This window comes from Paenibacillus auburnensis, from assembly GCF_927798115.1.
Classification (GTDB): Bacteria; Bacillota; Bacilli; order Paenibacillales; family Paenibacillaceae; genus Paenibacillus_AQ; species Paenibacillus_AQ auburnensis.
Genome location: NZ_CAKMMG010000007.1, coordinates 115343 through 173013 on the forward strand (window position 1 = coordinate 115343; position 57671 = coordinate 173013).

Below are 57671 nucleotides of genomic sequence, written 5' to 3' on the forward strand. Positions count from 1 at the left end.
CTACAGCGGCAACATTATGCGCACCAGCTGTGCCAGCGATGTCGGCCGCTCCTGCTCCAACATGGAGGATTATTACAAAGTACTTAGGGATTACAATATGCAGTCAGTTGCTCTGTATCTGTATACGGGAGATATTAAGCTCAAAGCTGACGGCTCGCTGCCGGAAGAGGCAGAGAAGAAGCTGACGGATTACTTTAAGCAGTACGGCTCTTACTTTCAGTATTATGAAGTGGATAATGAGCCAGGCTTGTTCAATCGTTCAAAAGCTGTCAATCTGGCGATCGCCAATTGGCTGAACAAGAAGGGTAAGAGTATTGCACCCCATTTGCAGACAGTGGCACCGGGCTGGGCTTACTGGCCGAACTACAGCGCAGATTCCTGCGGCAATCAAAGGGGGACGGTCAAACAGTGCGGTGATCCTGACGGGTGGGAACGTGATCCGGAGCAGCGCAATGAGCTCGAAGAGGTAACCGATTTGACCAACGGGCATTCCTATGGGGAATCCTATATTTTCAGCAACGGAGGCAGCTTTACTGAGAATCTCAAAACCTTCGGCGGAGCTGCAGACGGCCTGGGTAAAAAAATGCTGACGACTGAATTCGGTACTTCGGATAGCCACGTGGATGCTTACCAGTACGGGGCTTCCGAGCCTACGGCAGCAGTGTTTGACCGGATTATGCGCGCCCATATCGGTTATGCGGATATGTTTGTGCAGCATGCTGCCTTTTTCAAAAATTTCAGTTTGTTTAAGTATGGATTCAATCTGGAGGAGTATGATCCGGCCAAGACAGAGATTTACTATACAAAAACCAACGAGGATTCCCGTGTCAGCATCATGAGAAGACTTAGTCTCACTTATGCAACGCACGGTACACCGTTAACCTATCAGATCAGTAATAAGGATCAGTTGGCAGACAAACTTGTATACGTCCGTGCTGTAGACACTTCTACCCTTACGCCGCTGGCAGGCAGCGGTGCAACCTCCAATAAACTGCTGATTAACTTTGTGAACTTTGAAGAGACAACGCAAAAGGTCTCCGTGAAGGTAACGATGCCGAAAAAAACAGTTTACGAAGGAGAACGGTTTGGCAACGGAGATACTTATGAGGAAGCCCGCAGTTATATTTCAGGCAGAAGTGCAACACCTGTACTGGAATTTAACGAGACCCTCGCCCCGGGGGAGGCAGTGCAGTATATTCTGCAGCCCTCCTCAGAGGTAGCGGATTCTGCGCCGCAAGGCTTCAAAGCCGCAGCGATCAAAGGATTATCCATGAAACTGAGCTGGCTGGAGGCCCCCGGAGCAAGTTATGAAGTGCTCCGGGCCGACGGCTCCGGCGGGGATCTGAAGGTTATTGCAACGGGAGTTCAAGAAACCGGATACATCGACAGCAAGCTGGAGGAAGGCACGCTTTACACTTATGCGGTAAGAGTTGCAGGTTCAGGTGTTATGTCTGAGAAAGTGCAGATTACGGCTACTGGCCTGGTTCCGCTTGATCGGACAGAATGGAAAGTGTCGTCTAATGTCAATACCGAAGCCTCGAATCCGGCAAGTGCCATAGACGGGGACCGGCGTACACGCTGGGATACCGGCAAACATCAGGCCTCGGGAGAATACTTTCAGATTGACCTTGGCAAAGAACATTCGGTGGAGGCTGTAGAGTTGGACTATTCCTTGTCCTCCTACGATTATCCGCGTGGTTATGAGCTTTATGTATCTAATGATGCGGCGAATTGGAAGCTGGCGGTTAGAGGAAAAGGGCAGCTGAACAGCACCAAGATTAGCTTTTCTCCAGTAAAGGCCCGCTACATCAGGATTTTGCAGACGGGTTCCGGCGGCAACTACTGGTCCATTCAGGAGATGCAGGTTTACTCAAGAGAATAATACGCTTGATGGGCAGAGAAACGCTGCTTAATAAGGGAGACCCAGCTATATTTATGGCCGGGTTTTTTGCGTTGGGTGGAACTCCTCTGTCTTAAGGAAGTTCAATACACGATAGGATGTATGAGGCTACACAGTTTGTGCATTCTAAATGCAGTGTGGACCGGTTGTCTCAAAAAAAGCATTTTAGGGTTAATAACGTAAATAACGCTGGAACAGGGGGGAGATGCGGAAAATGACTCATTTAGCGGACAGTGTTATCTTATTACTCGCGGTTCTGCTGCTGATTGGAGTGCTATCCACCAAGTTCTCGACACGATTCGGGATGCCGGCGCTGGTGCTTTTTATCTTGGTAGGGATGGTGCTCAGTCATTTTGTATATTTTAATAATGTATCTTTAACTCAAATTGCCGGGATATTTGCGCTTGTGGTCATTTTATTCGAAGGAGGAATGCAGACCAGCATAAAGGATATCCGGCCGGTTATGGCATCCGCATTATCCCTGGCTACGATCGGGGTACTGCTGACGGCTGCCATTGTAGGAGTGTTCGCCAGGTTCGTGCTCGGAGTGCCGTGGGCAGAAAGCCTTTTGTTCGGGGCAATCGTCGGTTCAACGGATGCAGCCGCTGTTTTTTCCGTACTTGGCGGTAAAAATATTGACAAGCGCCTCACCTCCACACTGGAAGCAGAGTCGGGAAGCAATGATCCGATGGCTGTTTTTCTGACAGTTTCGCTGATTGAATGGATTGAACATCCAGAAACGGCCATATGGAGCATGCTGCTGTCCTTTGTCTGGGAGATGGGGATCGGTCTCTTGATGGGGATTCTGATTGGCAAGCTGGCTGTATATTTAATCAATAGAATCAATCTGGATTCCACCGGACTGTATCCGGTGCTGGCGATAGGATTTGCTGTATTGACCTACGGCGTTTCGACGCTTGTGCATAGCAGTGGACTGCTCGCTGTTTTTGTGATGGGATTGACACTTGGCAATTCAGAACTGATGTACCACCGGACCATTATGAATTTCAATCACGGGTTCGCCTGGATGATGCAGATTGCTATGTTTATCCTGCTCGGTCTGCTGGTTTTCCCTCAGGAGCTCTCTGAGATAGCCTGGCAGGGGCTGCTGCTGTCTGTAATTCTGATGGTCGTCGCCCGGCCCGTCGGGGTTTTTATAAGTCTGCTCTTTGCCAAATTTTCAGTCCGTGAGAAGACACTGTTATCCTGGGCGGGGCTGCGGGGAGCGGTGCCGATAGTACTGGCTACCTACCCGCTTCTGGCTGGGCTTCCTGAGGGGCGGATGTTTTTTAATGTAGTTTTTTTCGTAGTCCTGACATCGGCTGTTATTCAGGGAACAACGATCTCCCCGCTGGCCTCCAGGTTAAAGCTGGTGGGGAGTGACGAAGCAGCACAGCCGTCGCTTATGGAACTGGTTGCACTTGGAAAAACAGATTCCGAATTCAACCATATCGGGATTGAGTCCAGTATGCCGATTGCCGGAATGCAGATTGCGCAGCTGAATTTGCCGGATGATATTCTCTTTACGGCGATCATCCGCAATAAGGGAATCGTTACGCCGCACGGCAGCACCGTGATCCTCCCCGGAGATACCGTTTATGTGCTGAGTCCTAAGGCTAAACGCGAGGAGATGCGGGCGGTATTCCGGAGCGGAAAAGGCAAAGCAGCGGAAACATATATTCCTCCGGTGTAACAAATATGCCAATAATGTTATCTTTTATTCCACAGTCAGGTGATTTGTGTCAATATAGGTGCGTTTGGATTTATGTGACACAGATAACAGGTTTCTAAAAGGAGGTATGCTAGAATTTGCAGCAACAAAATCGTAAAGCGCCTTGCGGGAAAGCAATATTTATGTTATATTGTAGATAGATTTAGAACAAGTCTAAATACAATAAACAAAATATAATTAAACCATAGGAGGTTATTTAGAATGAGTACTCACGTTAAGAACCAGACAGAACTGCACGCAGCATTGAATCGCCAAACCGCGAACTGGAGCCTGCTTGGGGTGAAATTGCATCACTACCACTGGTATGTGAGCGGAGCACAATTTTTCACTCTGCATGCCAAATTCGAAGAACTCTACACTGAAGCAGCCACATATGTGGATGATCTGGCTGAACGGTTGCTCGCAATCGGCGGTAAGCCGGCCTCTACGATGACACAATATTTGGCCCTTTCAGAGCTGAAGGAAGCTGCCGGCGGCGAAAGCCCCAAAGAAATGGTTGCCCAGCTCGTTAAAGACTTTGCGCTTGTCTCCGAAGAGCTGAAGAGCGCCATCACGGCTGCGGAAGAACTTAGTGATCAACCGACTGCTGATCTGCTGATTGGCATCAGAAGCAGTGTTGAGAAGCATGCATGGATGCTGAATGCTTATCTGGCGTAAGGCGATACTATAACTGAAGGCTAGGACTGTAGTCCGGTGTACGGATTGCAACAGCAAAGAGTGCCCGTGCGATGTCCGCACGGGCACTCTTTGTTCAAACGATTCTCTGACAAGCCGTCTATTTGATAAATACACCACCAAACGGTAGCGCCTCGCGCAGAAACCGTTTAATAATACCGTCCTCGTTATTATCCCGCTCAAAGCGGCGGCTCTGGCGTCCGGCTTGAAACAGCACAGGTCCATGGCCTGTCATTTTCCAGTGATAGCTCATATGTTGGCTGGCCAGATGATTGCCGTAAACGGTCAGCTCAAGCTTGGCATTCTCCGGATACGCAATAATACTGCCTGCATCGACGTAGAGCGGATCGGAGGGATGAAGCTCGGCTTCGCACACCGTTCCTTCCGTCAGTATACCGATGCTCCCGTTGCCGGCAAATTTGACTTTGACAATATCCCGGGTAACCAGCATATTCTTCATGCTCAGCACCCGCGTATGCATCGTGATTCCTTTACTGTAGAAGAAGAGATGCCTGAAATCATAGAGCAGATCGCTTTTACCGTTCAGCTGCAAGGTTTTGACCCGGTAGCCGGGAGGCAGCGCAGCCACAAACCGGCAGGGGCCGGACATATCCGAACGGATCAGCTTGCGCTTGCGGTACATGCCTTTGACGTCCATCAGCCGGTCTGCCCGTCCTGATGAGGGGCCCTGATAGGCGATAATTTGCTGGGGATGCAGTACATGCACCTCTTCATTCTCCCCGACAGTGAAAGCAACGGCCTGTCCGCTGCCGCTGTCGCCTTCATCTTGGACATCGACGTTCATCGTACACACTCCTTCATATTAGAGAGATGGCAGGCTGCTAGCGCAACCGGTCCCCTCTTCTTGAGCGGTGGCGCATGGTAAAGCGCAGCAGCCGGATAATCAGGAAATAACCAAGAATAAGGGCGAACCCGGTAATCACTGTAACCTTTATCCGGTTATAGTAGTTCTCACGCGCAGTGCGGTCATTTTTCAGCTCGTCAACCACCAGGCTTAACTGGCGGTTCTGCTCCTGGAGGGCCTCGTTCTGGGAACGGTACGCTTCCATTTGCTCCTGGGTCTGTCCCAGTGCGTCTACTGTCTCACTGAGTTCATCTTTGGTCTGCTGAAGCTCCTCAACCGTCTCCTGGTAGTTTTCCTGCAATTGATTCACTTCACCGGGCAGCTCTGAGAAGTTCTGCAAGCCTTTATATAAATCACTGAAATAATTGGCTTCTGCTGCCGGAGCGGGGACGCAAGCGAAAATTCCAAGCAGCAGCAGAGCCGAACCAAACAGCTTCATCCATAAGTTTGATAAGTGCCTTTTTCTGTTCATCTTATTCACCGCCTGTATAGGTTCACCTGCTCTTATTTTAACATAGAGCTGCATTTATAAGCATTAATCAACGAGGTTTGACATCATTTGGCGCCTAGTGGAAAATCACCGCATAACTTGCAGCCGCCGGAACTTAAGCATTTTTACCCTGCCGCTGACGGCAGTAACCATAGAGTAATACAGCACTGCGGACTGGCAGGTTTCATTTTGGCTACCTTGCAGCAGGAATATAACGTATACTTTGAACGGGAAGGGGCTGAGGATATTGAATAAATGGCTGAAAACGCTGCTGTTTCTGGTCGGGTCAGCGCTATTGACACGCTTAATTCCATTTTCATCGCTATTCCGCAATCTGGATACGATGTTCCATGAATTCGGGCATGCGCTGATGACCCTGCTTCTCTCAGGTGATGTACTGAGAATCGAGCTGTATGCGGATCACAGCGGTGTGACGTATTCTGCGGTTGAAGCCGGTCTAAGACCGGTGCTGGTGTCGCTGTCAGGATATCCATTTGCCTCCTTAATTGCCCTGCTGCTGTTTTATTTGTACAGCAGGGGACGTGTACGGTGGGGGCTGTTGCTGTCTGCTGCCGTGGCGCTGATTATGCTGGTGCTGTATGTCAGGGGCACTTTCGGTATACTGTGGCTCAGCGGTTTGATCGCCCTCAATCTGGCAATGGTGTTCCTGTGGCCCAAGGCAAGCAAATATTACTATTTGTTTCTGGCCTTTTTGACTCTGGAGGAATCTGTAATGGGCACGCTGTATCTCCTGTCAGCTTCACTGTTGACCCCGTCCCGTGCAGGTGATGCTGCTAATTTAGCCGGATTAACACCTTTGCCTGCTATATTCTGGGCGTTGATCTTTTTTCTATTTTCATTCCTTTGCGCGAAGTGGTCTCTGGGATATTTTTTCAAGAAGGAACGTTTACAGAAACAAAGAGGCGTCAGATAGAATCATCTATTTCGTCACGTTTAGACAAAAAGTCATATTTAGCAAAGAGGCAATCCACTTTTAAAGTAGATTGCCTCTTTTTTTGTCGATATTATAGATACGAACATACATTCCATGACAAGGAGTTGTCCGCCATTATTGGTACATTAATAGAAGAACCAAAAAAAGAAAGAGGTGGAAATATGCAAGCAAGTATCCAGCCCATATTTACATGGAGCCGCAACCGTGTTTTTGCAGGAGTTTCTCAGAGTTTAGTGTTGCTTGTGGAATGGAAAGGCCTTAACCAGCGTGAGGAGCTGCGCAAGAAAAGCCGCAAACTGCTTGCCCGGGAAATCGAGCTGCGCATATGGCTTGAAGCCCACATGACATTTACAGGAGCTTATGGCTGCATCACTGAAGCAGGAGAAGGCAGATCGCTGCTGCTGAAGCTGGGTAAGATCCATTCCGGGTCACGTAAATTCATCTGTCTTGAATTTAAAACCGAAGCCATGCCTGCCGGAATTCATGAAGCACTCTGGCTGCAATGGCAGTACAGACAACCTCCTGTGGAGCGGATAAGAGAGCTTCCGCTGCAAAAGCTGGGACTGGAATATACGCATCATACCGATGTGCTGGGTGATGGCAGCAGCTTTCATGTTGAGAAGCATATGGAGCTGCTGAGAACGGTGAAAGTACTGGAGGAAGCAGCATTGCTGCGTACGCGTAACGCGGACCCGTCACTGTCCGAGAAATTGCGGAGACAGGCAGATAAACTGCTGCTGCTTGCGGCGCGCTCTGGTGATATGCAGCTGGTAAAGGAGGCGGAGATGGTGTACAGACAGCTTGAAGCTTAACTCAGCTGCATATTTTGAAGGGATCGAACGAAGCAGAATATCTGATGGAATGAACTGAAACATACATAATAGCACAACCCGAACTCTCTTTCTCGATCATTTAACAGCTCATGTAATATATATGTGTGGTAATGTAGTAAAATAGTTCTATTATATTATCTTAATTCGGTTATTACATTATTAGTTGTAGATATATATAACTAATTCATTTAAAATAATGGGTCTATTTTACCATATATCAAGGGGAACTGAACAATGACAGACCGATTAATCCGGCTGATGCGCATTATCACACTAGTGCAAGCTAAACCTGGAATCCTGGCACGTGAGCTGGCGGAACGCTGCGGCAACAGTGAAAGAACGATATATCGGGATATGGACGCGCTAAGCGCAATGCATATCCCGATTACCCATATGGGACATGGAAAGGGATATGCCTTTATCGGTAATTTTGCATTGTACCCTTTAGATCTGGCGGATAGTGAGGCGGCAGCATTTTCCCAGCTGCGCAATGTGATGAAAGACATCAAGCCTTTGCTGCCGGCTGAATTTGAAAATGCCTATGAAAAAATAATGGCTGCACAATATAAACAGAATGCAGAAAGGGAAGAAAAAATGGAAAGCGTCACAAAAGAAGCCGGGCTTTGGACGGAACGGAGTACAATGGCGCTCGAGCAATCGGCTTCTTTAACGGAAATATTGTCCGCTGTGATGAAACAAAAAAGCTTCCAGGCGGACTACTGCGAAAATGCAAATGAGGAAAGAGGGATACAGATTGATCCGTACTGCCTTGTTCCGCTGGAGAACCGGATCTATGTGATCGGCTTATGCCACAGGTTCGGGAGGATCCGAGCTTTTCATGTTAACGGTTTTTCCAATATCACCCTGCTGAATAACTGGTTTTCAAAAGAGCGGTTTGATTTGCAGTCCTTTATGTCGCAGAAATGGAGCCTTGATCCGGACAGCCTGCAGATAGAGTTCAGAATCAGATTTTCCGAACGGATGATGGACAAAATCAAATACGAAGAGCTGATGGTAAAACCAAGTAAAGTTGACCGCCAGAACTGCTGCCTGCACTTCAAAGTAGCCATCGAACAAGATATCGGTTTTGTCCGCTGGATTATGAGGTTCGAGGAGGAAGCGGAGATTTTGGAGCCGTTTTATTACCGGGACGTGTTGAAATATCATATGGAAAGATGGCTGATGTTATACAAATAACATAGGTTGTTACAGGAATTATTCCTGTTTCACCATGATTAAACCCCCTAAATTCATCAGGTTAGTTATGCGTACAAATTTTTCTTGTCTACGGTAGATTTCTATAGTAATGTTATACATTAAATAACAACTATGTTGATTAAACCCGAAAATAATATCATAACATGTCAGGTTTAGGTTATAATATCTTACTTTTTAAGGATTTTTTATCCTCCCATTTGACCTTTGTTCAATTTTTAATAGAAAGAAGGTTCATCATGATTCAGCCAATTCTGAAAATTGAGGATTTGCATACCCATTTTTTTACCGACCGCGGTGAAGTGCCTGCTGTTGACGGCGTTGACCTGTACATCAATCCCGGAGAGGTCCTCGGCGTGGTTGGTGAATCCGGTTGCGGTAAAAGTGTGACCTCATTGTCCATCCTGAAGCTGGTTCCGAATCCGCCTGGGAAGATTGTTGGCGGCCGTATCCTATTAAAAGGACGGGATATCGTTCCGCTTAAGGAAAAAGAGATGCGTAAAATCCGTGGTGATTCCGTATCGATGATTTTTCAGGAGCCGATGACCTCGCTCAATCCGTTGTTTACAGTGGGTCAGCAAATTATCGAAACAGTGCGGCTGCACCGCGGCTTGTCCAAAAAAGAAGCGCGGGAGCATGCGGTCGAGATGCTGCGCAAAGTCGGCATTCCGCGTCCAGAGGCTATTATTGATGAGTATCCGCATCAATTATCAGGGGGCATGCGCCAGCGGGTGATGATCGCGATGTCGATATCCTGCAGTCCGGAGCTGCTGATTGCTGATGAGCCGACCACGGCGCTGGATGTAACCATTCAAGCGCAGATTCTGGATCTGATCCGTCGTCTGAACGAAGAACAGGGAACAGCTGTGATGCTAATTACCCATGATCTTGGCGTCGTTGCAGAAATGTGCCACCGGGTTGCCGTAATGTATGCAGGCAAGGTGGTCGAAGAGGGCAGCGTACGTGATATTTTCAAGAATCCGCTGCATCCGTACACTCGCGGCCTGATAGAGTCGGTGCCGCGGATGAATGAGACCCGGGAACGGCTGTATTCCATCCCCGGCAATGTGCCGATTCTCAGCACGGAGATGCGGGGCTGCCGGTTCGCTCCCCGTTGTGCGAATGTTATGGATGTCTGCCGAGAGTCGCTTCCGCAGCTAACCCTGCAGGAGGAGCAGCATAGCTGCAGATGCTGGCTGCATGAAGTCAGTCAGGAGGAGGCCGTGGTATGAGCGAAAGCCTGCTTGAGGTTAAGAACCTCAAAAAGTATTATCCGATCAACAAGGGATTCTTCAATAAAACGCAGGGCTTCATCAAAGCTGTAGATGATATCTCGTTCTCGGTAAACAAAGGCGAAACCTTTGGTCTGGTAGGGGAGAGCGGCTGCGGCAAATCCACAACCGGGCGTTCGCTGCTGCGGCTGATAGAGCCGACAGCAGGCGAAGTCTGGTTTGAAGGGCAGGACATCACGAAGCTGTCGATGGAAGAAATGCGCAGGCGCCGCCGGGAAATGCAGATTGTGTTTCAGGATCCGTTTTCCTCACTGGATCCGCGAAATACGGTGCAGCGGATTCTGGAAGAGCCGATGATCGTTCACGGTGTAGGCGATGCTAAGCAGCGGAGGGCTGCTGTGGAGCGGCTGGCTGATGTTGTTGGTCTTGCCAAAGCGCACCTGCAGCGGTATCCGCATCAATTCTCAGGCGGACAACGCCAGCGGATCGGGATTGCCAGGGCACTGGCTCTGCAGCCAAAACTGATTATCGCCGACGAACCGGTGTCTGCACTGGATGTTTCCATCCAGTCACAGGTGATCAATCTGATGCAGGATTTACAGCGGGAATTCGGATTGACCTACATATTTATTGCTCATGATCTTAGCGTAGTGAAGCACATCTGCGACCGGGTTGCTGTAATGTACCTGGGACGGATCGTGGAGGTTACGGATAAGTATAAGCTGTACGACGAACCGCAGCATCCTTATACACAGGCACTGCTCTCGGCGGTTCCCGAACCGGATCCCGATATCCGCAAGGAACGGGTAATTCTGCAGGGCGAAGTGCCGAGTCCGGCCAATGCGCCGGTCGGCTGTGCTTTTAATACCCGGTGTCCGCGGGTGATGGATGTATGCCGGAATGTAAGGCCGCCGCTGCTAGAGACCGGAGCAGGACATTTAACTGCCTGCCATCTGTATGATGGAGAAGCTGACGTCCGGCTGGCTTAGAAGATTAACAACCACATCAATATAAGATGAACGGTAGTTATGATTGGAGGCAAAAGCAGCGGAGGGGAAGTTTGGAACTGTAGGAGCGAATGCGTCCGCCTTTAGGTTTGGATTTCTACCGCGAAATGCGGTTAAAATCGGGAAATCCAAACCTAACAGCGGCCGGAAGTCCAAACATTCCCCGCAGCTTGCGTATGATGCCGGAAGGATGAAGCTAGAGTTCATTTTATACAGAAAACTCCACCCAGAATGATCCTTCGTATTCATCGTGAACGGTAATGCCCGTGAGTAAAGGAAGTGGATTTGGTATATGGCTGCACTTTGCTGCAGCTCCATATAAACGCTTTAATACATTCAATGATAGAAGGGAGCTTTTCTAGAGATGAAGAAATGGAGTAGTCTTGCACTGGCAGTAACTCTTGGGGCTGTTTTGACACTAAGTGGCTGCGGAGGTAATAACAACAATGCCGGCACAGAAGCAACTGCGGGTTCCAATGCAGCGGCAACCACCGCACCGGAAAGCTCTCCGGATGCAGCGGCATCCACACAGGACACATTGATTCTGGGACGCGGCGGCGACTCTGCCTCGCTGGACCCGGCGATCGTAACTGACGGCGAATCGCTTAAGATTGCCCATCAGGTATTTGATTCCCTGCTGGAATACAAGCCGGGAACTTCCGAAGTACAGCCCTCGCTTGCTGACAGCTGGGAAGTTTCAGCAGACGGTCTGACCTACACCTTCAAGCTGCATCCGGGTGTAAAGTTCCATGACGGAACGGATTTTGATGCTGAAGCGGTTGTGTTCAACTTTACCCGCTGGAGTGATCCTGCAAGTGAATTCAAGTTCGAAGGCGATTCCTTTGATTACTACGATTCCATGTTCGGTCCGGACGGCAGCCGTGTAATCAAAGAAGTGAAGGCTGTGGATGCCACAACCGTACAATTTACACTCAACCAGCCGCAGGCTCCGTTCCTGCAGAATATCGCAATGACCTCGTTCGGCATTGCCAGCCCTACCGCTATTAAAGAGAAGAAAGAGAACTTCAAGAATGAGCCTGTGGGTACCGGGCCGTTTGTCTTCAAAGAATGGAAGCATAATGATTCCATTACGCTCGACAAAAACCCGAACTACTGGAAAGAAGGGCTTCCTAAGCTGAACAAGGTGATCGTCCGTTCGATTCCTGACAACTCTGCACGCTTCAATGCGCTGCAGAATGGTGAAATCGACCTGATGGAAGATCTTAGTCCGGATGACCTGTCGACCCTTGAGGGCAACACGGAGCTGCAGAAGATTGAGCGTCCACCGTTCAATGTCTCTTACCTGGGCTTCAACTTTAACAAGAAACCTTTTGATAATGTGAAAGTAAGACAAGCGCTGAACTATGCTGTAAATAAACAGGCTATTATCGATGCTTTCTTCTCAGGCCAGGCTACTGCCGCTGTGAACCCTATGCCTCCATCACTGTGGGGCTATAACGATGCTGTGAAGGATTATGAATACGATCTGGACAAAGCAAAGGCACTGCTGGCTGAAGCCGGTTATCCTGATGGTCTTCCGGATACTGTAACCCTGTACGCTATGCCGGTATCCCGCCCTTATATGCCTGACGGCAAAAAGGTTGCGGAAGCCATTCAAGCCGACTGGGAGAAGATCGGTGTGAAAACCGTCATTGAATCCCCGGAATGGGCGACATACCTTGATGACACCAAAGCCGGTGAAAAAGATGATATCTACATGCTCGGCTGGACCGGTGATAATGGAGATCCGGATAACTTCCTGTACACGCTTCTCGACAAGGATGCTATTCCTGGTAACAACCGCAGCTTCTATGTAAATGAAGAACTGCACACCATTCTGATCAATGCCCAGAAGGAAACAGATCAGACCAAACGCTCCGACCTGTACAAAAAAGCTCAGGAAATCATCAAAGCGGATGCGCCTTGGATTCCGCTGGTCCACACTACTCCGCTTCTGGCTGCCAAAGCCAATTTGAAAGGCTATGTTCCAGGTCCGACAGGTACGGAATATTACAGCGAAATTTACTTCGAATAGTATGATCCATCAGCATTTTCTTGCCGCCGCGCTTGTAACGGCGGCAAGTTATGTTGCGGATCGCTGGAAGGTGAGCCGACTTGAACTCCTACCTATTAAAACGTGTTATGGTATTAATCCCGGTTCTGATCGGGATGACGATTATTGTGTTCTCGATTATCCATGCAATTCCGGGTGATCCGGCAGAGACAATCCTCGGGCAAAAGGCAACTGAGCAGTCCAAACAGGCGCTGCGTGAACAGCTCGGCCTCGACAAGCCGTGGCTGCAGCAGTATTTCAATTATATGGGGGATTTGCTGCAAGGAGATCTCGGGACTTCCATCCGTACTAAAACGCCGATTGCCAAAGAAATTATGCCTTATCTCGCAGCTACACTGGAGCTTACGGCGGCAAGTATGCTGTTCGCCACAATTGTAGGTGTGAATGCAGGGATTCTAAGCGCTTGGCGTCAAAATTCATGGTTTGACTATACCGCAATGATCATTGCACTCATTGGCGTATCTATGCCGATCTTTTGGCTGGGGCTGATGGAGCAGCTGTTATTCGCACTGAAACTGCATTGGCTACCTTCTATAGGAAGGATGGATCAGCGCAATCCGGTAGAGAGCATCACTAATCTCTATATTATTGATACGATTATTGCTGGACAGTGGGGTCAGCTGTGGACGGTTATTAAGCATTTAATCCTGCCAAGCATAGCGCTCGGCACCATTCCGATGGCGATTATCGCCCGGATGACCCGTTCCAGTATGCTGGAGGTTATGAACTCCGACTATATCCGTACGGCTAAAGCTAAAGGAATGTCGCAATTCCTGGTCGTGTACAAGCATGCGCTGAAAAATGCCCTGATCCCAGTATTAACGGTGGTGGGGCTGCAGACAGGCGCTCTGCTCGGCGGTGCCGTTTTGACCGAGACGATTTTTGCTTGGCCTGGCGTGGGAAGGTATATATTTGAAGCGATAAGTGCCCGTGATTACCCTGTCATTCAGACTGGAATCCTGATTATTGCTTTTATTTTCGTTGTTATTAATCTGCTTGTGGATCTGCTCTATGCGGCCGTTGATCCGCGCATTAACTACAAGTGAGGGGTGAACCGATGGGACAAGCAACAGTTAACGTAACACCCCCGAATGTACAGGCCGAGAAGGTTTCCGGACCTTGGCGCGATGCGTGGAAGGCTTTCCGCAAGAATAAGACGGCGATGCTCGGGCTTTGTATTATTTTGTTTTTTGTGCTGATAGCGCTGCTGGCGCCATTTATTGCGCCTTATGGCTATAAGGAGCAGGAGCTGGTCAACCGGCTGAAGCCGCCTTCTGCCGCTCATTGGTTCGGCACAGATGATCTGGGAAGAGATTTGTTCACCCGTATACTTTACGGCGCCCGCATTTCGCTGTGGGTGGGGTTCTTCTCGGTCATCGGTTCCATCGTCGTAGGGACTTTTCTGGGGGTGCTGGCCGGCTTTTACGGCAAATGGATAGATATGCTCATTTCCCGGATGTTTGATATTCTGCTGGCGTTTCCGAGCATCCTGCTGGCGATTGCTATTGTGGCCATTCTCGGGCCTTCGCTGCAAAATGCGCTTTATGCCATTGCAATCGTTAATATTCCTACGTATGGACGGCTGGTGCGGGCGAAGGTCCTTTCCCTGAAATCGGAGGAATACATTACGGCAGCCCGGGCGATTGGAATGAAGAACTCCCGGATTCTGCTGACCCACATTCTGCCTAACAGTCTGACGCCTATTATTGTACAGGGCACGCTGGGAATCGCTACTGCAATTATCGAGGCGGCTGCACTCGGCTTCCTGGGGCTTGGCGCCCAGCCGCCGGACCCTGAATGGGGGAAGATGCTTTCCGATTCCCGGCAGTTCATTCAGAAAGCGCCGTGGACGGTGATTTTTCCCGGCCTGTCCATTATGCTGACTGTGCTGGGCTTCAACCTGATGGGGGACGGCCTGCGTGATGTGCTCGACCCGCGGATGAAAAACTAGCAAATGTGAGCAGCCCTTTAAGCGGATAACGCTTAAAGGGCTGTTTTGTTTTTCTGAGTATGATGTTTATGAATGATCAATCTATACTATACATAACTAAATATAATTAAACATAATCAAACGTATAGTAAAACAAAAAAGGATATGCTAGAATATCACCTAATATATAAGATGAGGGTACGGGAGGGATAGGGATGTTCAAGAAATTAGCAATAGGGGTTATGTCTGTCTTGCTGGTTTCGGGCCTGGTGGCAGTGTTCGGAGGCCAGCTGGAGGCCGCTACGAAGAAGACGGAAATTATTGTATCGGCTGCAGCGAGTCTGCAGGACAGTCTGGATAAGATCGCTGTGCTCTATGAGAAGCAGCATCCGGATATTGATCTTGTCTTCAACTACGGCGCTTCGGGCACTTTGCAGAAGCAAATTGAACAAGGTGCTCCCGCTGATCTATTCTTCTCTGCAGGGGATAAGCAAATGAAGGCGCTGGTGGATAAAGGGCTCATTTCTGTTAGTAAGGAATTGCTGAAGAATCAGCTGGTGCTGGTGGTGCCTTCCGATTCCACAGCCCGCATCACCACAATTACACAGCTTACGGATAAATCCTTTAAAAAGGTAGCTGTCGGCCAGCCGGAATCGGTACCAGCTGGTCAATATGCGCAGCAGTCATTGACAGCCAAGAGGGTGTGGGATACACTGCAAAGCAAACTGGTTTTTGCCAAGGATGTTCGCCAGGTGCTCTCCTATGTAGAGACAGGAAATGCGGATGCCGGTTTTGTCTATAAGACAGATGCCCTGACTTCCCAGAAAGTGAAGATCGCGCTTACGGTTGGTGCAAATGTGCACGCTGCGATTAATTATCCGGCTGGAGTTGTCAAAGAGTCGGATCACCTTACGGAGGCTAAAGCCTTTTACAATTACGTGCAGACCAAAGAAGCCGGCAGCATCTTCACCGGCTACGGATTTACGCTGGCTAAATAATCTAGAATGATAATAAACGGGGTGAAGCGGATGGAGATTAACTGGACTGACTTTTTCGCCCCGGTCTGGCTTTCGGTCAAGATCTCTGTAATTACCAGTATAGTCGTATTCATCCTGGCGACTTATGCGGCCAAGCTGATGGCGGGCCGGAAGTTTCCCGGACACAGTCTAATTGAAACTGTGCTGCTGCTGCCGCTTGTCCTGCCGCCTACTGTAGTGGGATTCGTGCTTCTCGTGATCTTGGGGCGCAGGAGCTGGGTTGGCAGGCTGTATGAGCAGTTTACGCAACATACCATCCTGTTCACTTGGGGAGCGGCCGTTATCGCAGCGGTAGTTGTAGCTTTTCCGCTCGTATACAGAACCGTTAAAGCGGGGTTCGAAGGTGTGGAGAAGGATCTCGAAGATGCCGCCCGCGCCCAGGGGGCCAGTGAGCTTCAGGTTCTGCGCTATGTGACGCTTCCGCTGGCCAGCCGCTCGCTGGCTGCGGGTTATGTGCTGGGCTTCGCCCGCGGGATTGGGGAATTTGGCGCCACGATCATGGTGGCGGGGAACATTCCCGGCCGCACCCAGACCGTGCCGACCGCGATTTATGTAGCGGTTGACGGCGGGAATATGACGCTTGCCTGGATGTGGGTCTGCTCGATTATTGTCATTTCCGCCCTTATGCTGATGTTCGTAAACCGCCGTTCCTGAAGCATTGAATGTCAAAACTCCGGCTATGCCTGTGTAACCAGGAAAGCCGGAGTTTTTGTGTGCAGCTTAACTCTTATTTAACTCTCATAAATGATCCTGCCTGTATCCGAAAGATCATAGCTGTGGATGGAGCTAAGCTCGCTCTTAAAGGCAGAGGAGCGTAAAATATCGAGCACTGCACTGATCCACTGCTCATTTCCCGGCTTCTTGAGCATGACCAGATCGTACCGTTCCTTGATCAGCGGAATGAATTCAAGTCCATCGACAATTTTGGCCGCCTTCTCGGTGCCGATGCCGACATCGGCTTCGCCCCGGGACACCCTTCCGGCAACAGCTAAATGGCTGTTCTCCTCAGTGTCATATCCGATTAGCTCTGCAGCGCGGATGCTGTGCAGGCGCAGCTGCTCGTCCAGCAGGACCCGTGCGCCGGAGCCACGCTCCCGGTTAATTAGCTTCAGCTCTTTCTGCTGCAAATCCGACCAGCTCCGGATGTTCTTCGGGTTGCCCTTCTGTACATAGAACCCTGCACTGCGTGCCAGCAAATGGACTACGATATAAGAGGAGCCGACCAGAAGCCTGCGGATATAAGGAAGGTTATATTCGCCTGTATCGCCATCCAGCAAATGAGTGCTGACGATGTCGGATTCGCCATGATACATGGCAATCAGGCTGTCCAGACTGCCTGCATAAGAACGGAGCGGGCGGGTGGACGGGAGGCTGCGTTCCAGATGGCTGGCCAGAATATCCAACGACATGTCCTGTCCGGTAATGACAACGTTTATTCCCGCAGCCTTGTTGGAATACCCCGCAGGCTGGGCGAGATGAAGCGGCACCGAGAATGTGGCTGGAGGCAGCACGAATGGGGTGGCAGGCTGCGTGGCGGAGGATGCATTTGTACCTCCCTGCGGGCCAGTGTTAGAACTGCTGCGCGAGTTCTGCTTGTAGGCCTCAAGATCGGTATGATCCACCCGCATTTGCTTACCTACGCGGTAAGAAGGCAGCTCGCCTTTTTTGATCAGATCATAGACCTTTAACTTGGATATCTTCAACAACCGGGCGATTTCCTCGGTAGTATAGGAAGTGTTCTCGGACATAGGGGAAAGCCTCCTAAGGGATGCACTGCAGCAGCGCTCAATAAGTCTTGATGATAGCTCAAGACTACCTTATTTTGAAGACCTGCGCAATTAAAGAACCTTAAGGAGTCCAGTGAATGGATTTAATAAGCCAGATGCCTTTTGTTTTCTGCTTTCTCGGTATCCGACAGTCCGATCAGCTCGGAGACGGTTACGAAACGGAAACCCTGTTTCTCCAGTGCGGGCAAAATAATCTTGAGGGCCTCCCTCGTCTGTGATTGCCCGTGAACATAGTCGTGGAAGAGCACGATATCGCCGTTACGGGCATTCTTGATGACTTTATTAGAGATACTCCATACCCCAGGACGGTTCCAGTCGCGTGTATCCTGATGCCAGGACCACAGTACCGGCTTCAGTCCCATGCGGTTGGAGACATTCACCAGAGTTTCGTCATACATCCCGCCCGGTGGTCTGAAGAGACTGCTGTGCCGGCCCGAAATCTTTATAATTTCATTCTCTGTCAGCTCCAGTTCCTTCGTAACCTGCTCTGCGGAGATTGGTCTTTTGAAATAAACGTGATTGTACGTATGATTAGCCAGCTCGTGCCCTTCGTAGATTACGCGTTTGGCTATTTCAGGATAAGCGGCGATTTTTTTGCCGATGGCAAAAAAGGTGCATTTGGCGTTGTGATCATGCAGTACATTCAGAATTTGAATCGTTTCCGTCGGATCTGGACCGTCGTCGAAGGTTAAGGCGATCACCTTTTGACTGGTTGGCACTTCCCAGATCATATCCCCCTTCTGCTCGTAATAATTGCGGTTTTTGACATCTGAACGTGCCAGCAGCGGGCTTGAACAGCCGAGCAGCAGCACCAGTGCAGTGAGTGTAACGGCGGAAATACGGCAGCTTGTTTTCATGGGTATCTCAGTTCACTCCATACCGGACCCGCCTAAGGAGAAACGGGCTATTTTACTTTAGAATGCACCATGACTGCGGAGAAATATTCACTAGGAACGGGAAGGTGTGTATATTTCTATTTTTGAGTGAAAGTTTTGCGGGAAATGACTTATAATGTAGTACTAAATACAGAAACAGGATAGGGGCAGCGGATATGACACTTATTGATAAAAGAGAGCATCGGCAATATCCGGAAATTACCCGTCTGGAAACGTCACGAGCCGCCTATGAGCGTGATTATTCACGCCTGATCCATTCGCCGACTTTTCGCCGGCTGCAGGGTAAATCACAGGTATTCGGTGCCGGTACCGGCGATTATTACCGGACGCGGCTTACCCATTCGCTGGAGGTAGCGCAAATCGCCCGGGAAGCGGCCAAAAGCCTTCTGCGCTCCTACCCGGAAGTGGAGACCGGACAAGCGGATAATCCGGGCCTGGTCATTGATCCGGAGGTGGTGGAATGTGCCGCCATCGCCCATGATTTTGGGCACCCGCCGTTTGGGCACAAGGGGGAAGAGGTGCTCGACAATATTTTGGAGCAGCTCATTGCCAAGAAGGCGGCGGAAGAAGCGCTGAAGTCAGGTGCCGGTCCGGTACAGGAGCAGATCATCCACGGGAATATGAAAAGGCAGTATGAGCATTTTGAAGGCAATGCGCATAACTTCCGTCTGATTATGTTTCTTGAGAAGCGCGAGAATATTGACGGCCTGAATCTTTCGGATGCCGTGCTGCTGGGGATCAACAAATATCCTTTTCCCGGCACGGTGCTTAAGAAAGGAATGTATCTGTCGGAATGGAATTATATCTCGGAGATCCGCGAGGCGTGGGGGGTTCCGGCAGGCAAGAAGACGCTGGAGGCCCAGCTCATGGATTTGTGCGATGATATCGCCTACTCTGCGCATGATCTGGAGGATGGGATTAAGGCGGGCAAAATCGAGGTGCATGAACACTTCATGCATGATGCCTATATTCAGCGGCTGATCGTAGAGAAAATTACAACGCTGGAGGATTCCTTCTGGATAGGCTGGAAGCCCGAGGCCATCCATACGAAAGTCGAAGAAGTATTAAGCGATTTCCTTCGGGTCTGGATGGAAAAGATGCCGACCTGCGAGAATGATTATTCCCGTACCCGCCGTGAGGTTAAAGCCTACTGGGTCAGCACCTTTGTCGCCAGTCTGGGGGTTATCCATGACGGAGACTGGAAGAAGGTTACCTTTATCAAGGATGGCAAAGAGGACGAGGACATGCTGCGGACGGTCAGTGTGCTCAAAAGCTTCGCCTGGGTCACGATGATCCGTGATCTGCGCGTGCAGCGCCTGCAAAAACGCAGCGAGTGGATTTTGCGGCGGTTATGGGCGGCGTTCAATGATCCGGAAACCTCGAAGGCGATCATTCCGAGCGACTGGCTGCAGCGCTTCGAGAAGGATCAGCGGCAGAATAAGCCGATCTGGACCTGGGAGCATATGGTGATAGATTATATCGCCGGGATGACGGATGCGTTCGCCGAGAAAATATATAATGAACTATATGGTTTGAAGGTAGGATCGATTTACGATTTAGATTAGAAAACCGAACCGGACCCGTTAAGGGTTCCGGTTTTTTTTGTTTTTCTGGTCTTGGTTTTTCTTTTCTGGTGCTGATTTTAGTTTTCTGGTCTTGTATTGTGTTTTTGTTATTATTTTGTTAGTAATAAAATAGGGTCTTTATTATTACCAACTATAATCGAAATGGATTTTTATAATCCTGAAAAACCCTTATTTATCAGGGTTTTTTAAAAATCTAACTTATCTTAAATTTTAATATTTTCCGTCGCGTTAATATTTTATTATAAAAAAGTTATTGTTTAATTATTATTTAAATGCTACTATTACCAGGAAGTTATTGGTGTGATTTTGTAATTGAAAGCACTTACACAAAAGGAGGATGAAGTAGTGAAGAAATTTAAAAAGAGTTTCCTGCTATTCCTGACGGCCATCATGCTGTTTTCAATGGCTGCACCGGCACTTGCCGGCAGTAACGCACAGGAGAAGCTGGATACACATTGGGCCAAAGAGAGTATTGGAAAGTGGCGCGGGAACGGAGTCATTCAGGGCTATCCTGATGGGTCCTTCAAGCCGGATAATCAGGTTACCCGTGCTGAGCTGGCAAGCATCATCAATAAGCTGTTCGGGTTCAGCGCACCTTCGGGAACCCCGTTCTCGGATGTTCCTGCAGGAGCCTGGTATGCCAGGGATTTAGCTATAGCGAAGCAGGCAGGTTATTATAAAGGCTTTCCGGATAATAAAGCGAAAGCGGATACACAGGTAACCCGTCAGGATGCTGCAGTGCTCCTGGCCTCTGTATTCTCGCTTACCCCCGCTAATGGAGGAATTACAGCGGCATATACAGACGGTGCTGCTATCAGTGCCTACGCTGCAGAAGCTGTTCAGGCGCTGAAGGGCACAATAAACGGTTATCCCGACGGCTCTTTCCGTCCGGATCGCCCAATCACCCGAGCAGAAGCTGTCAGTATCATTGACAGGCTGGTCAGCGGCTACTATAACGTGGCTGGAACCTTCACCGGAGGCGATATTACCGGCAACGTACTGGTGAACCGCAGCGGGGTGGTATTGAAGGATACGAGGATTTCCGGCAACCTGTATTTGGCTCCCGGAATCGGCAGCGGTGAAGCTGCGCTGGATAATGTAACCGTACAGGGATCGGTGTATGTCTCCGGCGGCGGTGAAAATTCAATTCATTTCAAAAACTCGAAGCTGGCGGTTGCCCAAGTGAACCGGCCGGACGGAAAAGTACGTATCACTGCAGAAGGAAATACAAGTATCGGACGTTTGTTGATTGAAAGCGCTTCTATTATAGAGCTCGAATCCGGCGCAACAATTACAACATTGGTAATCGGCAATAATGCCCAGGGTACGGCGGTCAGCGGCAAAGGAGCGATTGGCAGACTTGAGGTGCTTGCTTCCTCTGTCAGCCTAAACGGCAAGACGCTGGCACAAGGCAGCTATACTGTGAAAGATGGAGCTGCCGCAGCAGAAGGCACCACAACCGGCAGCACAGCAGGGAGCAATCCGGGCAGCAGCAATGGAACCGGCGGCAACGGTGGAGGCGGAACCGAAACGCCGGAAATCCAAATCGTGGATACCGCAGCAACTCCGGCTACGAAATCCTTATTTGCTTATCTGGACGAGATGAGCGGCAAGCAGACGATGTTCGGGCATCAGCATGACACCACCGTCTCTATAGCCGGCAAAGATACGAATGGCAACGTAATCTCCGATGTATACAGCTCTACCGGGGACTATCCGGCGGTGTTCGGCTGGGATACCCTTTCCCTTGATGGCTATGAAGCACCTCCCGGAGTCAGCGGGAATTATGAAGCCAGCCGCTTAGGGCTTACTGCTGCAATGAAGCATGCCCATGAGCTTGGCGGCATCTTGACGCTGAGTACGCATCCTTATAACTTTGCCACTGGAGGAAGCTTCAATGATACAGGGAACACTAAGGGGGCAACAGCATCCGTAGTTGCGCGGATTCTGCCGGGCGGTGACAAGAATGCTGATTTCAATACGTATCTAGACCGGGTCGCAAATTTTGCCAACAACCTAAAGGACGATAACGGCAGCCTGATTCCGGTACTGTTCCGTCCGTTCCATGAGCAGAATGGCGGATGGTTCTGGTGGGGAGCTGCAACAACAACCAAAAGTGAATATGCTGAGCTGTACAGATACACCGTTGAATACCTGCGGGATGTCAAAGGCGTACACAACTTCCTGTATGTATTTTCGCCAAACGGCTCGTTCAACGGGAATGAAAGTGAATATTTAACTACCTATCCGGGAGATCAGTATGTGGATATTCTGGGGATGGATCAGTATGACAATAAGGACAATGCCGGCTCTGAGGCATTCCTGAACGGGCTTGTCAAAGATTTGAAGATGATCTCCGGGCTCGCCCAGTCGAAGGGGAAGATTGTTACCCTCTCGGAATACGGCTACAGCGCCGCTGGTATGAAGACCACCGGTAACAATGAGCAGGCATGGTTTACCAAGGTGCTGAATGCAATCAAGGCGGACCCGGATGCGGCAAAAATCTCCTATATGCTGACCTGGGCCAACTTCGGTGAGGGCAATAATTTATATGTTCCGTACAAAAATGTGCCAAATAAGGCAGATCACGAGCTGGTGGGCGATTTTGTCAATTTCTATAAGGATTCTTATTCAGCGTTTGCCGGCGATATCAAAAATGACAATAAATACAGCCGTGTGGTAAATGCTGCAGCGAAGCAGCCCTTCCTGCATATTGTTTCTCCGAATAATGTCGGTACGGTTACTGAGGCCAAGACGGTCATCCGCGCCAAGGCGGCGAATTTTGTTCCTGCCAAAGTTACCTACACTGCAGGGACTAATGCCGAGACGGAAATGACGCTCGGTGCGGACGGTTATTATTCCGCAGTCTGGCAGCCGGAAGCAAGCCTGAACGGTACAACGGCTGACATCACGGTAAAGGCATACGGAACAGGAAATGTGCTGCTTACACAGAGCATCTCTGTATTTGTGAAGATTAATGAAGTTGCGGTAAAAGAAATCCCCTTTAATACAGCAGCCGATGTCGGTCTGATTCAGAACAATGGCACCTGGTCCGGCCTGGCAGGCAACGGGGAGACCATTAAGACGGAGCTTCAGCATGTGGTACTGGCCGGGGACGGCAAGCTTGCAGTCAACATCACTGGCGGACTGTCTCCCGAAGACACCTGGCAGGAGCTGAAGCTGCAGCTTACACCGGCGGCTCTCGAAGGTGTTAATTTAGCCAAAGTCAGCCGGGTGAAGCTGGGAGTGCTGATTCCCGAAGCGGCGCAAAATGAATCCGGAAATGCTGCGGTCCGGACCGTTGTGCAGCTGCCGGAGGACTGGAATACCAAGTATGGCATGGATTCCAGCTATAAAGCGTTGTCCGCTCTGGAGAAAGTGACGGTTGACGGTGCCCGGTATTACAAATATGACGCGGTTGTAGAGTTGGATAATGCGGAGAAATCGGCAGCTGCTACGGGTCTGGCGATCTCCATTGTTGGCAGCGGACTTGTCTCGGATGGTGTGCTTCCGGTTTACGTGGATGACATCGGTCTATATAACAGCTACACTGCACCGGTAGCTGACAATGCGCTGGTAGATGATTTTGAATCCTATGGCTCCAGCAGCGAGGCACTTGCGGCTAAGTATCCAAAAGCCGGCGGTGATGATATCAGCGCTGCCCTAAGCACCGAACACAAAAATTCCGGAAGCTATGGCATGAAGCTGCAGTACAGCCTGAACAGCCAGAAATATGCCGGGGTTGGAAAAAGCCTGGGCTCGCTCGACTGGTCTGCTTATAACGCAATCAGCCTGTGGGTGGCTTCTGATGGCAGCGCCTCCTATGCGGAAACGGGAAAACCGCTGAAGCTGGTTGTCCAGCTTGTGATTGACGGCGGATACTTTGAAGCTTACCCGGTCATCACTCCGGATCAGAACGGTAAGGTCGTCTTGAGCCTTAAGAATCTTACAGAGATGAGCTGGGGCAAAGGCGGTGCACTTACCGAGGAAAGACTGAAGCAAGTGCAGAGCTTTAATCTTTATGTGAATTCCATGGACGGCCAGGCGCATGAGGGTGCACTCTATTTTGACGATATCCAGGCGGTATATGATCCTGCGATGCCTGATCTGTCCGGTGAGGACGGAGGAGAGTCCGGAGGACACGCGCCAGGTGTGCTGTACAAATTCAGCAGCGCTGAAGACATGGCCGGCTGGGTAACAGCAAACGGGGACAGTGCCAAAGCGAAGGCTCCTGCGTTTTCGGAAGAAGAGCAGGCTGCAGGTGTGGAGTTCGATCTGGTTAATACAGGTCAGAATGCGGACGGCAGCTATAAGCAGTCCTTTGAGCTTGCGGTTGATCCGGTTAAGCTGAACCTGAGCGGGCTGGATACGATAAACGCCAAGGTTAAGCTGTCAACCGGCACCGCCAAAGCCCGGCTGTTCATTAAGACAGGAGCCGGCTGGACATGGTCAGACAGCGGGACCCCTGTAGCTGTAGACTCCAGCGGGTATAAGACGCTGACGATTTCGCTGACTGCCGCAGCCGAAGCGGCGGGTGTGGATCTGACTGCCGTAAAGACTATCGGTATCAAGATTGAAGATATTGCTAACAGCGGGGGAACTGCGAACCTGTTCCTGCAGGAGATTGCGCTGGCTGCTGCAGTTCCTGACATCTATTACGGGTTCGAAGGCGGAACGGACGGCTGGGCCGCAACGACTGGCACTGCCGTGGTATCCAAGGCTGTTTATACGGAAGGCAGCCAGTCTTTAGGACTGGATTTCACTTGGACCGGTGCGGGTTCGTCACTTGAAGTATCGAAGACCGCCAATCTGGATCTAAGCTCCTTCAGTGGAATTACCGCCAAAGTGAGAGTGGTATCTGATCATCCTGATGTACAGGCCAAACTTTATTTGAAGCTGCGCGGATATGCCGTTTGGCTGGACTCCGGGGCGAAGGTGGCTGCCGGAACAGGGTTTACGGAGTTCACCATTGACTTCAATGATATCTACAATGTGTACGTAGGCAGCGGAGCGGAGTTTACACTGGATGATCTGAAGCAGGTAAATGCTATAGGTATTCAGCTGATTACCCCCGCTGAAGCCGGAGATGCAACGGTTTATATTGATGATGTGAAAGTTTTGCAGTAAAGGTATTCCGGTTTGTTTAAGATCCCGGGGCTCTCTACGTTGAGAGTCCCGGTTTTTTTTGCAGCAAATGAAAGAGCCCCGATTAAATACCTGACATCGCCTAAATATATCCCTGGAATCTGCCGAAATATAGAGTGTAATCCATCGTTTTGCCCTTTTATGAAAAATGAAAGCAATCGATATGAATTACATGTAAGGTTTTCGGAAAATAGAGGGGGCACATATATGGGACAAAATCGGAAACTAAAGGAACTAAAGGAATTCGTATTAAAGCATGGGAGTGGAATAAAGAATGCTATTGCTAACAGCAACAGGAGCATTGGAGTAAAGATAGCTTCAGGCTACGTGGCCTTAGCGATACTGGTTTTAATTATTGGGGGCGCTTCCCTCTATCAAATGGACAACATGCAGAAGAACACGGGCAATATTGTGGAGAATGTGATTCCTGCGCTGGATCAGGTACATAAGATCAACTATTACATGGAGCATATTATGGCTCTGAGCATGCAGCATATTTTGAACGCTGACAGCGCAGAAAAATCAAAGCTGGAAGAACAGCGGGATCAGTTTATCCGAAAAGTAGCGGATGCGATGAAGAGCTACAGGCAGTCGGTTAGCGACAAAACAAGGCTGCAGCAGCTGACGGCGCTGGGCGATAAATGGGAAGAATATATGACCATCAATAATCAGGCGATTAAGCTCAGCAGCTCAGGGGATGAGGAGCTTGCCCTTGAGGTTTCCCAAAAGGGAATAGACGCCTTCAATGCCATGCAGACCGATTTAGGTGCACTGGTAGACTATAGCCAGAAGGAAGCCCGGCAAGAGGGAAGTCATTCCGTTCAAACGTTCCATACTTCGATTACGATAAATATTGTGATCATTGTGCTTGTACTAGTAGTCATAGGCCTAATCAATATGGTGATCCGCAAGACAATGATTAACCCGCTTAAGAAAGTAACCGCCCATTTGCAGCGGATTGCAAGCGGAGATTTAACCTCACAGGATACCTTTATCGTAAATGAGGATGAGATTGGCCGGCTGGCGAAAACAGTAAATGAGACGAACCGCACACTTCTGGAGATCGTTAACCAGATCCGCCATGTCTCGGGGATTATCGCCAGCCAAGGGGAAGAACTGGTGCGCACGGTATCGGGTACGAAGGAAGGGAGCAGCCAGATTGCCCTTACCATGGAGGAACTGGCCAAGGCGTCAGGAAGCCAGGCAGAAGCCGCGGTGGATGCCTCCAAAGCTGTCGATGACCTGAACAGGCTGATCGGAGACTTTGCCGGAAAAGGAAATGAGCTGCTGCTTCATTCCGAGCAGGTGCGTTCCAAAGGTGACCGGGGCAGACAGCTGATGGATAGCTCAGTGGCGCAGATGAGGCAGATTGCAGAGGCTGTATCTCAGTCCATGAATACGGTAGAAGAGCTGAACCGCAAGAATGAAGGTATATTCCGGCTGGTCGGTTCGATCCGCAATATCTCCGAACAGACACATTTGCTGGCCATCAATGCTACGATTGAAGCCGCCAGGGCCGGAGACAGCGGACGCGGGTTTGCGGTAGTGGCGCAGGAGGTGCGCAAGCTCTCGGAGGATGTGCAGCAGACGGTAGCGGAAATTACCGGCATTACGCAAGGGATTCAGCTGGATTCGAGGGAAATGGTAGAGAATTTGCGCAAAGGTGTCCTGAAGACAGAGGAAGGCAGCCGGCAGATCGTAGAGACAGGCGACGCTCTGGCTGAGATCAACAGGTCGGTAAATGTTATGGCCGGAACTATTGAGAATATGGGCCATAATATTGCGCAGATGACCGGTGCCAGCGAAAAGATGAACGAATTCAGCCAGCATATCTCAGCCCTGGCGCAGGAATCGGCAGCCGGTGTAGAAGAAACCTCTGCTTCTGCCCATGAGCAGGTAAGTGCAACCAGTGAGGTTGCGGAAGGAATCGGACAGCTGAAGAGCCGCCTGATTGAGCTTGAGGAATCTGTAAAACGGTTTGTAGTTTAAGAAAACAGCCCCCTTGGGGACATATACTCACAGAGAGTACATGTCTTTGCAGGGGGCTGTTTTAGTCTGCAACTTAGTATTGGCGGTTATAATCAACAACGTTACGTGAAGGGGTGCCAGTCTTGAGATAAGCCTCCATATTGGCTGTGAAAATTTCGACCACCCGATCGGCGTAGCGGTCAGTCGAACCCGCACAGTGAGGGGTAATGACGACTTGCTCCATACCCCAGAGAGGGTGCTCCGAAGGCAGCGGCTCAGTCTCAAATACATCCAGGCCGGCACCGGCCAGCCGGCCGCTGTTCAGCGCGGCCATCAGGTCTTCTGTATTGGTTGTGGCTCCGCGCCCGATGTTAATATAATAAGCGCCTGATTTGCAGGCGCCAAATACGTCTGCATTAAACAGATCCTGCGTTTCGTCAGTAAGCGGCAGCGTGTTTATGATGAAATCAGCCTGGCTGACAGCTTCCGTGAGCTGGCCGGTCGTGTAAACCTGGTCAAAGCCGGGAGCAGGCTTACCTGAACGACTGACTCCGATTGTGTTCATCCGGAAGGCCTTGGCGATTCTTGCCGTTTCGCTGCCGATGGAGCCCGTACCGGCAATAACGGCTGTCTTGCCGGTCAGCTCACTCTCCGTACCGTCAGAATGCCAGTTGCGCTCCTGCTGATTACGGATGGCGGTATGCAAATTCCGGGTGAAGATCAGCATAAAACCGAAGATGACGGCTGTAATCGGTTCAGCATGGACACCGCTGGCATTCGTCAGTATAATTCCCCGCTGCTCAAGGCGTTCCAGCGGCAGTTTTTCAACACCGGCTGACCAGGTCTGTAGCCACCGGAACGGTGAATCCGGGTGCAGCAAGGTGTCACTGATGCCTTTGCCCCAACCGATTACGATTTCTGCCTGGGCGAGCACCTCCAGATCCGGTTTTTTAGCATCTCCCAGTGTAAGGGTGTAACCTGGGGCGGCGTCGAGGATGGACTCCTGCTGCCGGGATGTAAGGGGCTGTAAACATACGATAGATTTAGTCAATGAAGGTTCCCTCCTGGTATGCTTTTAGTAAAAATGGCTGTTCCTGTATACAATAAGGATAACAAATCTGTCTGGAAAGGTGAAACTGATATGAAATCTGCTGCGAAAGATACGGAGCGACTGTTTATAGCTGTGAGGCTGCCTGAGGAAATAGGTAGAGTATTAGGGCAAGAATGCGCTGAGATGTCTGAAAGGCTGAAGTTTGCCAAATGGACACATCCGCTAGACTATCATATTACCCTCCAATTTCTGGGTGACACACGAAAGGAACAAATTCCGGCGCTGCTTGAAGCGCTGAAGGAAATTTCCGGCAAACATGCTCCGTTTAAACTGCAGCTGAAGGAGTGGGGAACCTTTGGCCCGGGAAGTGCGCCAAGAGTGCTTTGGGCCGGGGTGTCAGGTGAGCTTGGGAAGCTTCAGGAGCTCCAGCGTGCTGTGGTTTCTGCAACGGCTCCACTGGGTTTCAAGACAGAGGAAAGACCATATGCCCCCCATCTTACGCTGGCCCGCAAATACCGGGATGAGCTGCCTTTCAGCACGGAACGGCTTGGGAATTTACGGGTGCATAAGCCGGTTGACGAGAACAATTGTTCGGAAAATGACTGGACGGTAGAAGGTTTTGTGGTGTATGCTACTAGGATGCATGCCATTCCTATGTATGAAATCATCGAAAATTTGACATTTTTCTAATGATAAATCGACAAGAAAGTTTTCAAAGCTTCCATTTTCGGTTACATACAATAGGAATGTGCCGTAAAATAGGAGGTAAAAAATGGAAATTTTTAAACAAAACCGCTGTATCGCGCTGCTTGTCGGCGTTATTCTAGTGTGTTTCTCTGCTATAAGCTTGCTGAGCCCCGGTAGAATTAACGAGGGGCAAAATACATTGAAGATGGAAAAATTTGGAGGGTCCGGTCATGCATCTGCAGCAGCCCTGTTGCCGCAGACAGCAGTAACTCCTGAGAGGGTAAAAGGAACGGTTAAACCCATGCTCTACACCACAGCGGCAAAAATACCGGGCCATGTCTGGAACGGCAAACAAACGGTGGACTGGTTCACTCCCGCTAAGCTGAAGCTTAAGGCAGCAGCCGGGACGCAGCCCGCCAAGCCGAAGACCGTTGTGGTGAAGGTGTCGCCGGAAGCGCAGCAAGCGCTGAAACAGGCGGCAGCCAAGGGGAGTCAGAGCGTAAATAAAGTAAAAACGGCATCTCAGCAACATCCCCCCACAAAATTGTTCTTCTCCCGGACCAAGCTACTAAGCCAGGAACAGCAAGCACAAGCAACCTGGAGCTACGCGGTATCCGAAGAAGACCTGCTACTGCTGCAAAAAATCGTTATGGCAGAAGCAGAAGGTGAACCGTACCAGGGCAAGGTGGCAGTCGCCAACGTTGTTCTGAACCGGCTGCGGTCAGCCAATTTTCCCGACACTATACATGAGGTTGTTTATCAGAAAAGCCAGTTCAGTCCTGTGGCGAACGGGCGTCTTAAGCGCGTAAAGCCGAATGAAGACAGTATTAAAGCAGTCAATGCCGCGCTTTCTGGGGTGAAAGAGGTTACTGATGATACTTATTTTTTCCTGTCTCTGAAGCTGGCACAGGATCTCACTGTGCATCATTCACGGACCTACGCCAAGACTATCGGCAATCATACATTCTATAAATAATTACGAAAACTGAAAAAGCCTCCATATCCGCATTACTCCGGATTGGAGGCTTTTTTTGGGTTCTTCGTTAAGGTGTAACATAGACAGGCTCTTCCGTCCGGGCTTGTTGCGCCCGTGCAGTCCGTGGTTCAGCTGCTCCGTCTGCACTCTTGCCCAAGAGCTGCAGCACGGTGGAGGCACAGTTATGCGGCTGCTGCCGTTCCAGGGCCAGCCGGCGTTTCCGCTGCTCCTCAAGACCGGCATATTCCCGCAGCAGAAGGGAAAACCATCTGTCCACCACATCCGAATCGAGCACCTCGGCGAGTCCTAACTCTACGAAATATTGGGCGTTTTTCTCTTCCTGTCCCGGAATGGCACTGTAGAAGAGCATCGGTATGCCCTTGGCCTGGCCTTCCGTACAGGTCATCCCGCCAGGCTTCGTAATCAGCAGATCAGAGGCATCCATCAGCTTATTAATTTCGCTGCTGTATCCTAGGATCTTCACATTGGGATGATTCAGCAGGGGAGTGGAGCGCATTTTGGCCACAAGCTTATCGTTACTGCCCATGCAGAAGACCAGCTGGATGTCGTCCATCCGGGCGGTCAGCGAATCCATAACATCTTTGCCGAACATCAGACCCCATCCACCGCCCATAATCAATACGGTAGGAATATCGGCAAGCCCCATCTCCTTGCGGAGCTGCTGCTTGCTGGAACGCTCCCAGAATTTCGGATGCACCGGAATGCCGGTGACCGTCACCAGTTCAGGAGGAACCCCCCGACCCGTCAGAATCGATTTGACCCGTGAGGTTGAGACCAAATAGCGGTCTGCCTCGGGATTAACCCAGCTGCCGTGCGCATCATAATCGGTTATGAGTGTATACAGCGGTACGTCCAGCCCCTGCTGCTTCAGCCTGGAAATGACGGCAGCAGGAATCGGATGGGAGCAGATAATGAGATCTGGCTTAAGCTGCTCGATCACCTTTTGGGCATGTGTATAAAAAATCCGGTGAAGTGCCGCTCGGGTCAGCCGGTTCAGTGATTTATGATATTGGGTTTTATACATCATGCCGACCAGCTTAGGCTGGCTGCTGACTGTTTTGCGGTAAGCGGAAAGAATCCAAGGAGCAACCGTAGGATTCAGGAATCTCCCCAGCTCAATGACCCGGCACTGGACGTCCGGGTTAAGCAGTCTGATTCCTTCGGCCAGAGCATAGGCTGCCCCTGTATGGCCCGTGCCGAAGCCTTCCGAAAACAGCAGTACTCTTTTCTTTCGCATAAGTTCACCTGCTACTTTCCTTCATGGGTAGAATTGCGGGTTCTCTTCTTAGGGCGAATTGAGATACCTCTTCAGTAAAACATTCTCTTATATTATACAAGGGAATTAGCTTCTTTTCTCACATTATACAGATAAGACGTAAATAGAAAGTTAAAACCCTGCAAAAAAATAAAAAAATATGGAGAGCTCAGGTATTGCAAACAGATATATAAAGTGATAAAGTGGTTAATGACCGAATGACCGGATTAGTAAAATGGTCAAAATGCGGTGGCAACGATTTTTCGAAGGAAAGGGTGGGTACGGGTGGCTGTGGTAGATCGAAGGCAGCTGGTGCTTCAGGCCGCGACGAAATGTTTTTCATTATTCGGCTATAAGGCAACCACAATGGATCAGGTCGCAAAGATTGCGAATGTCGGAAAAGGAACGATCTATACCTTTTTTACGAATAAGGAGCAGCTGTTTGATGAGATCCTGCGTGATGTCATTATCGAGATGAAGAAAATCGCCGAGCGGGAAGTCAAACACGATAAGCCGTTTTTTGATAACCTGCACAGGGTTCTGGATGCGCTGCTTGAATTTCGAAGCGAACATGAGCTATTCATCAAGCTTTCCCAGGAAAGTCGCGATTTCGGAACGCCGCAGGCTGGTGAAGGGCTCGATAAGATCGAGCGTGTTGTGCTTGAATATTTGGAACGGGAGGTGGAACAGGCCATACGTCAGGGGGAGATTAAGGATTGCGACCCCAAGATTGTGTCCGTGGTTATGTTTAGGCTTTATATCGTGCTGACAGCCGAGCTGAACAAGGTGCATGTGTCTTTAAGCAAAGAACAGATCAAAGATTATTTTCAATTGTTTCTGTCTGAAGGCTTGGCACAGAAAGCTTTGAACTGCTGATGGGCTCCTGCGCACAGGCCGCGTTACAACCTATTTTTTTTGCCTTTCGCTGACCGATTGAGGAAAGTGGTCAACCAGTGTTCCTGCAAACTTTCAGCAGATTAGCAATTTTGTGAAAACTGTTCTGATAGAGAGAGACTTATAGCTTCATAAAAAGAGCATATGATTATAAGGAGAGAACCAGAATGAAATCTTTATCCGTGTTTATTAAGGACCTTGGCGCGGCGCTTAAGAATCCTAAAGTGCTGATACCTATGTTCGTTGTCCTTTTCATTCCCGTGCTGTACAGCGGATTGTTCCTGAAAGCCTTCTGGGACCCGTACGGTAAAATGAACGAGCTGCCGGTCGCTGTTGTAAATGAAGATAAAGGTGCCGATTATGAGGGCTCGAAGCTGGCCGCCGGTAACGAGCTGGTAGAGGAACTCAAGAAGACGGACGGGTTCAAATGGAACTTTGTGACCCGTGAGCAGGCAGAGGCTGGACTGGACGATAATACGTATTATATGGCGATCATCGTTCCTGAAGATTTCTCAGCCAAAGCCACTACCCTGCTGGATGCAGATCCGCAGCCGGCCAAAATTATTTACGAACCTAATGAAGGCTACAACTTCCTTGCCGGACAAATCGGCGGAACTGCTGTAAAAGATATCAAGACAAAAGTATCCGCCAAGATAACTGAAGCTTATACAGATTCCGTATTTGATAAGATTACTGAGATCGCCAGCGGACTTGGTGATGCCGGAGATGGCGCTTCAAAAATCGCCGACGGCGCAACGAAGCTGGACGACGGTGCATTGAAGCTGAGAGATAATCTGCTTGTGCTGACCGAAGGTACCGGCAAGCTGGTTAATGGCGTAGCACCTCTTACAGAAGGTGTGACTGCTCTGAATACTGGTGCAGCGGCACTGGAAAATGGCAGCAGCACCCTTGCAGGCGGACTTGAGCAACTGTCTGCCGCCCACAAAAAGCTGCAGGCCGGCGTATCGCAGACAGCAGCCGGCAGCAAGCAGCTTAGCGATGGCTTGAAGAAAACTGAAGCCGGAGCGGCAGCGCTGCAAGCCGGAACACAGTCGGCTGTAGATGGAACTGCGAAGCTGCAAGCGGGAACGCAGTCAGTGGTTGATGGCAGCTCGAAGCTGGCAGCAGGCCTGACTTCATCCGCCGAAGGCAGCGCGAAGCTGGAAGCCGGTCTGAAGGCTTCCAAGGACGGCAGCGCTAAAGTAAGCGCTGGAGCCAAAGCAGTGGCTGATGGCCTGCAGCAGCTGGTTAAATCGAGCCCGCAGCTTGCGGCGAGCCCAGATGTGCAGAAGCTGCTGGCGGCAAGCGCCGCTGTAGCCGAAGGCACAGCGCAGCTGGATGCGAGCCAGCAGCAGCTGCTGGCAGGTGCGACCTCCCTGCACAGCGGCCAAGAGCAGCTGGTACAGGGCGCGAACCAGCTGCACGACGGTTCGCAGCAGCTGGACGCTGGTGTCAGCCAGCTGCATGACGGAGCACAGCAGCTGAATGCTGGCAGCACTCAGCTGCTGCAAGGACAACAGCAGCTGCTGGCAGGTGCTGCGAAGCTTGAGACAGGCGGCAATACACTTTCCGCCGGTATGAAGCAATTCGGCGCGAAGCTGGATGAAGCGGCAGCAGGCGGTGCGAAGCTGGCGGATGGCGGCAAGGCGCTGGAGGCCGGAACATCCAAGCTTCTGGCTGGCGCAGGCCAGCTCAGCAGCGGCCTCACATCGGTAGCCGATGGTTCGAAAAAGCTCAGCGACGGTGCAGGCCAGCTTAAAGATGGCCTGGATGAACTGAAATCCGGATCAAGCGAACTGGCCACGAAGCTTGGCGATGCCGCTTCGCAGACCAGCACGGTGAACAAAACGGATGCGCTGGTGTCCATGTTCGCACAGCCGGTTAGGATTGAAGAGGTTAAGGTTAGCGCAGTACCTAACTACGGTACCGGCTTTGCTCCTTACTTCCTGTCGCTCGGACTGTTCGTAGGGGCGCTGATCTGTACACTCGTTATTCCAATGAGAAGCTCTGAAGTGATTGGGGCGAGCCGGTTCAACCGGTTTATGAGCCGCACGCTGACCTTCTCTATGATGAGTGTGCTGCAGTCCCTGATGGCGGCAATGATCGTGCTTTACGGTTTGGGACTCGAGGTACAAAGTGTACCGTTGTTCTATGCCTTCACCTTTATTACAAGCATTTCCTTCATGTGGATGATTCAAGCGATTGTTACCTGGATGGATCAGCCTGGACGTTTCGTAGTCATCGTTATCCTCATCTTCCAATTGACTACAAGCGCAGGTACCTTCCCGCTGGAACTGATTCCGAACTGGATGAAATTCTTCAATCCGCTGCTGCCTATGACTTACAGCGTACGCGGATTCAAAGCAGCTATTTCCACCGGAGATTTCAGTGCCATGTGGGGTGATGCGGGACTCCTGGCCATTTACGGCTTTGTGTTCCTGGCGTTGACATTCACCTATTTCATGACCCGTGAACAGGAAAATGAAGTTATGGTAAAAGGTGAACAAGTGTTGACTGTATAATCAGAATTTGAGGTATAGAATAAAATTAGCAAAGAACGCCCCGGACCGGGGCGTTCTTTGCTATTCTTTACTAGATTGATCCAAAAATACACTGTAAAAGTTACATCATATGGAAAGAAAACAAATGAAGCGTTTTCAGTGAATAAGAAGTTATTCGTTATTTGTGTATAAATATGCAACGGAAAGTTTTTTTACACTTTTACTCACTAAAGCTGTACCGTAAAAACATTTGTTAATCAAACTCATAAAAAACTTTAAATTGCACTCATGTCAGGTCGATGATAAACTTATATAACCAATCTGGCTTGAATAATTATTAAGATTTTTCTGAAAAATTTTCCTAAGATATAAGGTACTATACTCTTTAGATCTTTTTATCTTATATTTTATGTGAAGCGGATGCCACCTGATTCAAGGACGTGCAGCCGCTTCTTGTGAAGATAACGTCTACTTTATAATAGAAAGGTTGCGTATGATGAGACACACTGAACTGCCCGGCAAACAGGGCCTTTATGATCCTCAGTTCGAAAAAGATGCATGCGGCATGGGTTTTGTTGCCCATATTAAAGGAAAACCTTCCCATGATATCGTTAGCAACGCTTTGACTATGCTCTTTAATATGGAGCATCGGGGAGGACAGGGAAGCGAGCCGAACTCTGGTGACGGAGCCGGCATTATGCTGCAGATTCCTCACCGTTTCTTTGCCGGTGAAGCCAGTAAGCTTGGCTTTGAACTGCCGGAACAGGGCTTTTATGGCGTGGGTATGATCTTTTTGTCTCACAACGAGGAGATTCGCGCCCGTCACGAGGCTCTCTTAAATGAGATTATTGCAGAAGAAGGTCAGACGGTGCTTGGATACCGTGATGTGCCTACCTTCGACGAAATGCTGGGCAAGACCGCTAAGGCAGCCAAGCCTTATGTCCGCCAGGTATTTATCAGCCGTGCTGAGGGCCTTACTGATGAGCTGGCTTTTGAACGCAAGCTGTTTGTGATCCGCAAGCGTGCCGAGCTCGCCATCCGCTACGGCGGTGTGGAAGAGGCTGAATCCTTCTATATGCCAAGTATGTCCTGTCGGAAGATCGTATACAAAGGCATGTTGACAACCGAGCAAGTAGGCCAGTTTTACCTGGACCTGCAGAATGAAGAGCTGGAGTCGGCGATTGCGATGGTGCACTCCCGTTTCAGCACCAATACGTTCCCAAGCTGGGAGCGTGCCCACCCGTACCGCTTCATGATTCATAATGGTGAGATCAACACACTGCGGGGGAATGTGAACTGGATGCATGCCCGCCAATCCCTGTTCAAGAGCGAAGTATACGGTGAAGACCTGAGCAAGATCAAACCGATCGTAAATCCGGACGGTTCTGACACTGCGATGTTCGACAATACCTTTGAGTTCCTGTATCTCAGCGGACGCTCCCTGCCGCATGTGGCGATGATGATGGTGCCTGAGCCTTGGAGCAATCATGAAAGTATGGGCGATGAGAAGAAGGCATTCTATGAATACCACAGCACCCTGATGGAGCCGTGGGACGGACCCGCCGCGATGGGCTTTACTGATGGTGTGCAAATCGGTGCAATGCTTGACCGCAACGGCCTGCGCCCTGCACGCTATTATGTAACCAAAGACGATATGATTATCTTATCCTCTGAAGCTGGAGTGCTTGATATTCCGGCAGAGAATGTACTATATAAAGACCGCCTGAGACCAGGCCGCATGCTGCTGGTGGATACGAAGCAGGGACGGATTATTTCCGACGAGGAAGTAAAGGCCGCCATCGCCTCCGAGCAGCCTTACCGCCAGTGGCTGGATGAGCATCTGATCGGCCTAGACCAGCTTCCGGATGCTCCGGAGCTGCCAAATCCGAAGCATGACAACGTGCAGCAGCTGCAGCAATCATTCGGCTATACGTTTGAGGATCTGCGCAAGGTATTGGAGCCTATGGCTTCCACCGGTGCCGAAGCCGTTGCTTCCATGGGCTACGATGCCCCGCTGGCCGTGCTCTCGGACCGCCCGCAGCGTCTCTACAACTATTTTAAACAAATGTTCGCGCAGGTAACCAATCCGCCGATCGATGCGATCCGTGAGGAGCTGGTTACTTCTACAGCCACCACGATCGGGCCGGAACGCAACCTGCTGAAGCCGGAACCGGAGAGCTGCCGGCAGATTTCGCTGGAATCGCCGATTCTCTCCAACGAGGATTTCGCGAAGATCCGCCATGTCCGCCGTGCCGGCTTCAAGTCAATGTCGATTCCGATCCTGTTCCCGGCTGAGCTTGGAGCGGAAGGAATGCGCATTGCCCTGGAACGCATGAATGAAGCGGCTGACCGTGTAATGGCTAAAGGACATAATATTCTTATTCTGTCTGACCGCGGTGTAGACCGTGAGAATGCCGCAATCCCGGCCCTGCTGGCTGTATCCAGCCTGCATCACCACTTGATCCGCTCCGGGACACGGACGAAGGTCAGCATTCTGCTGGAGTCCGGCGAACCGCGTGAAGTGCATCACTACGCGCTTCTCCTTGGTTACGGCGTGAGTGCAGTCAATCCGTACCTTGCTTTTGAAAGCTTGGACGACATGATTGGCCAAGGCCTGCTGCGCGGAATTTCGCATGAGAAGGCTGTGAAGAATTACATTAAGGCTGCGACGAAGAGCGTAGTTAAAATATTGTCCAAGATGGGGATCTCCACGATCCAATCGTACCGCGGTGCACAGATTTTTGAAGCTGTCGGCCTGAATTCGGAGTTTGTGGACCGGTACTTTACCTGGACACCTTCCCGTATCGGCGGTATCGGCCTTGAGGAAGTAGCTGCTGAAGCACTGATTCACCACAACCGTGCATTCACCGACAAGGACGGTAACGACAAGGTGCTTGATTCCGGCGGTGAATATCAATGGCGCAGTGACGGGGAAGAGCATTTGTTCAACCCGCAGACGATTCATCTGCTCCAGCATTCTGTGCGGAGCGGGGACTATGGCTTGTACAAAAAGTATGCGGCGCTCGTTCAGGGTGAGAGCAAGAAGCACCAGACCATCCGCTCCATGCTGGAATTCAAATCCACGAACCAGCCGGTTCCGATCGAAGAAGTAGAGCCTGCAGAATCGATTATGAAACGCTTCAAGACCGGAGCAATGTCGTTCGGTTCCATCAGTAAGGAAGCTCATGAGACACTGGCGATTGCAATGAACCGCATCGGCGGCAAGAGCAACACCGGTGAAGGCGGGGAAGATCCGGCGCGCTTTATTCCGGACGCTAACGGCGATTCCCGCCGCAGTGCGATCAAGCAGGTGGCATCCGGCCGCTTCGGGGTAACCTCGAACTATCTGGTGAACGCTGATGAGATCCAGATCAAGATGGCACAGGGGGCAAAACCTGGTGAAGGCGGACAGCTTCCGGGCCGCAAGGTATATCCTTGGGTAGCCGAAGTACGCGGCTCCACAGCGGGTGTAGGCCTGATTTCGCCGCCGCCGCATCATGATATTTATTCCATCGAGGATTTGGCCGAGCTGATTTATGATCTGAAGAATGCCAATCCGCGTGCGAGCATTAATGTGAAGCTCGTGTCTGAGGTGGGTGTCGGAACGATCGCTGCCGGCGTAGCTAAAGGCCGTGCCGATATTATTCTGATCAGCGGATATGACGGCGGTACAGGGGCATCCCCGTTGAACTCCATCCGTCATGCCGGTCTGCCGTGGGAGCTTGGACTCGCGGAGACGCATCAGACGCTTATGCTGAATAACCTGCGTGACCGTGTTGTACTGGAAACCGACGGTAAAATGCTCAGCGGACGCGACCTTGCGGTAGCTGTACTGCTGGGAGCAGAAGAGTACGGATTTGCTACAGCACCGCTTGTAGCGGTAGGCTGCATCATGATGCGCGTGTGCCAGATGGACACTTGTCCGGTTGGTGTTGCGACACAGAATCCGGAACTACGTAAGAACTTTACCGGCGATCCGCAGCATGTCGTGAACTTTATGACATTTGTGGCTCAGGACCTGCGTGAAATCATGGCTGAGCTTGGCTTCCGCACCATTGAAGAGATGGTCGGACGCACGGATTGCCTTGATGCTGTACGTGCTTCGAGTCACTGGAAGAAGAAAGGCGTGGATCTGAGCAGTCTGCTGCATACTCCGGAGCTGCCTGAAGGCAGCACCCGCTTCCGCAGCAAATTCCAGAACCACGGCTTGGAAGAAACCATTGATGTATCGAAATTGTTGGATCTGGCAGCACCGGCACTCGAATCCGGCCAGGCGGTTGAAGCTTCACTGCCGATTACGAACGTTAACCGTGCAGTGGGCACGATTCTGGGCAGCGAGCTTACCCGTAAATACGGGGCCGCTGGTCTGCCGGATGATACGATCCGTCTGCACTTCACCGGCTCTGCCGGACAAAGTCTGGGTGCTTTTGTACCGAAAGGTATTACGATTACGGTCGAAGGCGACTCCAATGACTATGTGGGTAAAGGGTTGTCCGGAGGCAAGCTGATTATCAAGCCGTCCCCTAAGGCTACCTTTGCCGCTGAAGACAACATCATTATCGGGAATACGGCGCTTTACGGAGCGACCAGCGGTGAAGCGTATATCAGCGGCATCGCCGGTGAACGGTTCGCGGTGCGTAACTCCGGTGCGAAGGTAGTTGTTGAAGGTGTGGGCGACCACGGCTGTGAATATATGACTGGCGGCCGTGTGGCCGTGCTTGGTCCAACCGGCCGCAACTTTGCGGCAGGAATGTCCGGCGGTATCGCTTACGTCTACGATCCGGACAATACCTTCATCAAACGCTGCAACCTGGAAATGGTGCTTCTGGAGCGTGTAGAGGAAGCGGATGAAGCAGCTGAGCTGCACAGCCTGATTGCCCGCCATGCAGAGCTTACAGACAGTGCTGCTGCAAGCCGGATCCTGGACAGCTGGGAAACTTCACTGCCGAAATTCGTCCGTGTGATTCCGAAGGATTACAAACGGATGCTGGAGCAGATCCGCAAGGTAGAACAGACCGGGTTAACCGGCGAAGCTGCCCTGATGGCTGCCTTTGAAGCCAATATGCGTGAACTTGCGCGTGTTGGAGGCTAATTAGAAATTGCCGTGTCGTACTGAACGGCTGTAATAAGTAGTAAAAGGCTGAATCCTTCCGAATGAGGAAGGATTCAGCCTTTTTTACTATTACTGCCTTTTTTTCTGCTTTTCAGGAAAAAGGCAGTTTGTGGTAATATGGAAAATATATAAATTGAAATGCTAAGAATAATACCTATGATGCGGGAGTAACGGAGGGGAAGTTTGGAACTGTAGGAGCGATAGTGTCCGCCTTTGTCTTCGGATTTCTACCGCTAATAGCGGTTAAAATCAAGAAATCGGAAGACAACAGCGGCCGGAAGTCCAAACATTCCCCGCAGTTACGGCCCACGCATTATTAGTTTATTTTGGACATGTTCAATTTATAAACAAAGAAAGGAAGTGAAATTATGCCAGTTACGGCAGAAGTAGCGACTAAGCCGGTTGCCAGCCTGATAGGGGTCACCAAAAAAATGGGTTCCAAGACGCTGGTCAGTGATCTGACGCTGGATATTCCGCCTGGACAAATTTTCGGGTTCCTTGGGCCTAACGGTGCCGGTAAAACGACAACGATCCGTATGATGGTGGGACTGATTTCCATCAGCCGCGGCGATATTCTGATCTGCGGGCGCAGCATCAAGGACCATTTTGAGGAAGCTGTAGCCAACATCGGAGCGATCGTGGAAAATCCGGAGATGTATAAATTCTTAACCGGTTATCAGAATCTGCGGCAGTATGCCCGAATGGTTAAGGGTGTTACGAAGCAGCGGATTGATGAAGTGGTAGAACTGGTCGGGCTTGGCCAGAGAATTCATGACAAAGTGAAAACATACTCGCTTGGTATGCGCCAGCGGCTGGGAGTCGCCCAGGCACTGCTGCACCGGCCAAAGCTGCTGATTCTGGACGAGCCGACCAACGGGCTGGATCCACAGGGGATTCGTGAGCTGCGGGATTATTTGCGCCGCCTGTGCCAGGAGGAAGGAACGACGGTTTTTGTCTCCAGTCACCTGTTGTCGGAGATGGAGCTGATGTGTGACAGTGTGGCCATTATCCAGAATGGGCGTCTGGTTGATGTCAAACAGCTGAAGACGGTAGGAGATGCGGTGCTGCCGGTCCAGGAAACGCTGTTTGAGGTCAATGATCCGGAAGCTGCACTGGCGCTGATCGGCCGCGGAGCAGTGAAGAACGGCGGAATTTCTATCGAGGCAGGACGCGAGGAAATCGCCGAACTGAATGCACGGCTGGTGGCTGCCGGTTTCAAGGTGTATAGCATCAGGGCGCTGTCACGTTCACTGGAAGATCAATTCTTGGAAATTACCGGAGGTGAAGGCATTGGGTGAGTTCGCAGCTCTCATACATAATGAGAATATCAAGATTTACAGCCGTGTCCGTACATGGATTATGCTGTTTATTCTGGCACTCATGAGTGCGCTGTTTCCTGCACTGGTCTACTATACGAGCAGCGGAGATTCATCGGGAACCGGATTATGGGACAACTTTCAGATGGCGGTGACGATCGCTTTTTTCCTGAATACCATCTTTACAGTGGTGGTAGCTTCTGACGCTGTGGCGGGCGAATTCTCCTGGGGAACGATTAAGCTGCTGCTGATCCGCCCGTGGAGCCGCTCCAAAATCCTGCTCTCCAAATACATTTCCATGGTGTTATTCAGCTTGCTTAGTACAGCCGTGCTGATTGTATTCGCCTATGCTTCATCACTGATTTTCTCCTCTTCCGAGGGAGGCGCAGTAGCGAATCAGATGTCCTGGAGTCCGGCGGAATATTCCTTCCTGGACGTGTTCTGCAGGTATATCGAGCTGTTTTTGACCGCTGCACTGGCTTTTATGGTCTCCAGCGTTTTCCGGGCTAGCGGTCTCGCAATCGGGCTGTCGCTCTTCATTATGTTTACCAAAAATATTTTTGTCAGCATCTTCAATCCCGAACGCTTCGAGTGGGCCCAATATCTAATCTTTACACATATGGATCTGCGGGGATATCTGCTGACAGACAGCGGTCCGGGAGGGGTTACCCTCGGGTTCTCCATAGCGGTGCTGGCTGTTTACTACCTGCTGTTCCTGGGGGTTTCCTGGTTGGTTTTCAGCAAAAGGGATGTCGCCGCTTAAGGAGACAATGCTATTCCCAAGTGTATTTAAGTGAACCCGGCCGAACGAAGCGGGCTAAGCCCGCTTAGCCCGCTTCGAGCTTATTCTGCTGCTTGGAAGCGCGTTTTCCTGCCTTGTCAGCCTTCTTGGCTTTGGTGTGCCCGCCTGCAGTTTCAATGGCGGGCTGTTCGGCTGTGATGACAGAGCCGTTCAGCACGCAGCCTTCCATGATGCTCAGCATGCCTGCTTGGATATTACCATGCAGCTGTCCGGTTCCCGTCATGGTGAGCCGCTGATCGGCAGTAACGTCACCATATACTTTTCCGGCGATAATGACCTCCTTGGCTTTGATCGTGGAGAGCACCGTACTTTGTTCGCCGATGGTTACAGTTCCCTGGCATTGGATTTCCCCGCTGAAGTTACCCTCAATCCGTAAATTGGTATCGCATTGCACCTTGCCCTCCAGATTGCCTCCATGTCCGATCAGCGAATCGGTAGACCTGAACAGCGCTGATTGCTTGCTTCTATTCCACATGCCTTTACCCTCCTAAACATTATGTGAGCTTAACCGCTATTGAAATACTCCAACACGAACAAAACTGCCTATGAAGCCTTAGCCTTATGGGTTCACATATCCTAAGGGATTGACCGCTTTGTTCTGCTTCACCACCTGAAAATGGAGATGGGGGCCTGTGCTTCGTCCGGTATTGCCAAGGGTGCCGATTTGCTGGCCTTTGCTTACCTTATCACCCACAGTGACAGTCATCCCGTTTAAATGCATGTACCAGGTTTCCAGACCGTTCGAATGCTTGAGGATAATGTATTTGCCTCTTGCTCCCATTTGCTCAGACGCAGTAACCTCACCGTCCATTGCCGCGTAGACCGGATCCCCGATGCTACCGGCAATATCAATGCCTGAATGATAGGCGGAGACGCCTTTAAAGGGATCGGAGCGGTAGCCAAAGCTGGAAGTGATCATTTTGGAGTGGGTCGGCCAGATGACGGCCGGGGCCAGGCGTTTTTTTTCTGCGAGGGCTTTTTTAGCCTGCAATTGAGCCTCTGCGCTCTGGGCCTCCTTGGCCTCTGTAATCGTTGTGGTGATGCTGGTTACCATCTCTTCCAGCAGGCTGCGGATTTCTGCGTAATCATCTCTGGTTTCCTGCACCAGCTCCAGAGGGTCATCCTGATAGACAGCGATATACTCCCCGCCAACCTGTGGCGCTACAGTGCTGTTGAATGCGGAAGAGATGGCTCCAAGACGGAAGCTGACGGCAGACAGGGAAGAGGAAGCAGCAGCTGGCCCAGGTTCCGCGGCGAAAGCGACTCCATAGTTCAAGGTAGATGACGCTACTGTGTCTGCAGCCGGGATGGTTCCGGGGGTGGACATAGAGGTAGAAAGCGGATCGGTCTCTGAGTCTGTGTCCCGGCCGGTATTGCCATCCGGATTAATCAGGGATTGCAGCTGCGCTTCAAGCTCATCCACGCTTTTCAGTTGATCCCGGATGTTCTCTGCTTCCTCTGACAGCTCCGTCACCTGGCTGCGGAGCTGCTGCAGAGTCTGTTCCTTATCGGCAACCTTCATTTCCATCCGGAGATTGGTCAGCGATAGTGAAGCAGCCTCGGCCTCCAGCTCAGCAATGGATCGTGAGGCATGAAAATGCATCGAAGTGACCAGACTGGAGATGGAGAGGGCTGCTGCGGCCGGGATGGCCAGGGCAAGCGGCTTGGATAACTGGAACTGTCTGACCGGACGTCCGGCCTCGCGGACAACAAGCAGGGTAATCCGGTTGTGATCTGGCTGAGTTTTCATAGCTTCTCCTTTCTGCGGCATAGGGAGCCGCCTTGTGTTCTCATGCGGTCCAGCGGTTTGTAATTCAATGGGCTCATCCGATTCGTCCTACTACTCTATGTATTCCAGCCCTTTGGTGAACATGACAACGGTTTGCTTGAATAAAGTAGGAGAGTTACGGCAAAACCTGTACTGAAATCAGCTTGTCAGGGCAAGGCGCAATGGTCTGCCTGACCAGGCTGCCGAAATTTATGGAGGTGACGGCTTGAAAATAATTGTGTTCTTACTCAGTCTTTTTGTGCTGCAGGTTGCTATCATAGTGCTGCTGGAATACCGCCGTCCGCAAAGGGCACTGGCCTGGGTGGTCCTTAGCTTCTGCTGCCCTCCGCTGGGTCTGCTGCTCTATTATTTCCTGGGGCGGGATTATTGGCAGAGCCGGAAGATAGACAAGCACTGTACACCTTCGAGGCTTAGTGAAATAGGTGCCCATGTCTCCGGTAAAATCAAAATTGTCCAGAAGCCGGAGGAATGCGGAAACCCGGCGTTTACCAGCCATGAGGAACTGCTCTATCTGCTCGGTAGATTGTCCGGCCGAAATATTACAGGCCGCAATCGCAGCCGGATACTGCCAGATGCACAGGAGGCCTATGCTGCCATGCTGGAGGCGATGGAGGCGGCACGGGAACATATCCATTTGGAATTTTATATTTTTCGTGACGATGAGATTGGGAAGCAATTCCAGGAGGTGATGGTCCGCAAAGCGCGTCAGGGGGTCAAGGTGCGTCTGCTGTGTGACGGGCTCGGCAGCCATCATCTGAGCCGGGAATTTATCGGTACCTTAAAACATGCGGGAGTCGAGGTTCATTTCTTTTTGCCGCTGCTTCATTCGCTGCTGGACCGCAGGTTTAATTACCGGAATCACCGTAAAATTATGGTTATCGACGGTCTGGTTGGCTTTACGGGAGGGATGAATGTCGGGGATGATTATTTGGGCAAAGACCCCAAAATGGGCTATTGGCGCGATACCCATCTGCAGCTGGAGGGAGATTCTGTATATCATCTGCAGGCTATATTTCTGAAGGACTGGAAGCTGGCGGCCGGAGACTGGCTGAGCCATCCGCGCTTTTTTCCCGCCCATAACTGTACAGAACAGGAAGCTGTACTGGTGGTAGCCAGCGGACCGGATGGAGCGATTGATGCGTCCCAGGAGATGTATTTTGCCGCGCTTTGTTCGGCCAGAAGACGTATCTGGATTGCCTCGCCATATTTCATTCCCGATCCGACTATCTGCCGGGCGCTCAAGAATGCTGTGCTCAGCGGGGTGGATGTAAGAATCATTATTCCTGCCAAACCGGACAACAAGCTTGTCTACTCGGCTTCATTGTCCTATCTGGAGAATTTGCAGGATGCGGGAGTGAAGTTCTATCGCTACACCAGAGGTTTCATGCATGCCAAGGTCATGATTATTGACGACTTGCTGGCCACCATCGGCAGTGCCAATTTGGACATGCGCAGCTTCTATTCCAATTTTGAGCTGACGGCTGTTCTGCTCCGTCCGGAGCGTATTGCTGAGCTGGCCTCGGACTTTGAAAAGGATTTGAAGGACAGCCCATTTATTGACCCCGAAAAATTTAGAGAGCGAGCCTGGAATGTCAAGTTGATTCAAAGCCTTTGTCAGCTGTTATCCCCGCTTTTATGACCGAAAAGAGGACAAAAACATCGCTTTTCGAAGGCTGGAACATGTTCCATTCCTTATTTGGCCCTCTTTTGTGATATAATGAAGGTATAAGAAGAAATATAAGAGGGTATCTCTTGAAATGATGCTTTCGATAATTCTTTTAAATACTTTTTTATAGGGGGAGTTCTATGAATGTAAGCCAGCAAATCTTTACGAATGAGGATCAGAAAAAACCTCAAAAATCCGGGTCTGTGAGGACAGCCAGACTTAAGATGGCTCAACGGATTGTTATGATGGTGCTGGGCGCGGCAATGATGTCCGTTGCGCTTGAAATTTTTCTTGTTCCCAATGAGTTGATTGACGGCGGAATAACCGGTATTTCCATTATGCTATCCCATATTTTTAACATTCCTCTCGGAATATTGCTGACGCTGCTCAACCTGCCGTTTCTGGTCATCGGTTATAAGCAGATCGGCAAGACCTTTGCCTTATCCACTTTGTTTGCCGTAATCCTGATGTCTATAGGCACCCAATTGCTGCATCCGGTAAAGCCGATTACGGTTGAGCCTTTATTGGCAGCCGTGTTCGGAGGCGTTATTCTCGGGGTCGGCGTAGGACTCGTTGTAAGATACGGGGGCTCGCTTGATGGTACGGAGATTGTGGCCATTCTGATTGCTAAGAAGCTGCCGTTTTCTGTCGGCGAAGTAGTCATGTTCTTCAACTTCTTTATTCTTTCCGTAGCGGGTTTTGTATTCGGCTGGAATAATGCCATGTTCTCCCTGATTGCTTATTACATCGCCTTTAAGATGATTGACGTTACCCTTGAAGGTCTGGATCAGTCGAAATCGGTCTGGATTATCAGCGATAAATTCCGTGATATCGGGGAAGCGCTGACCGAGCGTCTTGGACGCGGTGTTACGTATCTCGATGGCGAGGGCGGTTTTTCCGGTGAAAATAAGAAAGTAATCTTTGTAGTCATTACACGACTGGAAGAAGCGAAGCTTAAATCGATTGTTGAAGACTGGGATTCTGACGCATTTGTTGCGATCGGTAATATCCATGATGTTAAAGGCGGCCGTTTTAAGAAAAAATCAATCCATTAGCGTTTGTCCGGAATAGCGGGCACGCTGCCCTGAAGGAAGGTATATTTACGAAAGTCAGAGCAATCAATCCGGCGCCCGCAGCAAGCCACGCCGTATTCTCATATAGAATACCTTCTGTCCAAAAGCTGGACACCTGATAAGCCCGCAGCCTGTTAAAGGCATCTGCGGGCTTATTGCTGCCTGTGGAAGGGTTTGGGGGCTGCTTTATGGAAGCTTCGAGACAATATCACTGACCGGCTGCGGCGGCACCTTGGCAATAAGATCCCCCATGCGGCTCAGCCGCTCCTCAATATTCAGCAGATGGTAATCAGTAGGTGAGACATTGCGGGCGACCTCCTCCCACAGGAGCGGGGTTGATACAGTAGCCAGCGGCCGGGCGCGCGGTGTATAGGGAGCGGCTAAGGTTTTGCCGCCGTAATGCTGCAGATAGTCGAAATAAATCTTGTCTCCGCGGTGTTTCTTGAGCCGCTCTAATGTGAAGAGGTCCGGCCGCTTCTCGGTGACATAACGTCCGACGAAATGGCCGATTTTACGCAGCTCATCAAAGGAAATCCCCGGATTTACCGGGATAATAATCTGCACTCCCGTGGCCCCGGAGGTTTTGGGAACCGAAGCCAGGCCCAGTGATTTCAGCACATCCCCGACCATAGCGGCCGCCTCCATAATGCGCGGCTCCACTTCAAGAGAAGGATCCAGATCGATCATCCACTCACAGGGCAGGCTGCTTCCTGCATAATGCAGCGAAGGGTGAAATTCCAGCGCGGCCAGATTGCCAAGCCAGATCAGTTCGGGCAGGCCCTGCAGGACGATATATTCAATCCCGTCCTGCAGGGCTGTCTTCACAAAACCGGGCAGCGGCTGGGGGGCATTCTTCTGATAAAAGGACATCCCCGGCACACCGTGCGGATAGCGGATAACCGTTAACAGCCGGTCTTTGCAGTAACGCAGCAGGTAAGGAGAGAGTACGGCCAGCTTTTGCAGGTAAATCCGCTTGGTGATTCCAACCTCCGGCCAGAGAGGCTTGTCCGGGTTCGTAACTGTGATCTCTTGTCCGTCTACGGTGATGGAGCCTTTGAGCACGGCCGGCATAGGATATCCTCCTTTACATAAGTCTCTGTATAGCGGGTAAGCTATGCTTCTAATCAGTCTGGAAGCAGAGCTTACCCTCTTTGTCCGATCCGGCAATCCTCCGGAGGCAGGTCAACCTGTGCCTGTATCACCGGCTGGCGCAGTGTGCCTGAGCTGTTCCATTCCAGAAAATGCAGCTTGAATACGAGGCTGGGTTTGATCCAGACAGCGCCCTTACTGCGCTGTGGAAGGGACGCGAAAGGCATCACGGGTATGGTCAGGTTATGTGCCTGCGCAGTCAGATTCCGCCAATCCATGGCAGTCATCCGTCCTGCCCCCGCATGTCCGATATAGTGCAGCTTGCCCGCATCATCATAGAGCCCGAACAGAAGGGCATTTACGATGCCGTCGCGGAAGGTGACGCCGCCGGCAACTGCGGTCACATCAGAGATGATCTTGCGCTTCTGCCAGCGTTTATCTTTCCCGCTGGGGGCATAGGTGCTGTTAATGTCCTTGCAGACAATCCCCTCCAGTCTTCCATTCAGGGCAGCGGAGAATAGCTCTGCCGGATCCGCGTAGCTGGGCACGTTCTGCACATGGAGATGCGGCAGCAGCATCTCACTGAGCATCTGCTGCCGCCGGGATAAGGGCTGATCCAGCAGCCATACGCCGTTGCAGTAGAGCATATCAAATACCATATACAGGACCGGTACCTGCGGCCTCACTGCCCGGATAGCTGTTTCGCTTTTCAGACTGTCGCGGCGCATCACTTCATGGAAGGACGGCTTGCCGCCGCTGAGCGCGATGACCTCGCCGTCCAGAATGAAGGAGTTTGCGCGACAGTAGCTGCGGGGCACCGTCAGCTCAGGATATTGCAATGTGCGCCGGTTGCCGCGGCGGTTAATCAGCTCTACATGGTTCCCGTCATAATAAGAGAGCATACGGACCCCGTCCCATTTGATCTGTGCGATCCACTGGCTGCCGGACGGGAGCTGCGCAGCGAGTACAGGTTCAAACGGTATAACCGGCTGCATTTCCATGGCGCACCTCCTGAGTATGTTGTATGCACGAAGGTTCAGGAAACGGTCTCTTTGCTTTTAGAGCTGCGCCGCTTCGCTTTGGGAGCTATGACCGGAATCGGCCCGGTTGCTTCGTTAACTACGGCAGTTCCCGGCGCCGCTTCAGCTGTTTTGGCTTTCGCTGTTTTTTTCTTTGCTGCGGCTGCCGTTTTTGGCTTGCCGACTGAGCCGGCCAGAGAAGGGCCGGGATCGGCCGGGATATGCTGGACAGCTTCGATACTGGCCTGCAGTGCAGCCATCAGATCGATGACATTGTTCTCCTGCCGCGACGGTGCGATATGGAATTCCTCCCCGGAAACTTTATGTGAGATCAAGTCCAGCATCCGCTGACGGTAGTCATCCGTATATTTCTCCGGCTCAAACGGTGTGGACAGCTGAGAGATCAGCAGCTTGGCCATATCCAGCTCTTTATCGCTCACCATGCCTGCTTCCGGCAATCCGGGAACCTGGGAGACCGGTCGCACCTCATCCGGATAAAAGATCGTCTCAATCGCCAGGCAGTCCTCCAGCACACGGATGGCGGCTAGGCTGCTTTTGGAGCGGATGGAAATCTTGGCAATCCCGATCTTACCCGTCTGGCGCATCGCCTCCATCAGTAGCCGGTAAGCATTGGTGCCCGCCTGGTCCGGGGACAGATAGTAGGTCTTTTGAAAATAAATCGGGTCGATCTCCGTCAAATCCACAAAATCAAGGATCGTAATATTTTTGCTGCTTTCTTCGGTGAGCTGGTCCAGCTCCTCTTTGTCAAACAGGACAAACTTTCCTTTTTCGTACTCATAGCCCTTGCCGATTTCCTCCCAGCCCACTTCCTTCTCACAAACCGGGCATTTGCGTACATAGGACAGCGGACTGCCGCATTCCTTGTGGATGTACCGCAGGGAGATGTCTTTATCCTCCGTGGCGGAGAACATTTTGACCGGTACATGCACAAGTCCGAAGCTGATGGCTCCTTTCCAAACGGTATGCATCGATATCGCCTCCTGATAATAAGTGCTATGGCTTAGTATGAGGCGATGCCGCATTTTCTAGCCTGATGCATTTTTTGCGAACCTTGGGAAAAAATAAAGCCAGGACCTGAAGGGGAGCCGCGTCAAGTGGTATGCATTACAGCGAAGCAAAATGGAGGAACCTATGGACAGAGGACGGAATGAGTGGAGCGATACGCTGTCGGAGCAGGATATACCGGCAGAGGTCGTGGATTGGGCGAATATTATCGCAGATCCGGATGATGAGCTGAATATAGACGCCGCCGGGTATCTGGATGCGGATGCAACGATCGGCGAACCCGAAGCAGACGAGGAATAAGAGGGACAAGCGTATGCTTCCGAAGTCAGTTTTGTACGAACCGGATACAGTGAAGATTATGCTATTACAAAACTAAGCGTATGCTTTCGAAGTCAGTTTTGCACGAACCAGATTCAGTGAAGATTATGCTATTACAAAACTTTAAGGAGACCAAAAAAATGGACGTAAAACGGGCAAAGGACATTTATGCTTCCAAGGAGATGATCTCTGTACATTTGGACGGGGAGCCGGTGTGGATCGAGCGTGTGGACGAAGCAAACGGCATGGCTACAGTGCAGGTGGGATCACGTCCAACGAATACCCATACGGTTGGTGTGGAGCGGCTGGAGGAACAGGGAATTTAGGCGTCTCCTTCAAATTGCGGCTGTTCACACAGAGTTGGAATTTATAACGGAATATAAGCAGAGCAGCGATCCTTCTGTGATGGATAAGGCTGCTCTGCTTTTTTGGCATTCCGTACATGCTGCATAAAGCCAGTGCTTAAGCTTTGCATGATAGCTGACACAAAGGTTGACGCTAACTGCTGCTACCGCCTATATTTGGGATGTGAATTTGCAGAAAAGAGATGATAACGTGCGTCCTATTATACTAGGCGTCTGTTCGGCGCTGTTTTTTGCAGTAACTTTTGTGCTTAACCGGCGGATGGAGCTGTCAGGGGGGAGCTGGGCATGGAGCGCCTCGCTGCGCTACTTGTTTACACTGCCGTTTCTGTTGGCGATTGTAGCAGGGCGGGGCCGGCTGAAGCCGCTTCTGTCAGCAATGAAGGAGCGCCCTGCAGCATGGCTGCTCTGGGGAACGGTCGGTTTTGGCCTGTTCTACGCTCCGATCTGCTTCGCGGCCGCATATGCTCCTGGCTGGCTGACAGCCGGAACCTGGCAGCTAACGATTATTTCCGGATCGCTGCTCGCCCCGTTCTTCGGCCGATGGGTGAACGGACCTGACGGGCGGGTCTATGAGCGCGGCCGAATCCCGTTCCGCGGCCTCGGATTGTCACTGATTATTCTGGCCGGAGTGGCGCTGCTCCAGACTGAGCATGCCCGTGAGCTGGCTATATCTCAGGTGCTGCTCGGCATCGTGCCGGTGCTGATTGCTTCCTTCGCCTATCCGCTTGGCAACCGCAAGATGATGGAGCTGTGCGGAGACCGGCTGGACGTCTTTCAGCGCATTCTTGGCATGACTCTGGCCAGTCTGCCTTTTTGGCTGATCCTGGCGCTCATCGGTTATGCAGATGCCGGGCTGCCTACAGGCTCCCAAGCTGGACAATCGTTGATTGTTGCCGTTTCTTCCGGAGTGATCGCTACCGTCCTGTTCTTCCGCGCCACGGATATGGTGCGCAGCAGCATGAGCGGGCTCGCGGCAGTGGAGGCCACCCAGTCGCTTGAGGTATTATTCGCCCTTGCCGGTGAAATGCTGATTCTGTCCTCCCCGCTGCCATCCCTGCTGTCCTGGATAGGGATTGCTGTCATTATCATTGGAATGGCTCTGCATAGTATGTTCTCCCAGAGCGCTCTAAACAGGACGGCGCGGGCAAAAAGCCGGAAACTCTCTCCTCCCTTCGCTGCAGGCAACGAGGAGTAGAGAGGGTTGTTGCGGTACCCGTAGCATACCGATATAATTAAAAGTATTGCGGTGTTGGTACTATTTTAAAAGGTGGAGTTGCAGCTTGGACATTAACGATGAAACGGTGTTCACTTACCGTTCGTACAGCCTCCAGGATACGGAGCTGCTGGCAGCTGCGATAGCCGCCGCAGCTACAGCCGGTATGGTGATTGGCCTCGACGGGGATCTGGGTGCGGGGAAGACGGCGTTCTCGCAAGGTTTTGCGCGCCATTTGGGCGTGCAGGGGATTGTTAACAGTCCTACTTTTACTATAATCAAAGAATATGATGGGCGTCTGCCGCTGTATCATATGGATGTATACCGGATCTCGCTGCAGGAAGCGGACGAGCTTGGACTGGACGAATATTTCTACGGGCAGGGAGTATGCCTGGTGGAATGGAGCAGTATCATCACAGATTTGATGCCGCCGCGGCATCTGCATATATATATGGAAACAGCCGGACCGGAGGAACGTATCATTACGATAACCGGAACCGGGGAGCCTTATGGTGAATTGTGCCGGGAGCTGATCCAGAAGTGGGGTAAACAAGGATGATGAACGAAAATAAAGGGCCGCGCAAGCGGCTTTTGGCGCTGGATACATCAACGGCTGTCCTGGGAGTAGCTATAACTGAAGAAGGCAGACTATTGCATGAGATTAATGCATCCGGGGAGCGGAACCATTCTGTGCACCTGCTGCCGATTATTGAGCAGGCCTTGCAGGCCAGCGGTACGGATGCCTCGATGCTTAACGGAGTGGCTGTCGGTCTGGGTCCAGGCTCATACACGGGTACCCGTATTGCGGTGACTGCGGCCAAGACGCTGGCCTGGGCCTGGAAGGTGCCGGTCGTCGGCATTTCCAGCCTGCATGCGCTGGCCTGGGGCGGGTATGCTGCTATACAGGAGAAGCGGGCTGCTGCGGCTGAACAGGCTGCACACACGGACGGATTTGGGCCGGACTGGATTATTCCTCTGCTCGATGCGCGGCGGGGGCAAGTTTACACAGGATTATTCGCTTCTGGCGGAGCCCTCGCTCCGCAGCGCATCGAACCGGATGCTATCCGCCTTATGGCTGACTGGGTGCTGTTTTTGGCAGACAGGCTAAAACAGGCAGAGGCAGAGGGCAGCAGACCGCGGACCGTCTGGTTTGTCGGAGAGACTGCCCTGCATGGCAGCGGGGACAGTCTTCGTCCGCTGCTTGGAGCAGCGGAAGTGCATGCGGAGCCTTACGAGCTGGAAGGGCGCTGGGCAGCGCTCCTTGGTGAGGAACGCCTGCTCACGGGCAGCGGCGGTGACGATATTCACGGGTTAATCCCGAATTATACCCAGCTTACTGAAGCGGAAGCCAATCTGCGCCGGAGCAGTGAAGGGAGCGCGAGCAAAGTATGACGGACCCTACGCGGGCGGGAGAACAGGAGAGTGGTCCTGTATTTCGCCTGATGAAGCTTGAGGATATTCCAGAGATTCTCGTGATCGAACGGGAAGCTTTTACGATGCCCTGGACGGAGGAAGCGTTCCGTAATGAGCTGACCCATAATCATTTTGCCAAATACATGGTGATGGAGCTGGCCGGCCATATCATCGGCTATGCCGGGATGTGGGCGATTGTCGACGAGGCCCATGTGACGAACATTGCGCTGCTCGAAGCTTATCGGGGACGCAAATGGGGCGACCGGCTGTTGGAGGAGCTGATGAAGACGGCGAGCTTTTTGGGTATGAAGTCCATTACGCTAGAGGTGCGGGTCTCGAATGAGGTGGCCCAGAATTTATACCGCAAAAAAGGTTTCCGGCCGGCCGGTACCCGCAAGGGGTATTATTCGGACAACCGTGAGGATGCGCTGATTATGTGGGCGGATCTGCCGGAGTATGGAGAGCAAGGGTTGACGGAAGGAAGCGTGGATCTAAAATGAATACTGAAACAGGCGCTATTGAGCCTGTACTTATATTGGCTATTGAGACGAGCTGTGATGAAACCTCAGTAGCAGTGATCAAAGACGGCCACGAGGTGCTGGCGAATATTATTTCCAGCCAGATTGAAACTCACCGCGCCTTCGGCGGCGTAGTGCCGGAGGTGGCCTCACGCAAGCATGTCGAGGTAATCACCCTGGTGATTGAGGAGGCGCTGGCAGCTGCTGGGGTACAGCCCGAGGAGCTTACGGCAGTTGCGGTTACGCAAGGACCGGGACTCGTCGGCGCGCTGCTGGTGGGTGTTGTTGCGGCCAAAAGCCTAGCGCTGGCCTGGGGCAAGCCGCTAATCGGCACGCATCATATTGCCGGGCACATTTATGCCAACCGGCTAGTGAAGGAATTGCAGTATCCGTGCATGACCCTCGTTGTATCCGGAGGACATACGGAGCTGGTTAACATGGAGCGCGAAGGGGATTTCCGGATTATCGGACGCACCCGCGATGATGCGGTCGGCGAAGCCTACGACAAAGTCGCCCGCGCACTTGGTTTTCCGTATCCGGGTGGTCCGCATGTAGACCGTCTGGCCCGTGAAGCAGCAGAAGCGGTGGCCTTGCCGCGTGTATGGCTGGAGCCGGATTCCTATGATTTCAGCTTCAGCGGTCTGAAGTCGGCAGTGCTGAATGTGGTGAACCAGAGCAAGATGAAGGGACTGGAACCGGATGTGGCCGGCATTGCCCGCGGCTTCCAGGAATCTGTAGTCGAGGTGCTGGTGGAGAAGGCCGTCAGGGCTGTAAAAGCCTGTGAGGCCAAGCAACTTCTGCTCTGCGGCGGGGTTGCTGCCAACAAAGGGCTGCGTGAAGCACTGGTATCCCGCTGCGAGGCAGAGGGCATTGAGCTGATCATTCCTCCGCCGGTGTACTGCACGGATAATGCTGCGATGATCGGTGCTGCGGCCTATGTGAAATGGCGGCATGACGGCAGTACACCGCTGGATATGGTTGCCGATCCGGGCTTATCGCTGGAAAAATGGTCGGTGTCCGCCTATTGACATCCTTTGAACGGGAAGAGTATAATCTACCCAATTCAATGATGCAAACGCGATGAAGGGAAGCAGTAGGGATAGCTCCGGGATAAGAGAACTGCGGGTAGGTGCGACGCAGCCGAAGGAGACCTGAACTCGTCCGGGAGCGGAGCGGTGGAAGCGGGATGTTCTTTCTAGAGGGACATTAAACGGCATGCAGATTGTGCCGGACCTTTCGTACACCGCTACGGGTAACCTCCGTGAGAGGGTGGTCAAGGCAGTGGAGGCGGATGCTGAAGCAACCGTATGAACTTGCCTGACTATTGAGTGGATATTCAGAGGACAGCAGAAATTGGGCTGATCCGGAATATCAACAAGAGTGGTACCGCGAAGGTTAACAGCCTGTCGTCTCTTGATAGAGACGGCAGGCTTTTTTGTGTACTTATAGGGATTACACGCAATGAACGGGAGCAGTAGATGACGAAGGTGTACAGAGAGCTGCGGGGTGGTGCGACGCAGACGCCTATGAAGCATTGAATCTCGCCCGGGAGCGGAGCGGCGGAAAATACAGATGTACGCCGCAACGGATGTCTCCGTTACCAGACACTCATCCTTGGCTGACCTGTGCCTTAAATGGACACGAGGCTAAGGATGGGAAAGAGCTGGACGCAGCTTGCGGTTTGCTATGAATAGGAGCCGGATGCGTCAAAAAGAGTGGTACCGCGGAGGGGTAACCCGCCGTCTCTTTATAGAGACGGCGGGTTTTTGTGTTGAGATCAAAGCGGTTGAGATGCTGCCGGCAGCAGTGGGCGGGAACAGCAGGGGGCAAGTCGACGTGTGCCCTGCGCAACATCCAGTGAACAGCGTATGCTAACTAAACTTTAGGAGGGTTTTCCATGATTATACCGGTGAAAAAACGGATTCAAATTTTTGATACAACGCTGCGTGACGGCGAGCAGGCTCCCGGAGCTAGCCTGACGCCTGAACAAAAGATCGTACTCGCTTATAAGCTGGCTGAGCTGGGCGTGGATGTGCTGGAGCCAGGGTTTCCGATTTCGAGCCCGGGGGATTTTGCCGCTGTGGAGACGATCTCCCGCAAGGTGCAGGGCGTGGAAATCTGCGGATTTGCCCGCGCTGTCCGGGGTGATATCGATGCCGCCGTCCGGGCGACCCGGGATGCAGAGCGGCGGCGGATTCACCTGTTCATTTCCTCTTCCGACATTCATCTGCGCCACCAGCTGCGAAAAAGCCGGCCGGAGGTCGTAGCGGCTGCCCGTGAAATGACAGCCTATGCCCGGCAGTTCTGCGAGGTGGTGGAGTTCACTGCAATGGATGCGGCCCGGACCGGAATCGATGACCTGATTGAGATGGTTGAGGCAGTTATTGAAGAAGGGGCCACTATCATCAACCTGCCGGATACGGTCGGATATGCCTTGCCGCATGAATACGGGGAGATGTTCCGGCGGGTGCGCCTTGGCGCCAGAGGCGGACAGAATGTAAGCTATAGCGCCCATTGTCATAACGATCTGGGGCTTGCTGTAGCGAACAGTCTGGCAGCCATTGCCGGCGGGGCAACCCAAATCGAGGTAACGGTCAACGGTGTCGGCGAACGCACCGGGAACTGTGCGCTGGAAGAGCTGGTTATGGCCCTTGAGACCCGCGGGGATGCCCTTGGCGCTGAAACGGGGATCGTGCTGGATAAGCTGTATGATACCTCACGGATGATCAGCGGAGCGATGCATTTCCCGATTGCCTACAACAAGCCGGTCGTAGGCAGAAATGCCTTCCAGCACGAGTCCGGTATACATCAGGACGGTTTGCTGAAGGACCGAAGCACGTACGAGATTATGGACCCTGAGCGGCTGGGGATTCCGCGCAGCATGATCATTCTGGGCAAGCACTCCGGCAGACACGCACTCAAGGACCGCGCGGCGAAGTATGGGATTGCCCTGGATGCGGCAGAGCTGGATGCCCTCTACGAATCCTTCAAAGAGACAGCCGACAGGCAGAAAGCGGTCAGCGATGACGAGCTGCTGCGGATGGTCAGCACGGCTACCGGACAGCAGGCCCAGGTCTACGAGCTGGGCGATGTTCAGGTGCTGGCCGGCAGCGCCCCGCGGAGGGTGGCAGCAGTGACGGTCCGCCACCTGCAAAACGGCACAGAAAATGCGTACACCAGCACCGGTAGCGGCCCGCTGGAGGCAGTCATTGCTGCAATCAGCCAGGGAATCGCCGAGCATATCAGCTTTGCGGGACTGGAGCTGCATTCACTGGGCAGCGGGGAGAACGCCCAGGCCGAAGCTGCGGTTATGGTGGAATGGGAAGGCAGTAAGTTCCGGGGGACAGCGATCCATCAGGATATTGTGATGGCAGCAGGGATAGCTTATATCGCCGCCTGCAATGCGGCACTGCTCTCCGCCCAGGTGGAGCAGGTCCGGGAAGAAGCTTTGCCTGTAGTGGAATAGGCAGGGGTTGCAGACCCTCATCTTGGTGCATAAACGCGCCATGATGAGGGTCTGTTTTTCATTGGGCCGGGCATTCTGTACGGCTTCCTTCATTGATTTGCAGGATGGAAATTTAGCCCATGCGGCTTTTGTCAAGATGTGGACAACGTTATCCACATATTCTGCACTAGTTGTGTAAAAACCGTGTAAAATCAGCAATAACGCCTATTTTCTGAACTGCTGAAATGTGGAGTTATCCTGTGTGAGGTTTTTGTGGAAACTGTGGATAATGTGGATAATTCGGTGGATAAAAAGTCCTTGACAAACAAAATAGCGATTTATCGCATAAAAAAAGGCCCCGGGGGGCTTTTTTTACGGAGAGTTATACACGAAAACTGTGGATGGGAATGTGGATAAGTTTTTATGAACAAATCGGTAACAGTTTGAAAATATTTATTTAACCTGATTACATTATTCGTCAGCCAGCTGCTCCCATTCGTCAAACCGTTCGCTTAGCTGCGTTTTTTTGTCCTTTAGGTCATTCTCATGCTCCTGAAGCGCCATGTAATCCTGATAAACCTCCGGTTTGGTCATTTCATGCTCAATTCCGGCGATCTCTTCCTCCAGCCGGGCGATGGTTTCTTCCAGCTCTGAAATCTGCCGCTGCCGGTTCCGCTCCTCCCGTTTGGCCGCTTTGTCCGCTTCATAAGAGGAGGCACTGCCTTTATCTGCTGCGGCATCAAGATCGGCATTGCGCGAGGCTTTGGCCGCCGTAAGCTCGGCTTCCTCTAGGG

Annotated in this window: 45 protein-coding genes and 1 other annotated feature (2 of these 46 running past the window's edge); of the genes, 33 read left to right on the top strand and 12 right to left on the bottom strand. The window is 51.4% G+C overall.

Annotation, left to right across the window (positions count from 1 at the left end; translation table 11 throughout):
• From L6H70_RS20785 to L6H70_RS20795, 3 genes are all read left to right on the top strand, one after another.
• Window positions 1-1882: the 3' portion of a discoidin domain-containing protein gene (locus tag L6H70_RS20785; RefSeq protein WP_236336023.1), read on the top strand. It extends 665 nt beyond the left edge of the window; 1882 of the gene's 2547 nt are visible here — the last part of the coding sequence; the start codon falls outside the window, past its left edge; the stop codon is at window positions 1880-1882.
• Between the two features lie 232 nt (window positions 1883-2114).
• Entirely contained in the window at window positions 2115-3593 is a 1479-nt protein-coding gene (locus tag L6H70_RS20790; RefSeq protein WP_236336024.1) for a potassium/proton antiporter, read from the top strand.
• A gap of 240 nt (window positions 3594-3833) precedes the next feature.
• Complete coding sequence (locus L6H70_RS20795) at window positions 3834-4289, top strand: Dps family protein (RefSeq protein WP_236336027.1); 456 nt, start codon at window positions 3834-3836, stop codon at window positions 4287-4289.
• Window positions 4290-4407: 118 nt separating this feature from the next.
• Here L6H70_RS20795 and L6H70_RS20800 read toward each other — a convergent pair whose 3' ends face one another.
• Window positions 4408-5112: an AIM24 family protein gene (locus tag L6H70_RS20800; RefSeq protein WP_236336029.1), complete on the bottom strand. Its 705-nt coding sequence runs from the start codon at window positions 5110-5112 to the stop codon at window positions 4408-4410.
• 37 nt (window positions 5113-5149) lie between these two features.
• A complete protein-coding gene (locus L6H70_RS20805) occupies window positions 5150-5644 on the bottom strand; it encodes a hypothetical protein (protein WP_236336030.1) in 495 nt (164 codons plus the stop codon).
• A 265-nt stretch (window positions 5645-5909) separates the two neighbouring features.
• Between L6H70_RS20805 and L6H70_RS20810 the strand changes: the two genes are divergently transcribed.
• The 10 genes from L6H70_RS20810 to modB all read left to right on the top strand — a co-directional run bounded on the left by L6H70_RS20810 (window position 5910) and on the right by modB (window position 16599).
• Window positions 5910-6596 carry a M50 family metallopeptidase gene (locus L6H70_RS20810; RefSeq protein ID WP_236336031.1) on the top strand — a complete coding sequence of 229 codons (687 nt, stop codon included), beginning with the start codon at window positions 5910-5912 and terminating at the stop codon, window positions 6594-6596.
• Window positions 6597-6859: 263 nt separating this feature from the next.
• Entirely contained in the window at window positions 6860-7429 is a 570-nt protein-coding gene (locus L6H70_RS20815; RefSeq protein ID WP_236336035.1) for a hypothetical protein, read from the top strand.
• 255 nt (window positions 7430-7684) lie between these two features.
• Window positions 7685-8647 carry a helix-turn-helix transcriptional regulator gene (locus L6H70_RS20820; protein ID WP_236336037.1) on the top strand — a complete coding sequence of 321 codons (963 nt, stop codon included), beginning with the start codon at window positions 7685-7687 and terminating at the stop codon, window positions 8645-8647.
• A gap of 257 nt (window positions 8648-8904) precedes the next feature.
• A complete protein-coding gene (locus L6H70_RS20825) occupies window positions 8905-9897 on the top strand; it encodes an ABC transporter ATP-binding protein (RefSeq protein ID WP_236336038.1) in 993 nt (330 codons plus the stop codon).
• Entirely contained in the window at window positions 9894-10886 is a 993-nt protein-coding gene (locus L6H70_RS20830; RefSeq protein ID WP_236336039.1) for an ABC transporter ATP-binding protein, read from the top strand. Before L6H70_RS20825 ends, L6H70_RS20830 begins: the two co-directional genes overlap by 4 nt.
• A 382-nt stretch (window positions 10887-11268) precedes the next feature.
• Entirely contained in the window at window positions 11269-12939 is a 1671-nt protein-coding gene (locus tag L6H70_RS20835; RefSeq protein WP_236336040.1) for an ABC transporter substrate-binding protein, read from the top strand.
• Between the two features lie 80 nt (window positions 12940-13019).
• Window positions 13020-14024 carry an ABC transporter permease gene (locus L6H70_RS20840; RefSeq protein ID WP_236336041.1) on the top strand — a complete coding sequence of 335 codons (1005 nt, stop codon included), beginning with the start codon at window positions 13020-13022 and terminating at the stop codon, window positions 14022-14024.
• 11 nt (window positions 14025-14035) lie between these two features.
• The gene (gene nikC, locus L6H70_RS20845; RefSeq protein WP_236336042.1) at window positions 14036-14929 is read left to right on the top strand and encodes a nickel transporter permease; all 894 of its coding nucleotides are present in this window, start codon (window positions 14036-14038) and stop codon (window positions 14927-14929) included.
• Window positions 14930-15117: 188 nt separating this feature from the next.
• Complete coding sequence (modA, locus tag L6H70_RS20850; protein WP_423802867.1) at window positions 15118-15906, top strand: molybdate ABC transporter substrate-binding protein; 789 nt, start codon at window positions 15118-15120, stop codon at window positions 15904-15906.
• 30 nt (window positions 15907-15936) lie between these two features.
• On the top strand, window positions 15937-16599 hold the full coding sequence (gene modB, locus L6H70_RS20855; protein WP_236336044.1) for a molybdate ABC transporter permease subunit: 663 nt from the start codon (window positions 15937-15939) through the stop codon (window positions 16597-16599).
• A 77-nt stretch (window positions 16600-16676) separates the two neighbouring features.
• Here modB and L6H70_RS20860 read toward each other — a convergent pair whose 3' ends face one another.
• Window positions 16677-17693, bottom strand: coding sequence for a substrate-binding domain-containing protein (locus L6H70_RS20860; protein WP_236336046.1), 1017 nt, complete (start codon window positions 17691-17693; stop codon window positions 16677-16679).
• Window positions 17694-17815: 122 nt separating this feature from the next.
• The gene (locus tag L6H70_RS20865) at window positions 17816-18589 is read right to left on the bottom strand and encodes a polysaccharide deacetylase family protein (RefSeq protein ID WP_236336047.1); all 774 of its coding nucleotides are present in this window, start codon (window positions 18587-18589) and stop codon (window positions 17816-17818) included.
• Between the two features lie 194 nt (window positions 18590-18783).
• On the opposite strand from L6H70_RS20865, the gene L6H70_RS20870 reads away from it, so the two are divergent.
• The 3 genes from L6H70_RS20870 to L6H70_RS20880 all read left to right on the top strand — a co-directional run bounded on the left by L6H70_RS20870 (window position 18784) and on the right by L6H70_RS20880 (window position 27348).
• Complete coding sequence (locus L6H70_RS20870) at window positions 18784-20193, top strand: deoxyguanosinetriphosphate triphosphohydrolase family protein (RefSeq protein ID WP_236336048.1); 1410 nt, start codon at window positions 18784-18786, stop codon at window positions 20191-20193.
• A 366-nt stretch (window positions 20194-20559) separates the two neighbouring features.
• The gene (locus L6H70_RS20875) at window positions 20560-25341 is read left to right on the top strand and encodes a glycosyl hydrolase (protein ID WP_236336049.1); all 4782 of its coding nucleotides are present in this window, start codon (window positions 20560-20562) and stop codon (window positions 25339-25341) included.
• 225 nt (window positions 25342-25566) lie between these two features.
• Window positions 25567-27348 carry a methyl-accepting chemotaxis protein gene (locus tag L6H70_RS20880; protein WP_236336050.1) on the top strand — a complete coding sequence of 594 codons (1782 nt, stop codon included), beginning with the start codon at window positions 25567-25569 and terminating at the stop codon, window positions 27346-27348.
• A 73-nt stretch (window positions 27349-27421) separates the two neighbouring features.
• On the opposite strand, the gene L6H70_RS20885 is transcribed toward L6H70_RS20880, so the two are convergent.
• A complete protein-coding gene (locus L6H70_RS20885) occupies window positions 27422-28378 on the bottom strand; it encodes a D-2-hydroxyacid dehydrogenase (protein ID WP_236336051.1) in 957 nt (318 codons plus the stop codon).
• 90 nt (window positions 28379-28468) lie between these two features.
• Between L6H70_RS20885 and thpR the strand changes: the two genes are divergently transcribed.
• Both thpR and L6H70_RS20895 read left to right on the top strand, forming a co-directional pair.
• Window positions 28469-29068 carry an RNA 2',3'-cyclic phosphodiesterase gene (gene thpR, locus L6H70_RS20890; protein ID WP_236336052.1) on the top strand — a complete coding sequence of 200 codons (600 nt, stop codon included), beginning with the start codon at window positions 28469-28471 and terminating at the stop codon, window positions 29066-29068.
• 82 nt (window positions 29069-29150) lie between these two features.
• The gene (locus L6H70_RS20895; protein WP_236336053.1) at window positions 29151-30041 is read left to right on the top strand and encodes a cell wall hydrolase; all 891 of its coding nucleotides are present in this window, start codon (window positions 29151-29153) and stop codon (window positions 30039-30041) included.
• 67 nt (window positions 30042-30108) lie between these two features.
• Here the strand turns inward: L6H70_RS20895 and L6H70_RS20900 are convergent, their stop codons facing one another.
• Window positions 30109-31299: an MGDG synthase family glycosyltransferase gene (locus tag L6H70_RS20900; protein WP_236336054.1), complete on the bottom strand. Its 1191-nt coding sequence runs from the start codon at window positions 31297-31299 to the stop codon at window positions 30109-30111.
• A gap of 303 nt (window positions 31300-31602) precedes the next feature.
• Between L6H70_RS20900 and L6H70_RS20905 the strand changes: the two genes are divergently transcribed.
• The 5 genes from L6H70_RS20905 (at window position 31603) to L6H70_RS20925 (ending at window position 41904) form a co-directional block, all read left to right on the top strand.
• The gene (locus tag L6H70_RS20905; protein WP_236336056.1) at window positions 31603-32193 is read left to right on the top strand and encodes a TetR/AcrR family transcriptional regulator; all 591 of its coding nucleotides are present in this window, start codon (window positions 31603-31605) and stop codon (window positions 32191-32193) included.
• A 185-nt stretch (window positions 32194-32378) separates the two neighbouring features.
• Window positions 32379-34733 carry a YhgE/Pip family protein gene (locus tag L6H70_RS20910; RefSeq protein ID WP_236336058.1) on the top strand — a complete coding sequence of 785 codons (2355 nt, stop codon included), beginning with the start codon at window positions 32379-32381 and terminating at the stop codon, window positions 34731-34733.
• 475 nt (window positions 34734-35208) lie between these two features.
• The gene (gltB, locus tag L6H70_RS20915; protein WP_236336059.1) at window positions 35209-39804 is read left to right on the top strand and encodes a glutamate synthase large subunit; all 4596 of its coding nucleotides are present in this window, start codon (window positions 35209-35211) and stop codon (window positions 39802-39804) included.
• Between the two features lie 389 nt (window positions 39805-40193).
• A complete protein-coding gene (locus L6H70_RS20920; RefSeq protein ID WP_236336061.1) occupies window positions 40194-41123 on the top strand; it encodes an ABC transporter ATP-binding protein in 930 nt (309 codons plus the stop codon).
• A complete protein-coding gene (locus tag L6H70_RS20925; RefSeq protein ID WP_236336062.1) occupies window positions 41116-41904 on the top strand; it encodes an ABC transporter permease in 789 nt (262 codons plus the stop codon). The genes L6H70_RS20920 and L6H70_RS20925 overlap by 8 nt, the downstream gene beginning before the upstream one ends.
• 64 nt (window positions 41905-41968) lie before the next feature.
• On the opposite strand, the gene L6H70_RS20930 is transcribed toward L6H70_RS20925, so the two are convergent.
• Together L6H70_RS20930 and L6H70_RS28735 are read right to left on the bottom strand one after the other, a co-directional pair.
• Window positions 41969-42418 (bottom strand): bactofilin family protein, encoded by a 450-nt coding sequence (locus L6H70_RS20930; RefSeq protein WP_236336063.1) that lies wholly within the window; start codon window positions 42416-42418, stop codon window positions 41969-41971.
• An 84-nt stretch (window positions 42419-42502) separates the two neighbouring features.
• Complete coding sequence (locus L6H70_RS28735) at window positions 42503-43693, bottom strand: M23 family metallopeptidase (RefSeq protein ID WP_279306779.1); 1191 nt, start codon at window positions 43691-43693, stop codon at window positions 42503-42505.
• A 244-nt stretch (window positions 43694-43937) separates the two neighbouring features.
• Here L6H70_RS28735 and cls point away from each other — a divergent pair, with 244 nt between their 5' ends.
• Window positions 43938-45371 carry a cardiolipin synthase gene (gene cls, locus L6H70_RS20940; RefSeq protein WP_236336064.1) on the top strand — a complete coding sequence of 478 codons (1434 nt, stop codon included), beginning with the start codon at window positions 43938-43940 and terminating at the stop codon, window positions 45369-45371.
• A 251-nt stretch (window positions 45372-45622) separates the two neighbouring features.
• Window positions 45623-46453: a YitT family protein gene (locus L6H70_RS20945; RefSeq protein WP_236336177.1), complete on the top strand. Its 831-nt coding sequence runs from the start codon at window positions 45623-45625 to the stop codon at window positions 46451-46453.
• Window positions 46454-46657: 204 nt separating this feature from the next.
• Here the strand turns inward: L6H70_RS20945 and ligD are convergent, their stop codons facing one another.
• The 3 genes from ligD to ku all read right to left on the bottom strand — a co-directional run bounded on the left by ligD (window position 46658) and on the right by ku (window position 49568).
• Complete coding sequence (ligD, locus tag L6H70_RS20950; protein ID WP_236336065.1) at window positions 46658-47542, bottom strand: non-homologous end-joining DNA ligase; 885 nt, start codon at window positions 47540-47542, stop codon at window positions 46658-46660.
• 71 nt (window positions 47543-47613) lie between these two features.
• Window positions 47614-48561 (bottom strand): ATP-dependent DNA ligase, encoded by a 948-nt coding sequence (locus L6H70_RS20955; protein ID WP_236336066.1) that lies wholly within the window; start codon window positions 48559-48561, stop codon window positions 47614-47616.
• A 35-nt stretch (window positions 48562-48596) separates the two neighbouring features.
• The gene (gene ku, locus L6H70_RS20960; protein WP_236336067.1) at window positions 48597-49568 is read right to left on the bottom strand and encodes a non-homologous end joining protein Ku; all 972 of its coding nucleotides are present in this window, start codon (window positions 49566-49568) and stop codon (window positions 48597-48599) included.
• A gap of 163 nt (window positions 49569-49731) precedes the next feature.
• Here ku and L6H70_RS20965 point away from each other — a divergent pair, with 163 nt between their 5' ends.
• From L6H70_RS20965 to L6H70_RS21000, 8 genes are all read left to right on the top strand, one after another.
• Complete coding sequence (locus L6H70_RS20965) at window positions 49732-49905, top strand: hypothetical protein (RefSeq protein WP_236336068.1); 174 nt, start codon at window positions 49732-49734, stop codon at window positions 49903-49905.
• 158 nt (window positions 49906-50063) lie between these two features.
• Window positions 50064-50249: an H-type small acid-soluble spore protein gene (locus L6H70_RS20970; protein WP_236336069.1), complete on the top strand. Its 186-nt coding sequence runs from the start codon at window positions 50064-50066 to the stop codon at window positions 50247-50249.
• 229 nt (window positions 50250-50478) lie between these two features.
• On the top strand, window positions 50479-51483 hold the full coding sequence (locus L6H70_RS20975; RefSeq protein WP_236336070.1) for a DMT family transporter: 1005 nt from the start codon (window positions 50479-50481) through the stop codon (window positions 51481-51483).
• Between the two features lie 85 nt (window positions 51484-51568).
• Window positions 51569-52060: a tRNA (adenosine(37)-N6)-threonylcarbamoyltransferase complex ATPase subunit type 1 TsaE gene (gene tsaE, locus L6H70_RS20980; protein WP_236336071.1), complete on the top strand. Its 492-nt coding sequence runs from the start codon at window positions 51569-51571 to the stop codon at window positions 52058-52060.
• Window positions 52057-52893 carry a tRNA (adenosine(37)-N6)-threonylcarbamoyltransferase complex dimerization subunit type 1 TsaB gene (tsaB, locus tag L6H70_RS20985; protein ID WP_236336072.1) on the top strand — a complete coding sequence of 279 codons (837 nt, stop codon included), beginning with the start codon at window positions 52057-52059 and terminating at the stop codon, window positions 52891-52893. Before tsaE ends, tsaB begins: the two co-directional genes overlap by 4 nt.
• Window positions 52890-53414 carry a ribosomal protein S18-alanine N-acetyltransferase gene (rimI, locus tag L6H70_RS20990; protein ID WP_236336073.1) on the top strand — a complete coding sequence of 175 codons (525 nt, stop codon included), beginning with the start codon at window positions 52890-52892 and terminating at the stop codon, window positions 53412-53414. Before tsaB ends, rimI begins: the two co-directional genes overlap by 4 nt.
• Window positions 53411-54460: a tRNA (adenosine(37)-N6)-threonylcarbamoyltransferase complex transferase subunit TsaD gene (gene tsaD, locus L6H70_RS20995; protein WP_236336074.1), complete on the top strand. Its 1050-nt coding sequence runs from the start codon at window positions 53411-53413 to the stop codon at window positions 54458-54460. The genes rimI and tsaD overlap by 4 nt, the downstream gene beginning before the upstream one ends.
• Before the next feature lie 424 nt (window positions 54461-54884).
• Window positions 54885-55182, top strand: a binding site (T-box leader).
• A 147-nt stretch (window positions 55183-55329) separates the two neighbouring features.
• Window positions 55330-56898 (top strand): 2-isopropylmalate synthase, encoded by a 1569-nt coding sequence (locus L6H70_RS21000; protein ID WP_236336075.1) that lies wholly within the window; start codon window positions 55330-55332, stop codon window positions 56896-56898.
• 450 nt (window positions 56899-57348) lie between these two features.
• On the opposite strand, the gene L6H70_RS21005 is transcribed toward L6H70_RS21000, so the two are convergent.
• Window positions 57349-57671: the 3' portion of an ABC-F family ATP-binding cassette domain-containing protein gene (locus L6H70_RS21005; protein WP_236336076.1), read on the bottom strand. Its footprint extends 1630 nt past the window's final position; only the last 323 of its 1953 coding nucleotides appear in the window; its start codon lies beyond the right edge, outside the window; its stop codon occupies window positions 57349-57351.

What these genes read in the sequence shown, in the direction of transcription:
- L6H70_RS20790 (WP_236336024.1), top strand. Translation starts at nt 2,115, where the DNA reads ATGACTCATTTAGCGGACAGTGTTATCTTATTACTCGCGGTTCTGCTG.
- L6H70_RS20795 (WP_236336027.1), top strand. Translation starts at nt 3,834, where the DNA reads ATGAGTACTCACGTTAAGAACCAGACAGAACTGCACGCAGCATTGAAT.
- L6H70_RS20800 (WP_236336029.1), bottom strand. Translation starts at nt 5,112, where the DNA reads ATGAACGTCGATGTCCAAGATGAAGGCGACAGCGGCAGCGGACAGGCC.
- L6H70_RS20805 (WP_236336030.1), bottom strand. Translation starts at nt 5,644, where the DNA reads ATGAACAGAAAAAGGCACTTATCAAACTTATGGATGAAGCTGTTTGGT.
- L6H70_RS20820 (WP_236336037.1), top strand. Translation starts at nt 7,685, where the DNA reads ATGACAGACCGATTAATCCGGCTGATGCGCATTATCACACTAGTGCAA.
- L6H70_RS20825 (WP_236336038.1), top strand. Translation starts at nt 8,905, where the DNA reads ATGATTCAGCCAATTCTGAAAATTGAGGATTTGCATACCCATTTTTTT.
- L6H70_RS20830 (WP_236336039.1), top strand. Translation starts at nt 9,894, where the DNA reads ATGAGCGAAAGCCTGCTTGAGGTTAAGAACCTCAAAAAGTATTATCCG.
- L6H70_RS20835 (WP_236336040.1), top strand. Translation starts at nt 11,269, where the DNA reads ATGAAGAAATGGAGTAGTCTTGCACTGGCAGTAACTCTTGGGGCTGTT.
- nikC (WP_236336042.1), top strand. Translation starts at nt 14,036, where the DNA reads ATGGGACAAGCAACAGTTAACGTAACACCCCCGAATGTACAGGCCGAG.
- modB (WP_236336044.1), top strand. Translation starts at nt 15,937, where the DNA reads ATGGAGATTAACTGGACTGACTTTTTCGCCCCGGTCTGGCTTTCGGTC.
- L6H70_RS20860 (WP_236336046.1), bottom strand. Translation starts at nt 17,693, where the DNA reads ATGTCCGAGAACACTTCCTATACTACCGAGGAAATCGCCCGGTTGTTG.
- L6H70_RS20865 (WP_236336047.1), bottom strand. Translation starts at nt 18,589, where the DNA reads ATGAAAACAAGCTGCCGTATTTCCGCCGTTACACTCACTGCACTGGTG.
- L6H70_RS20870 (WP_236336048.1), top strand. Translation starts at nt 18,784, where the DNA reads ATGACACTTATTGATAAAAGAGAGCATCGGCAATATCCGGAAATTACC.
- L6H70_RS20880 (WP_236336050.1), top strand. Translation starts at nt 25,567, where the DNA reads ATGGGACAAAATCGGAAACTAAAGGAACTAAAGGAATTCGTATTAAAG.
- thpR (WP_236336052.1), top strand. Translation starts at nt 28,469, where the DNA reads ATGAAATCTGCTGCGAAAGATACGGAGCGACTGTTTATAGCTGTGAGG.
- L6H70_RS20895 (WP_236336053.1), top strand. Translation starts at nt 29,151, where the DNA reads ATGGAAATTTTTAAACAAAACCGCTGTATCGCGCTGCTTGTCGGCGTT.
- L6H70_RS20900 (WP_236336054.1), bottom strand. Translation starts at nt 31,299, where the DNA reads ATGCGAAAGAAAAGAGTACTGCTGTTTTCGGAAGGCTTCGGCACGGGC.
- L6H70_RS20910 (WP_236336058.1), top strand. Translation starts at nt 32,379, where the DNA reads ATGAAATCTTTATCCGTGTTTATTAAGGACCTTGGCGCGGCGCTTAAG.
- gltB (WP_236336059.1), top strand. Translation starts at nt 35,209, where the DNA reads ATGAGACACACTGAACTGCCCGGCAAACAGGGCCTTTATGATCCTCAG.
- L6H70_RS20920 (WP_236336061.1), top strand. Translation starts at nt 40,194, where the DNA reads ATGCCAGTTACGGCAGAAGTAGCGACTAAGCCGGTTGCCAGCCTGATA.
- L6H70_RS20930 (WP_236336063.1), bottom strand. Translation starts at nt 42,418, where the DNA reads ATGTGGAATAGAAGCAAGCAATCAGCGCTGTTCAGGTCTACCGATTCG.
- L6H70_RS28735 (WP_279306779.1), bottom strand. Translation starts at nt 43,693, where the DNA reads ATGAAAACTCAGCCAGATCACAACCGGATTACCCTGCTTGTTGTCCGC.
- L6H70_RS20945 (WP_236336177.1), top strand. Translation starts at nt 45,623, where the DNA reads ATGGCTCAACGGATTGTTATGATGGTGCTGGGCGCGGCAATGATGTCC.
- ligD (WP_236336065.1), bottom strand. Translation starts at nt 47,542, where the DNA reads ATGCCGGCCGTGCTCAAAGGCTCCATCACCGTAGACGGACAAGAGATC.
- L6H70_RS20955 (WP_236336066.1), bottom strand. Translation starts at nt 48,561, where the DNA reads ATGGAAATGCAGCCGGTTATACCGTTTGAACCTGTACTCGCTGCGCAG.
- ku (WP_236336067.1), bottom strand. Translation starts at nt 49,568, where the DNA reads ATGCATACCGTTTGGAAAGGAGCCATCAGCTTCGGACTTGTGCATGTA.
- L6H70_RS20965 (WP_236336068.1), top strand. Translation starts at nt 49,732, where the DNA reads ATGGACAGAGGACGGAATGAGTGGAGCGATACGCTGTCGGAGCAGGAT.
- L6H70_RS20970 (WP_236336069.1), top strand. Translation starts at nt 50,064, where the DNA reads ATGGACGTAAAACGGGCAAAGGACATTTATGCTTCCAAGGAGATGATC.
- tsaB (WP_236336072.1), top strand. Translation starts at nt 52,057, where the DNA reads ATGATGAACGAAAATAAAGGGCCGCGCAAGCGGCTTTTGGCGCTGGAT.
- rimI (WP_236336073.1), top strand. Translation starts at nt 52,890, where the DNA reads ATGACGGACCCTACGCGGGCGGGAGAACAGGAGAGTGGTCCTGTATTT.
- tsaD (WP_236336074.1), top strand. Translation starts at nt 53,411, where the DNA reads ATGAATACTGAAACAGGCGCTATTGAGCCTGTACTTATATTGGCTATT.
- L6H70_RS21000 (WP_236336075.1), top strand. Translation starts at nt 55,330, where the DNA reads ATGATTATACCGGTGAAAAAACGGATTCAAATTTTTGATACAACGCTG.